Source organism: Pseudomonas lurida (assembly GCF_013522705.1).
GTDB lineage: Bacteria > Pseudomonadota > Gammaproteobacteria > Pseudomonadales > Pseudomonadaceae > Aquipseudomonas > Aquipseudomonas quebecensis.
In genome coordinates, this window is record NZ_JAAMRE010000026.1 from 54,667 (window position 1) to 101,090 (window position 46,424).

The 46,424-nt window shown below is 60.6% G+C and carries 39 protein-coding genes and 1 pseudogene (1 of these 40 running past the window's edge); 16 read left to right on the forward strand and 24 right to left on the reverse strand.

The features are described from left to right. The 3 genes from G7025_RS19825 to G7025_RS19835 form a co-directional block, all read right to left on the reverse strand. Positions 1-1,655, reverse strand: the 5' portion of a protein-coding gene (locus G7025_RS19825; protein ID WP_181080787.1) for a xanthine dehydrogenase family protein molybdopterin-binding subunit. Its footprint begins 583 nt before the window's first position; 1,655 of the gene's 2,238 nt are visible here — the first part of the coding sequence; its start codon is at positions 1,653-1,655; the stop codon falls past the left edge of the window. Beyond that, positions 1,655-2,113 (reverse strand): (2Fe-2S)-binding protein, encoded by a 459-nt coding sequence (locus G7025_RS19830; RefSeq protein WP_181080788.1) that lies wholly within the window; start codon positions 2,111-2,113, stop codon positions 1,655-1,657. Before G7025_RS19830 ends, G7025_RS19825 begins: the two co-directional genes overlap by 1 nt. 197 nt (positions 2,114-2,310) lie before the next feature. Then, the gene (locus G7025_RS19835) at positions 2,311-3,210 is read right to left on the reverse strand and encodes a LysR family transcriptional regulator (protein WP_181080789.1); all 900 of its coding nucleotides are present in this window, start codon (positions 3,208-3,210) and stop codon (positions 2,311-2,313) included. Between the two features lie 63 nt (positions 3,211-3,273). Here G7025_RS19835 and G7025_RS19840 point away from each other — a divergent pair, with 63 nt between their 5' ends. Together G7025_RS19840 and G7025_RS19845 are read left to right on the forward strand one after the other, a co-directional pair. After that, positions 3,274-4,707 (forward strand): MFS transporter, encoded by a 1,434-nt coding sequence (locus tag G7025_RS19840; protein ID WP_375139344.1) that lies wholly within the window; start codon positions 3,274-3,276, stop codon positions 4,705-4,707. Further along, the gene (locus G7025_RS19845) at positions 4,704-5,978 is read left to right on the forward strand and encodes a glucarate dehydratase family protein (RefSeq protein ID WP_181080791.1); all 1,275 of its coding nucleotides are present in this window, start codon (positions 4,704-4,706) and stop codon (positions 5,976-5,978) included. The genes G7025_RS19840 and G7025_RS19845 overlap by 4 nt, the downstream gene beginning before the upstream one ends. A gap of 31 nt (positions 5,979-6,009) precedes the next feature. On the opposite strand, the gene G7025_RS19850 is transcribed toward G7025_RS19845, so the two are convergent. Further along, positions 6,010-6,300, reverse strand: coding sequence for a hypothetical protein (locus tag G7025_RS19850; RefSeq protein WP_181080792.1), 291 nt, complete (start codon positions 6,298-6,300; stop codon positions 6,010-6,012). Positions 6,301-6,499: 199 nt separating this feature from the next. On the opposite strand from G7025_RS19850, the gene G7025_RS19855 reads away from it, so the two are divergent. Next, entirely contained in the window at positions 6,500-7,276 is a 777-nt protein-coding gene (locus G7025_RS19855; RefSeq protein WP_181080793.1) for an ABC transporter substrate-binding protein, read from the forward strand. Positions 7,277-7,421: 145 nt separating this feature from the next. Here G7025_RS19855 and G7025_RS19860 read toward each other — a convergent pair whose 3' ends face one another. The 4 genes from G7025_RS19860 to G7025_RS19875 form a co-directional block, all read right to left on the reverse strand. Beyond that, positions 7,422-8,048, reverse strand: a complete 627-nt coding sequence (locus tag G7025_RS19860; RefSeq protein ID WP_181080794.1) for a helix-turn-helix transcriptional regulator — start codon at positions 8,046-8,048, stop codon at positions 7,422-7,424. Then, positions 8,048-9,181 carry an NAD(P)/FAD-dependent oxidoreductase gene (locus G7025_RS19865; RefSeq protein WP_181080795.1) on the reverse strand — a complete coding sequence of 378 codons (1,134 nt, stop codon included), beginning with the start codon at positions 9,179-9,181 and terminating at the stop codon, positions 8,048-8,050. Before G7025_RS19865 ends, G7025_RS19860 begins: the two co-directional genes overlap by 1 nt. Beyond that, a complete protein-coding gene (locus tag G7025_RS19870) occupies positions 9,178-10,113 on the reverse strand; it encodes an ornithine cyclodeaminase family protein (protein WP_181080796.1) in 936 nt (311 codons plus the stop codon). The genes G7025_RS19865 and G7025_RS19870 overlap by 4 nt, the downstream gene beginning before the upstream one ends. Positions 10,114-10,180: 67 nt before the next feature. Beyond that, positions 10,181-11,119 carry a LysR family transcriptional regulator gene (locus G7025_RS19875; RefSeq protein WP_181080831.1) on the reverse strand — a complete coding sequence of 313 codons (939 nt, stop codon included), beginning with the start codon at positions 11,117-11,119 and terminating at the stop codon, positions 10,181-10,183. A gap of 108 nt (positions 11,120-11,227) precedes the next feature. On the opposite strand from G7025_RS19875, the gene G7025_RS19880 reads away from it, so the two are divergent. Further along, positions 11,228-12,727 (forward strand): CoA-acylating methylmalonate-semialdehyde dehydrogenase, encoded by a 1,500-nt coding sequence (locus G7025_RS19880; RefSeq protein WP_181080797.1) that lies wholly within the window; start codon positions 11,228-11,230, stop codon positions 12,725-12,727. Positions 12,728-12,909: 182 nt separating this feature from the next. On the opposite strand, the gene G7025_RS19885 is transcribed toward G7025_RS19880, so the two are convergent. The 4 genes from G7025_RS19885 to G7025_RS19900 are packed head-to-tail and all read right to left on the reverse strand — an operon-like array spanning position 12,910 to position 16,360. After that, positions 12,910-13,908, reverse strand: coding sequence for an aKG-HExxH-type peptide beta-hydroxylase (locus G7025_RS19885; RefSeq protein ID WP_181080798.1), 999 nt, complete (start codon positions 13,906-13,908; stop codon positions 12,910-12,912). A 17-nt stretch (positions 13,909-13,925) separates the two neighbouring features. Next, the gene (locus G7025_RS19890; RefSeq protein ID WP_181080799.1) at positions 13,926-14,834 is read right to left on the reverse strand and encodes an acetamidase/formamidase family protein; all 909 of its coding nucleotides are present in this window, start codon (positions 14,832-14,834) and stop codon (positions 13,926-13,928) included. After that, complete coding sequence (locus tag G7025_RS19895) at positions 14,821-15,429, reverse strand: ATP-dependent Clp protease proteolytic subunit (RefSeq protein WP_181080800.1); 609 nt, start codon at positions 15,427-15,429, stop codon at positions 14,821-14,823. Before G7025_RS19895 ends, G7025_RS19890 begins: the two co-directional genes overlap by 14 nt. 22 nt (positions 15,430-15,451) lie before the next feature. Continuing rightward, positions 15,452-16,360 carry an FkbM family methyltransferase gene (locus G7025_RS19900; RefSeq protein WP_181080801.1) on the reverse strand — a complete coding sequence of 303 codons (909 nt, stop codon included), beginning with the start codon at positions 16,358-16,360 and terminating at the stop codon, positions 15,452-15,454. 802 nt (positions 16,361-17,162) lie between these two features. On the opposite strand from G7025_RS19900, the gene G7025_RS19905 reads away from it, so the two are divergent. Then, positions 17,163-18,413 (forward strand): glycoside hydrolase family 68 protein, encoded by a 1,251-nt coding sequence (locus G7025_RS19905; protein WP_181080802.1) that lies wholly within the window; start codon positions 17,163-17,165, stop codon positions 18,411-18,413. Positions 18,414-18,550: 137 nt separating this feature from the next. On the opposite strand, the gene G7025_RS19910 is transcribed toward G7025_RS19905, so the two are convergent. From G7025_RS19910 to xylA, 5 genes are all read right to left on the reverse strand, one after another. Then, positions 18,551-18,847 carry a DUF6124 family protein gene (locus tag G7025_RS19910; protein ID WP_181080803.1) on the reverse strand — a complete coding sequence of 99 codons (297 nt, stop codon included), beginning with the start codon at positions 18,845-18,847 and terminating at the stop codon, positions 18,551-18,553. A gap of 369 nt (positions 18,848-19,216) precedes the next feature. Next, positions 19,217-20,353: a sugar ABC transporter permease gene (locus tag G7025_RS19915; protein ID WP_181080804.1), complete on the reverse strand. Its 1,137-nt coding sequence runs from the start codon at positions 20,351-20,353 to the stop codon at positions 19,217-19,219. Continuing rightward, positions 20,354-21,910: a D-xylose ABC transporter ATP-binding protein gene (xylG, locus tag G7025_RS19920; protein WP_181080806.1), complete on the reverse strand. Its 1,557-nt coding sequence runs from the start codon at positions 21,908-21,910 to the stop codon at positions 20,354-20,356. Beyond that, complete coding sequence (gene xylF, locus G7025_RS19925) at positions 21,907-22,908, reverse strand: D-xylose ABC transporter substrate-binding protein (RefSeq protein WP_181080808.1); 1,002 nt, start codon at positions 22,906-22,908, stop codon at positions 21,907-21,909. The genes xylG and xylF overlap by 4 nt, the downstream gene beginning before the upstream one ends. A gap of 101 nt (positions 22,909-23,009) precedes the next feature. Beyond that, positions 23,010-24,326: a xylose isomerase gene (gene xylA / locus G7025_RS19930; RefSeq protein WP_181080809.1), complete on the reverse strand. Its 1,317-nt coding sequence runs from the start codon at positions 24,324-24,326 to the stop codon at positions 23,010-23,012. Positions 24,327-24,465: 139 nt separating this feature from the next. Here xylA and G7025_RS19935 point away from each other — a divergent pair, with 139 nt between their 5' ends. After that, complete coding sequence (locus G7025_RS19935) at positions 24,466-25,662, forward strand: XylR family transcriptional regulator (protein WP_181080810.1); 1,197 nt, start codon at positions 24,466-24,468, stop codon at positions 25,660-25,662. A 77-nt stretch (positions 25,663-25,739) separates the two neighbouring features. On the opposite strand, the gene G7025_RS19940 is transcribed toward G7025_RS19935, so the two are convergent. The 4 genes and pseudogenes from G7025_RS19940 to G7025_RS19950 form a co-directional block, all read right to left on the reverse strand. Beyond that, on the reverse strand, positions 25,740-28,148 hold the full coding sequence (locus G7025_RS19940; protein ID WP_181080811.1) for a glucose/quinate/shikimate family membrane-bound PQQ-dependent dehydrogenase: 2,409 nt from the start codon (positions 28,146-28,148) through the stop codon (positions 25,740-25,742). 175 nt (positions 28,149-28,323) lie between these two features. Next, entirely contained in the window at positions 28,324-29,178 is an 855-nt protein-coding gene (locus tag G7025_RS27165) for a methyl-accepting chemotaxis protein (protein WP_375139345.1), read from the reverse strand. 6 nt (positions 29,179-29,184) lie between these two features. Next, positions 29,185-30,267, reverse strand: a pseudogene (locus tag G7025_RS27170) (HAMP domain-containing protein); the annotation flags it as partial. Positions 30,268-30,412: 145 nt separating this feature from the next. Further along, a complete protein-coding gene (locus tag G7025_RS19950) occupies positions 30,413-31,303 on the reverse strand; it encodes a bestrophin family protein (RefSeq protein WP_181080813.1) in 891 nt (296 codons plus the stop codon). Positions 31,304-31,543: 240 nt separating this feature from the next. Between G7025_RS19950 and G7025_RS19955 the strand changes: the two genes are divergently transcribed. After that, on the forward strand, positions 31,544-32,002 hold the full coding sequence (locus tag G7025_RS19955) for a metallophosphoesterase family protein (protein ID WP_181080815.1): 459 nt from the start codon (positions 31,544-31,546) through the stop codon (positions 32,000-32,002). A 6-nt stretch (positions 32,003-32,008) separates the two neighbouring features. Here G7025_RS19955 and G7025_RS19960 read toward each other — a convergent pair whose 3' ends face one another. Beyond that, positions 32,009-32,308: an ArsR/SmtB family transcription factor gene (locus tag G7025_RS19960; protein ID WP_181080816.1), complete on the reverse strand. Its 300-nt coding sequence runs from the start codon at positions 32,306-32,308 to the stop codon at positions 32,009-32,011. 90 nt (positions 32,309-32,398) lie between these two features. Here G7025_RS19960 and G7025_RS19965 point away from each other — a divergent pair, with 90 nt between their 5' ends. The 3 genes from G7025_RS19965 to G7025_RS19975 all read left to right on the forward strand — a co-directional run bounded on the left by G7025_RS19965 (position 32,399) and on the right by G7025_RS19975 (position 37,386). Next, positions 32,399-33,490, forward strand: coding sequence for an NADH:flavin oxidoreductase/NADH oxidase (locus tag G7025_RS19965; protein ID WP_181080818.1), 1,092 nt, complete (start codon positions 32,399-32,401; stop codon positions 33,488-33,490). 194 nt (positions 33,491-33,684) lie between these two features. Next, positions 33,685-35,820 carry a TonB-dependent siderophore receptor gene (locus G7025_RS19970; protein WP_181080819.1) on the forward strand — a complete coding sequence of 712 codons (2,136 nt, stop codon included), beginning with the start codon at positions 33,685-33,687 and terminating at the stop codon, positions 35,818-35,820. A gap of 147 nt (positions 35,821-35,967) precedes the next feature. Further along, on the forward strand, positions 35,968-37,386 hold the full coding sequence (locus G7025_RS19975; protein WP_181080820.1) for a hypothetical protein: 1,419 nt from the start codon (positions 35,968-35,970) through the stop codon (positions 37,384-37,386). Between the two features lie 47 nt (positions 37,387-37,433). Here the strand turns inward: G7025_RS19975 and G7025_RS19980 are convergent, their stop codons facing one another. Together G7025_RS19980 and G7025_RS19985 are read right to left on the reverse strand one after the other, a co-directional pair. Beyond that, complete coding sequence (locus G7025_RS19980) at positions 37,434-38,156, reverse strand: FadR/GntR family transcriptional regulator (RefSeq protein ID WP_181080821.1); 723 nt, start codon at positions 38,154-38,156, stop codon at positions 37,434-37,436. 48 nt (positions 38,157-38,204) lie between these two features. Next, complete coding sequence (locus G7025_RS19985) at positions 38,205-39,941, reverse strand: IlvD/Edd family dehydratase (RefSeq protein ID WP_181080822.1); 1,737 nt, start codon at positions 39,939-39,941, stop codon at positions 38,205-38,207. Positions 39,942-40,133: 192 nt separating this feature from the next. On the opposite strand from G7025_RS19985, the gene G7025_RS19990 reads away from it, so the two are divergent. The 6 genes from G7025_RS19990 to G7025_RS20015 form a co-directional block, all read left to right on the forward strand. Further along, complete coding sequence (locus tag G7025_RS19990; RefSeq protein ID WP_181080823.1) at positions 40,134-41,456, forward strand: MFS transporter; 1,323 nt, start codon at positions 40,134-40,136, stop codon at positions 41,454-41,456. A 16-nt stretch (positions 41,457-41,472) separates the two neighbouring features. Then, positions 41,473-42,465: an AraD1 family protein gene (gene araD1, locus G7025_RS19995; RefSeq protein WP_181080824.1), complete on the forward strand. Its 993-nt coding sequence runs from the start codon at positions 41,473-41,475 to the stop codon at positions 42,463-42,465. Between the two features lie 10 nt (positions 42,466-42,475). After that, complete coding sequence (locus G7025_RS20000) at positions 42,476-44,056, forward strand: aldehyde dehydrogenase (NADP(+)) (RefSeq protein WP_181080825.1); 1,581 nt, start codon at positions 42,476-42,478, stop codon at positions 44,054-44,056. Positions 44,057-44,083: 27 nt separating this feature from the next. Then, a complete protein-coding gene (locus G7025_RS20005; RefSeq protein WP_181080826.1) occupies positions 44,084-44,947 on the forward strand; it encodes an SMP-30/gluconolactonase/LRE family protein in 864 nt (287 codons plus the stop codon). 36 nt (positions 44,948-44,983) lie between these two features. After that, complete coding sequence (locus G7025_RS20010; protein ID WP_181080827.1) at positions 44,984-45,988, forward strand: substrate-binding domain-containing protein; 1,005 nt, start codon at positions 44,984-44,986, stop codon at positions 45,986-45,988. 63 nt (positions 45,989-46,051) lie between these two features. Continuing rightward, on the forward strand, positions 46,052-46,424 hold a 373-nt coding region (locus tag G7025_RS20015), incomplete at its 3' end, for an ATP-binding cassette domain-containing protein (protein WP_181080828.1).

The following is a 46,424-nucleotide window of genomic DNA, read 5'->3' on the forward strand; positions in this document are numbered from 1 at the left end:
TCAAGGAACGCTTCATAGAAAAAGTCGTTGAGCGAATTGCCCACCGACCGCCAGTAGCCAAGCATGGCCGGGCCTTTGACGTAGATCTGTGCGATGCGCTTGTTGGGGATCGCGTAGCTCTTGCCCGACAGCCCTTCAAGGGCGGTGGGGTCGAGTTTGTCGCCCTGTTTGCCGGCAATGGCTTCGGTGGGGCCTTCGGTGGCGCTCACCGCTTCGATGGCCACGGGCAGGCCGTCGGCGTCCAGCGCGGCGCGGAACTTGACCACCGCCACCGGGCGCAAAACATCGCGCAGGAATTCTTCTTCACGACTCCAGATCAGCTTGATCGGGCGACCCACCGCCTTGGCCAGGGCAATGGCCTGCGGGTAAGGGCTGGCTGAGTCGTACAGGAAGTGCCGACCGAAAAAACCGCCCAACAGCGGTGAATGCAGGTTGATGCGCTCGGGCGCCAGGCCGGTGCGTTTGGCGATGTCGGCGCGGAACATGTCCGGCGCCTGGTTGGGCAGCCAGATGTCCAGCGAACCGTCCGGGTTGAAGCGCGCCAGTGCCGATGGCGGCTCCAGTTGCGCGTGGTTGACGTATTGGTTGTGGTACGTCGCTTCGACCTTGGTTTTGGCGCTCGACAGCGCACCGGCCACATCGCCTTCGTTTTCATCGTCACGGGCCGGGCCTTGCTGGGCCGCGAGGAAATCACGGTAAGCGTCGCTGGAAAAATCCGCCGGCATCGCCCGCACGGTGGAATCGGCGGCCGGTTCCTGCCAGTCCACCTGGATCGCTTCCACCGCGCGTTTGGCATGCCACCAGCGCTCGGCCACCACCGCCACCGCGCCGGGCAATTGATGCACGGAATGCACGCCCTTCATGGTCTCGACCTGAGCCTGGTTGCGCAGGCTGCCGACGGTCATACCCAGGCGCGGCGCATGCTGCACGGCGGCATGGAGCATGCCGTCGACTTTCAGGTCGATGCTGTACAGGGCCTTGCCGGTAGACTTGTCGTAGGCGTCGACGCGCTTGACCGGTTTGCCGATCCAGCGGAACTGGCTCGGGTCGCGCAGGGTGACGCTGGCCGGATCGGGCACCGGCATGTCCAGAGCGCGGCTGGCCAGCTCGCCGTAACCCAGCGAGCGGCCGGACGCGGCGTGCACCACACGGCCCGGTTGGGTGGTCAACTGCGCCACCGGCACGCCGAGCTGTTGCGCGCCGGCCTGCAGCAGCATGGCGCGGGCAAGGGCGCCGAGGCGGCGCATGGTCGGGTAGCTCATGCGCACCGACATGCTGCCGCCGGTGATGCGCATGCCGTTTTCCATCACCACATAGGCGTCGCCGGGTGGTGCCGCTTCAACGATGAAAGTGGCGGGGTCGGCGTCCAGCTCCTCGCCGACGATCTGCGCCATGGCGGTGTGCGTGCCTTGGCCGCCTTCCATGAAGGGGCTGAGCAGGCGCACGCTGCCGTCGGGACGAATTTCCAGGAATGCCGGCACCTGAGTGCCGCGTTCGGCGGCCGCACCGGTAGCGGCCTGTACCCTGGACGCGCCCAGCGGCAGGCCGAAGCCGATGACCAGCGCGCCCACGGCGGTGCTGGCCAGAAAACGCCGGCGGGACAGGTTGATCGGTTCGCCCAGGGGCAGGCCGGGAATCAGTTCAGGCGTGTTCATCAAGCGTGCTCCTTCCCGGTCGCCAGGTCCTGCACGGCGGCATGAATGGCGTTGTAGGTGCCGCAACGGCACAGGTTGACCATCGCCGCGTCGATCTGCTCCACCGTCGGCGCCGGGGTGTGCTTGAGCAGCGCAGTGGCCGCCATCACCTGCCCGGACTGGCAGTAACCGCACTGCGCCACCTGATGCTCGACCCAGGCGCTGACCACGCGTTTGCCGATTTCATCGGCTTCGATCGCTTCGATCGTGGTGACCTCACGGCCCACCACACCGGCCACCGGCGTCACGCACGAACGCACCACGTTGCCGTCAACCAGCACCGAGCAGGCGCCGCATTGAGCCAGTCCGCAGCCGTACTTGGTGCCGGTCAGCCCCAAGTCATCGCGGATCACCCACAGCAACGGCGTGTCGGCGTCGGCATCGACCTGATAGGTCTTCTGGTTGATTCGTAGCTCCATGACTGGCTCACCTGCTGATCTTCGGTTAGGGATACTGTTTTCTTATAGGGAGGGCGATAGGTCGCCCATCGTCGAACTCTATTCGACTGCGCAAGGGCTATCTATGCGATTACCTGTAAGTTCGGAGGATCAGGCAAGTATTCGAGAGAATCGGATGACTGCGCGGCGGTCACCCTGATCGTTCAAGCGGGCCGCGCTCAGGCCCAGCCGTCCCGCACGGCGTTGCGAATACCCTCCAGCAGCATGGCGAAGGCCGGGTTGTCGTTGCCTTCACGCCAGATCAGGTGCAGTTCGCTCTGCGCCCCTTCGCCCAGGTCAATGTCGCGGAACACCACGTTTTTGAACACCACGCTGGTGGCGCAGCGCGGCACCAGGGCCAGGCCCATGCCGGCGTTGACCAGCGCCAGAATGGTCAGGGACGAGCCCAGCCACTGCACGTAGTCCGGCGCCACGCGCGCCGAGCGCAGCAGGCCGGTAAGCAGCTCGTTGAACGGGGGGTACGCGGCATGGGCGTACATCAGGAAGGGTTGCGCGTCCAGGTCCTGCACGCTGACCGCCTCGGCATCGGCCAGGCGGTGCGCACTCGGCACCGCCAGCACAAAGGGCTCGCGCACCAGGCATTCGGTGGCATAGCCCGGTTCCAGCAACGGCGCGCGCACGATGCCCAGGTCGATGCGCCGCGCGCGCAGGGCTTCGTATTGCTGGTAGGTGTTCATCTCCGACAGGTCGATCTTGACCTGAGGCTGCTTGAGCCGCGCTTCGGCAATGACCTTGGGCAGAAACTCATACACCGCGCTGCCGACGAAGCTGATATTGACCGTGCCGATATCGCCCTCGGCGAAGCGGCGCGCGGTGATGGCTGCCTGCTGGGCGCGTTCGAGCAGGTTCTGCGCTTCGATAAAAAACGCCCGGCCGGCGGCGGTGAGTGCGACGCTGCGGGTAGTGCGCGTAAACAGTTCCACGCCCAGGTGATGTTCGAGCAACTGGATCTGTCGGCTGAGGGGCGGCTGGGTCATGTTCAGCCGCTCGGCGGCACGGCGAAAATTCAGCTCGGTGGCCACGGTGGTAAAGCAGCGCAGCTGGGTCAGCTCAAACATTGATCTAATCCTGGTATCAATCGAATGCCAAGTTAGATTAGACGGGATCAATCTCAGGCGTCCATGATCGATGCGCCCTACAAAAATAATGATCGGGAGTCGCCCTTGGATACCTTCCACAACCCGCCGGACCCCACCGTGCTCGCGCGTGCGGCCGCCAAGGTCAAACGTCACGTGCTGCCGCTGTTCGTGGTGATGTTCATCGTTAACTATATCGACCGGGTCAATATCGGTTTTGTGCGCAGCCACATGGAAACCGACCTGGGCATTGGCGCGGCGGCCTACGGCCTGGGCGCCGGGCTGTTTTTTATCGGATACGCGATTTTCGAAGTGCCCTCCAACCTGTTACTGCAACGCTACGGCGCACGGGCCTGGCTGACGCGCATCATGTTCACCTGGGGCGCAGCCGCGATGGCCATGGCCTTTGTACAAGGCGAAACCAGTTTCTACGTGCTGCGCTTTGTACTCGGCGCCGCCGAAGCGGGTTTTTTTCCCGGCATCATTTATTACTTCACCCAATGGCTGCCGGCCGCCGAGCGTGGCAAGGCCATGGCGATTTTTTTGAGCGGCTCGGCCATCGCCTCGGTGATTTCCGGGCCGGTGTCGGGCGCGCTGCTGGGCGTGAGCGGCCTGAGCCTGCACGGCTGGCAATGGATGTTCCTGATCGAGGGGTTTGCCTCCATCGTGCTCTGCGGGTTCGTGTGGTGTTGGCTGCAGTCCCATCCCCGCGAGGCGAGCTGGCTCAGCGCGCAGGAAAAGCATGCATTGGTCAGCGCCATCGACCATGAGCAGCAGGCCCGTGAAGCCGCCCAGGTCAGTCGTCCATCCCTGTTCAAGCTGCTGGCCGACAAACAGATCGCGCTGTTTTGTTTCATCTACTTCTCGATCGCCCTGACCATCTACGGCGCCACGTTCTGGCTGCCGAGCATGATCAAAAAAATGGGCGACCTGGGGGACTTCCAGGTGGGCTTGTTCAATTCGATTCCGTGGTTGATTTCCATCGTCGCCATGTACGGTTTCGCCTCCCTGGCCAGCAAGTGGAAGCACCAGCAGGCCTGGGTTGCGCTGATGCTGGTGATCGCGGCGGTCGGCATGTTCATGTCCACCATCGGCGGGCCGGTGTTTGCCTTTGTCGCCATCTGTTTTGCCGCGATTGGTTTTAAAGCCGCCTCGGCGCTGTTCTGGCCGATCCCCCAGGGTTACCTGGACGCGCGGATCGCGGCGGCGGTGATTGCCTTGATCAATTCGGTGGGCAACCTCGGTGGCTTCGTCGCGCCCACCACGTTCGGATTGCTCGAGCAGACCACCGGCTCCATCGAGGGCGGCTTGTATGGCCTGGCCGCGACTTCGCTGGTGGCGGCGGTGCTGGTGTTTTTTGCACGCACCGCGCCGCGTGCCGGTGCGCCTGTTAACGCGGTGAGCGCCGAGCCTGCCGTTGCCGAACCTTCCACCGATCATCACGCCATGCGCTCAGGCCTGCAGGGAGCCGTCTCTTGAAAATTGTCCGCGTTACCGTCACCCCGATTGCTTTTCGCGACCCGCCGTTGCTCAACGCCAGCGGTATCCATGAACCGTTCGCACTGCGCTCGATCATCGAGGTGGAGAGTGACACCGGCTACATCGGCCTTGGCGAAAGTTACGGCGATGCGCCGGCACTGGCGATCCAGCAACGGGTGCAGCCGCAGCTGATCGGGCTCGACCCGTTCAATCTCAACGGCTTGCGCGCTATCGTCCAGGCTACCGTCGCGGCCCATACGCCGGCGAGTCTGCCCGGAGCGGAATTGGCGCCGGGCTCCCATGCCAGCAAAGCAGTCAGCAATGCGTATTCGGCGTTCGAGGTGGCCTTGCTCGACCTCCAGGCCCACGCCTTGAACGTGCCGTTGGTGGACCTGCTGGGCGGGGCGATCCGCGAGCGCATCCCGTTCAGTGCCTACCTGTTTTTCAAATATGCCGAGCACGTTGGTGCACCCTACGCACCCGACCCCTGGGGCGAGGCGCTCAATGAGCAGCAGATCGTCGCGCAGGCGCGGCGCATGATCGACACCTATGGTTTCAAGAGCATCAAACTCAAGGCCGGGGCGCTGGACCCCGAGCATGAAGTGGCGTGTATCAAGGCGCTGAAAAAAGCCTTCCCGGGCGTGCCGCTGCGCATCGACCCGAACGGCAACTGGTCCCTCGACACGGCAATACGCATGGCCGAGTTACTGGGCGACGACCTGCAGTATTACGAAGATCCGACCCCCGGCCTCGACGGTATGGCCGACCTGCACAAACGCACCGGGTTAGCGCTGGCGACCAACATGGTGGTCACCGACTTCGATGAGTTCCGCCGCAGCGTGGCGCTGAACAGCGTGCAGATTGTGCTCGCCGACCACCACTATTGGGGCGGCCTGCGTGACACTCAGGTGCTTTCTAAGATGTGCCAGACCTTCGGCCTGGGCGTGTCGATGCATTCCAACTCGCACCTGGGCATCAGCCTGATGGCCATGGCCCATGTGGCGGCCGCGGTGCCCAATCTGGACTACGCGTGCGACACCCATTACCCCTGGCAGGCGCCGGACGAAGAGGTGATCAAGGGCGGCAAAGTGCCGATTGTCGATGGTTGTGTGCAGATCACCCGCGCTCCGGGGCTGGGCCTGGAACTGGACCATGACCAATTGGGCAAGCTGCATGATCAGTATCTGAGCTGCGGTATTCGTCAGCGCGACGATGTGAAACAGATGCAGCGTTATCAACCGGATTGGAAGGCCGTCAAACCGCGTTACTGAAGCTGGTCGCTTCGTTTGCCCGACGACGCAGTCATGCGCCGCCGGGTTTTTTTTGCTCTGCGGATTTTGGCGCCGGCGAACGCTCCTGCTCCATGGCGCGCCGGATGCGCATCAGGTCCTGATACGCCTCGGTGCGCTTGGCGTCGGCGACCTGCTTGGCTTCGGTAAAGCGCAGCCACGCGGCGGCATCCGCCAGGCTGGTGCCGATGATGTCGTAGGCCGCCTGTTCCAGGCGGTCGGCTTCGAAGAACAATTCGGTGTTTCTAGCCAATTGCGCATCCCAATCGGATGGTTGCGACGCTTCACGCTTGTTTGCTGCCATGGCGCTTGCCTCCGGGTCGTCCTTCAGTATTGAGGGAGCGGGGCATGCGAACGTTCAAAATAGTGCATGGGAAAACGTCGCAGCGGTGTGTAATTGACGTGATGTACATAAAAGTCCAGTATGGATTTATAAGTACAAAAAACTGCGTTGCATTTTTCTTCACTCTTGCCAAACCAACAACAACCTGCGAGACACCCCCATGAAGAAACGCTTGCTGATCCCCGCCCTGGCCTTGAGCCTGCTTGCCGCCAACCATTTGCTGGCCGCTGAGAAAACCCTGCGCATCGGCATCGAGGCGGCTTATCCGCCGTTCGCCTCCAAGACCGAAGAGGGCAAGATCGTCGGCTTCGACTACGACATCGGCAATGCGTTGTGCGCGCAGATGAAGGTCAAGTGTGTGTGGGTCGAAGGTGAGTTCGATGGCCTGATTCCTTCCCTCAAAGTGAAGAAAATCGACATGGCCCTGTCGTCCATGACCATCAATGAAGACCGCAAGAGGTCGGTGGACTTCACCCACAAATACTATTTCACCTCCTCGCGCCTGGTGATGAAGGAAGGCGCGGTGGTGGATGACCAGTACGCCAGCCTCAAGGGCAAGACCGTCGGCGTACAGCGCGCCACCACCACCGACCGTTACGCCACCGAGGTGTTCGAGCCCAGGGGCATCAACGTCAAGCGCTACGGCAATAACGAAGAAATCTACATGGACCTGGCGGCCGGGCGCCTGGATGCGATCTTTGCCGACACCATCCCGTTGAACGATTTCCTGCAGATGCCACGCGGCAAGGGCTACGCCTTCGTCGGTCCGGAACTCAAAGACCCGAAATACGTGGGCGAAGGCGCGGGCATCGCGGTGCGCAAGGGCAATAGCGCGTTGGTCAGCGAACTCAACAGCGCCATCGACGGCATTCGCGCCAGTGGGGAGTATCAGAACATCTCACAGCGGTACTTCAAGTCGGATATTTACGGCGACTGAAAGGGCACCATCGGGGGCAAGCCCTCTCCCACAGACAAGCCCCCTTCCACAGGGTATGGCTGATGCCCGGTGCTCCAAGTGTGGGAGGGGCTTGCCCCCGATAAATGTCAGTCACTACTGCAATCAGGCCCGTGACCCCATTCGATCAGCCCTTGAGTTCCTTCAAGTGCTTGTAGACCGTCGCCCGCCCCATGCCCAGCACATTGGCCACGTAGTTCGAGGCACTCTTGCCCTTGAACGCGCCTTCGGCATGCAGCGCCAGTACCAGTTCGCGTTTGTGGTCACGGGTCAGCAGGTTCAGGCTCAGTTGGCGTTCGCGCATCCAGGCGTGGAGGAAGGTGTTGATACGCTCCTGCCAGTCATCGCGAAACAGCGCATCCGGCTGTGGAATCAGTTTGCTCGGCGACAGGAACAGGTCCAGCGCGGCCTTGGCGTTTTCGAACAGCGAGATGTTCAGGTTGATGCACAGCACCGCCAGCGGACGATCCTGGGTGTCACGCAGCACGGTACTCAGGCTGCGGATTTTCTGACCGTCCCAGTTGAGCTTTTCGTACGGGCCGATATTTACTTCGCTGACGTCATCGCTGAGCAGGTCCTCCAGCGCCGAATCATCGCCGATGGCGCGTTTGGACAGGTTGTTGGCGATGTAATCGACGGTCTGCGTGCGCAAGTCATGCAGCACCACTTCGGCATGTGGGAAAAACAACGTGGCGATGGCATCGGCAATCGCGCGGAAATTCTGCAGGGCCTTGTCGTGTTCGGCGGTGTTCATCAATGGGGCTCCAGGCGGGCGGGGGAGAGCATACCAGCGTCCAGCCCGAAGCGGGTCAGTGCCTGCGGCAGCGGTGCTCCGCGCACCAGTGCCGCGCTGGCCTGGCCCATCGCCGGTGAGGTCTGAATGCCGTAACCGCCTTGTGCCGCGACCCAGAACAGCCCCGGCACCTGGGTATCGAAGCCGCTGAGCAGATCGCCATCGTGCACAAAACTGCGCAGCCCGGCCCAGGTGCGGGTGGGGCGGCGGATGCTCAAGGTGGTGGCTTCTTCGATCTGGTAGATGCCCATGGCGATATCCAACTCTTCAGGCTGAACATCCTGAGCCTGCACCGGGTCGGCATTGGCCGGCGAACCGAGGAACATGCCCGCGTCGGGCTTCATGTAGAAGGCTTCGTCCAGCGCCACCAGCATCGGCCACCCATGGCTGTCCACGTCTTCGGGGCCGGCGAAGATAAACGCCGAGCGCCGCTTGGGTTGCAGGCCAATGGGCGCCGCGCCGGCCAGCTCGCCGATAAGGTCGGCCCAGGCGCCGGCGGCGTTGATAATGATCGGCGCGGTGAAGGTGGCGTCCCCGGTGCTGACCTGCCAAAGGCCGGCACGTTCGCGGCTCAACCCCAGCACAGCGCTGTCGGTACGCACCTCGCCGCCATTGCGCCGGATACCGCGCAGATAGCCTTGGTGCAGGGCGTCGGTGTCGATGTCGCTGGCGGTCGGGTCGTAGATTGCGCCGTGGACTTTTTCCCGCCGCAGGATCGGTAACATCTCACAGGCTTCATCGACGCTGAGCTGCACGACCTGGGGCACGGTGGCCTTGGCGCTGAGGTATTGCGCGTTCAATTCGGCCGGGTCGCCGGTGAAGTCCACGGTCATTTCGCCCCGTGGCGTGAGCAACGGGTGTTCACAGAAACCGGCGGGCGGGTGGTCGAAAAAGTCGCGGCTGGCCAGGGTCAGCGCGCGCACCTGCGGGGTGCCGTAGGCGGCGGTATAGAGCGCCGCCGAACGCCCGGTGGAGTGATAGGCCGGGTGGCTTTCACGTTCCAGCACGATCACCTTGCCGTGCGGCGCCAGCCAGAACCCCGTGGACGCGCCGGCAATGCCGCCGCCGATGATGATGTAGTCCGCGTGGTTCATAGCTGTCTCCAGAGGGCATTGGCCAGGGCAATGTCTTCCAGGCCCAGGCCGATGGAGCGGAAGAAGACGTGGCGATCATAGGTCGGGCGTGGCGCCAGGTCGCTGAGCAGCTCGGGCAGGTCGCCGAGCACCATGCGGGGGTGCCAGCCGTGCTGTTCGGCGGCGATCAGCATTTCACCGGCCGCGGCGGGGGTGGTCTGGCGATAGTCGCAGAACACCTGCATGTTCGTGAGGCTGTGGGGCGGCACTTCATGGGCGCGCGGTGCGTTGGTGCTGATGGAGGTGATCAGCGCCGGCTTACTCAGGCGCGCCGGGTCGAGTACGGGGCCTGCCGAGGAAGTGCACAGCAGGATCACGTCGGCGTCGTCCACCGCCGCCTCGCAGCTGGCGGCGACGCTCAGGCGCGGGTCAAGGCAATGGAGGGTGTCGTGATTGGCCGTGACCGCGCTCGGCGAAAACACACGAATGCTCTGCCAGTCCCGCAGGTTCTTCACATACTGCACATGGGCCTGGGCTACTTTGCCGCTGCCGATAATCGCCAAGCGTTGGGCCTGCGGAGCGGCCAGTGCGTCCACCGCCAGCGCCGTGGTGGCGGCCGTGCGTGCGGTGGTCAGTTCGGCGGCGTCGCACAGCAGCAACGGCTGGCCGGTGTGCATCGACATCAGCAGCGTCCACGCCGTTACCAGTGGCCCTTGTTCGCGCACGATGTAGGGCGAAGTCTTGACCCCATACACCCCCTCATTGGCCAGCACACCGAGGTAGTTAATGAAGTCACCGGCGCCGTGGGGGAATGCCACGAGCTGTTGCGCCGGCTGCACCGCGTGCCCGGCGGCCAGGTCGCGGAACAGCGCCCGCAGGATCTGCGGTACATCGAGGCGGTCCAGGTGTTGGCGGGCCTGGGTCTGGTCGATCACAAAAGGAGGGGTGAGCATGGATGTCTCCGGCGTAAACTAATTTGTCCATTATGGACTTTTAGTTCCGGCTGGCAATGGGTAGATGTCAGTCTTTAAAGACAAACCCGCCGGATAACGTGTCTTTCAGGTAACCCACCAACGCACTTACCGACTTAGGCACATGGGGTGAGTACGGGCGGATCAAATAGATCTCATCGGCAAACGCGCCCTTGAGCGTCCAGCCTTTAAGCACCTGTACCAGTTTGCCGCTGGCCAGCGCGGCGTGGGCGCTGAAATCGGGGAGCAGGGCGATGCCCAGGTGGTGCAGGGCCGCATCGCGCAAGGCTTCGCTATTGTTGGTGGCGAAGCTGCCGGCGATGGGCACGGTGATGCGTTCGACGTTTTTGTGGTTGCGTTCGAAGGTCCAGGCCGGTTGGTCGCTGCCGCGCGGGTAGAACAGGCAGTTGTGCGCCGACAGCTCGCCGGGCTCGCGCGGTTCGCCGTGGCGTTGCAGGTAATCATGGGTGGCGACCAGCACCGATCCGGTGTCGCACAGCTTCCAGGCCACATGGGTTTCCGGCACCTGAAAACCATGACGTACCGCCAGGTCATAGCCCTCGGCGGCGAGTGAACTGAGGGCATCGGACACGTCCAGTTGGATTCGCACCTGCGGGTATTGCTGCAGGAACCCCGACAGGTGCGGCACCAATTGCTGACGGGCAAACGCCACCGGCGCGGTGAGGCGCACCAGGCCGCGGATCTCTCCTGCGGCGTCGCGCACCGACGAAAAGCTGCGAGCGATCTGCTCATAGGCACTGCGCACGTCGCGGGTCAATGATCGCCCGGCCTCGGTCAGCCGCACGCTGCGGGTGGTGCGCGTCACCAGGCGGGTGCCGGTGGCTTTTTCCAGGTCGGAAATCCGCTGGCTGACGGCGGACTTACTCACCCCCAGACGCGCGGCGGCGGCGGTGTAGGTGCCGTGTTCTTCCAGCACGGAGAGCCAGTGTATGTGGGTCCACAAGCCTTCGATCTCGGATTTTTCCATGGCTGGATTGTTCATCTATAAGGACAATAAGTTCTGGATTCTGCTCTGGTTCGAAACAAAGCGAAAGCCTAAGGTGTGTCCCAACGCTACCCACCGGGATCGACTGCCATGACCAGCACCATCGAGCACTACATTAACGACCAGCGCGTTTCCCGCGATGATCGCTACCAGGATGTCTACAACCCGGCCACCGGCGAGAAAACCGCTCGCGTTGCGCTGGCCAGCCAGCAGACTGTGTCCGAAGCCGTCGCCGCCGCCCAGGCCGCTTTCGCCGGCTGGGCCGACACCCCGCCGATCCGCCGCGCCCGCGTGCTGTTCCAGTACCTGCACCTGCTGCGTGAACGCAAAGACGACCTGGCGCGCATCATCGTCGCCGAACACGGCAAGGTGTTCACCGACGCCCAGGGCGAGGTCGACCGTGGCATCGATATCCTCGAATTCGCCTGCGGCATTCCCAACCTGCTCAAAGGCGAGCATTCCGACCAGGTTTCCCGGGGCATGGACAACTGGACCATGCGCCAACCCCTGGGCGTTGTGGCCGGCGTCACGCCGTTCAACTTCCCGGTGATGGTGCCGATGTGGATGTACCCCATCGCCATCGCGGCGGGCAACACCTTCATCCTCAAACCCAGCCCGACCGACCCGAGTGCGTCGTTGTTCATGGCCGAGCTGCTGCGTGAAGCCGGCCTGCCCAAGGGTGTGTTCAACGTGGTGCAGGGCGACAAGGAAGCGGTGGACGCGCTGATCGAACACCCCGACGTCAAGGCCGTGAGCTTCGTCGGCTCCACGCCGATTGCGCAGTACATCTACGAAACCGGCGCGCGCCACGGCAAGCGCGTGCAGGGCCTGGGCGGTGCGAAAAACCACATGGTGGTAATGCCCGACGCCGACATCGAAAAAACCGTCGACGCCTTAATGGGCGCCGCCTATGGCAGTGCCGGCGAACGCTGCATGGCGATTTCCGTGGCGGTGCTGGTGGGCGATGTGGGTGACAAAGTCATCGCCGCCCTGACCGAACGCGCCAAGCACCTGCGCATCACTGATGGCCGCGACCTTAAAGCCGAGATGGGCCCCATCGTCTCTCGCGCCGCCCTGGAACGCATCAGCGGCTACATCGAACAAGGCGTGCAGGCCGGCGCACAGTTGCTGCTGGACGGGCGTGACTACGTTCCCAGCGAACCGGGCCTGGAAAACGGCTTCTGGCTCGGCGCGACACTGTTCGACCACGTGACCAAAGAGATGAGCATCTACCGCGAAGAAATCTTCGGCCCGGTACTGGCCTGCGTGCGCGTGAATGACTTCGCCGAAGCGGTAAAGCTGGTCAACGACCACGAGTTCGGCAACGGCGTCAGCTGCTTCACCCGCGACGGCCACATCGCCCGCGAATTTGCGCGACGCATCGAAGTGGGCATGGTCGGCATCAACGTACCGATCCCAGTGCCGATGGCCTGGCACGGCTTCGGTGGCTGGAAGAAGAGCCTGTTCGGCGACATGCATGCTTACGGCACTGAGGGCGTGCGCTTTTACACCAAGCAGAAGTCGATCATGCAGCGCTGGTCGGAGAGCATCGAACAGGGCGCGGAGTTTGCGATGCCGGTTTCCAAATAACGGTTGGAAGAGTTTTGCAAAACCAATGTGGGAGGGGCCTCCCACATCGCCAATACAAGAAAACGGTCATTCACTTGGAAAGGGTGGAGAGGAACTATTTATATAAAAGTAAAAGGAAGCCTAAAAACTCTGGTTTCGCGGGTAAAATATAACTACCAACAGTTAGGTATCGATTGGTTTTCTCATATTTCTAACTCACAATCTTCAACCATTTGCAGGCAGCCATTATAAATTTCTTGGCCGTAGATCGTGAGTTTTGCATTTTTCGAAATAATGCTGGCGGTCTGTAAGAATTTAGTTCTGAATGAAGCGGGGTTTCCACGTTCATTATAGTTTGTTTTAATGTTTTTGAAGTTTAGGCTGTGCGGTGAGCTACGATGAATTTGATCAAAGATGTATACCGTTCTCGCGAGGACAAACATAGCGTGAAATATTGCGCTTAAAGGCCGTTTGTCATTCCTGAAAGGGGTGTAATAGAGCTGTTCTGAATGATTGTTGAAAATTGGATCGATTGTCCAGTGTGCGTACAATAAGTTATGAGCTGATTCGTGAGTGACATGTTCAATATACCTCGACACATCATCTGTTTCTTCTTGCTGGCTGATGTAGATGAGGCCTAGTGTATTAAAGTTTGACCCGGCTCTAATGTTTCCAGAGCTGAATATTCTTATTTCCTCAATGATAAATTCAATTTCATCATAAAGTGAGGGTGCGGCGGTTTTTATGATGTCGATGGCTGACTCAATCATGAGCTTTGTAGGATAGGACTGCTCGGGACTGTCAAACGCAATAGGCAAGAAGTCATCATTTCCATAAGTATGTCTAATGTCGGAAAATATCGCGTTAAGGCAGATTGACTCTTGAGAGCTAGTTGATTTCAAGAATGGGTTTATGGACAGTTTTTTGTAATTGGTGTGAGCATTAATTTTAAGTAATTCAGATGCTGCAGAGTTGTAGATGGGATTTCTGTTTGTACAATGATTTAAAATAATATGGTGAGCGGCAAAGAAAAATGGAGGTGCTTTTTTTGAGTCTCGAAATTGATTTATTAATGCCGCAAAAGGCGTATCGTTTAGACTGTTTTTCTGTAGTAAATAGTCAAAGCTTTTCCACAAACGTTCTGAGATGTTTAAAAATAGTTCTTTGGCGATATTTATATTTGGAGTTGTGATGGCGTTCATGGATTGCTCCCCAATGCCTATGAAAAGTATTTTAACTCTATACCTATCGCTACAATATTTGGATATCCGATTTTTATAAGCTGTAATGTGCTTCCATGGGCCAGTAGTAGTCTAGTTAGGTTGTCATTAATTCCTTTGTGAGTTAATGCTTCGTAACCTTGTGAAAAAGCCTTGGCTATCCCGTCGTTTATGGTCGATCCGACGCCCATAAAATACACGAGGTTATCTACAGTGACGTGTAGGCCCTTGTGTATGGGGGCACTGCAGACCTCTGCTGAAAATGTTATTTCAGCTGTAACTTCTATGCCCGTTCCGCCGACTTCGCCATCGGATTGGCAATAATGAACGTCTCCTATATAAAACTCAGCATTGTCATTTCTAATGGGTAGAAAAATTAATGCGTCCTGTTTAAAAAGCTTGCAATCAAAGTTGCCGCCATATTGGTCCGCATCCAACGAGCTTAAGGAGGCTTCACCAAGATTTTCAGCACTTCTTAAACAACCGATCATTAGAGACTTTCTCAAAGCGATTGAGCGATCAATTTGGCGGCCTTTAATGGGATAGCAAAATTCATCTTCAATTTTCCAAAAAATGACTGGCTCACCGAGAACATCTTTTTTTAGTGTTTCATCTAAATGGGTAGGTAGAAGTCCACAAGATGAAAGTCCAATATCACGAGTATGTATAATGCCTTCTATATTTAGCGCAATGGTTTCACCAAATTTTGCTCCTTTCAAGCTGAACGGACCAGAAAGGGGGTTCAGAAAATCACTGCATTTATTTAGGTTTTCGTCATAGCCTAAGTTGTCTATGGTTTTTATCGTATAAGATTTTTTCTGTTCTAAAATTTTCGCATTCTTTGAGTTTTCGCCGAAGGATGAGAAATGAGATTTTTGTTTAAGCCGGCAAGTTTTAGAATATTTCATGTTCAGAGGTCACTATTTTGTGGACCAGTCCATATTTTACTGACTCTTCGGCGCTTAACCAAAAGTCGCGCTCTGTATTTTGTCTGATTATTTCTATGGGTTGCCCAGTGGCGTCTGAGAATATTTTGTTTAGTCGCTCTTTCATAAAGCTAATTTCTTTTGAGTAGGCGCCGAAATCTTCTGCTCTACCGTGAAAGCCACCAGATGGTTGATGGAGAAGAAAGCGAGTGTTGGGTAGGGAGTATCTATTTTCCTTATCAGCCGCTACATATATCAGTGCGCCAGCGCTAGCGACCCACCCGGATCCTATTGTAAAAACTTTTGGTTTTATGAATTTTATAGTGTCATAGATCATATCCCCTGACTCAACGTGTCCGCCTGGAGAACTGATAAAAATAAATATTGGATCGTCGCTAATATGAGATAACGCATGAAGTTCTCTAGCTGTATTGTAGGCTAGGTTGTGGTTTATTTCTCCCGTTATAAATATTTTTCTTGATGCAACTAGGCTATCTGTAATTTTAATTGATTCTTTTATTTTTAAAATTGATTCATTTTCAGGTTTTTCTTGCTCTGAGTTAAATGGGTCTTTCATTTTCTGAGTTTCCGTTCAGGTTTTAGTTGTAATTTATTTTTTTCGCTATTTTGGCTAAATATGTATTTTCGTCACTGCTTGATTTGATGCATGTATTTGTGAGATTGGATATAAGTGACGCATATTCCGAGAGATAATTTGAGCCAAATTGATGGTCGTGAATTTTTAAACAATGAGCTGAGAAGTCGTAGGATTTATACAGGTTATGAAAGATACAGGCGAGTTTTATTAGTTTTCCAGGTTCTTTCCAAAAGTCTATATCATATAAATTGTGAAAATAGAAAGCGTCTGCCCAAAGCCACTGGTTTATTCCATTTATGGGAGAGTTATCTATTTCAATTCCCCGTGGGGACCTCGTGCCGTATCCTGTAAAGCAATGGAAGGAAAAATCATTGCCGGCTAAAAAAGTATCGACGTCACGAAATAAGGGTTGTCCTTTATATTTTTCAATAAACGACACCTCAATATGAATCCCCAGAAGGTTGGATAAGTTTCTCCTTCCATTTTCCAGGACATTTAACTCGGCTCCTTGGACGTCTATGCTGAGGAAATCAAAGATTTCATCCTGGAAAATGTCGTCCATTTCATCTACATGTAGGCTGACGCGGTCTATGACGTTGTAAAAGTATTCCATGCCTGAGTATTTGGATAGTGTTTCTGTATCTGGCTCTAGGAGCGATGAACACGAAGGTAATTGGCAGATGTTCAGATAAGAAAGCCCTTTTGTACCTAGCGCTAAATTATAAATTTTTGCATTTGATAGTTTGACTAGTAGCTCATTCGTGCTGGTGTCTGGCTCTACTGCAGTAATCGTACATAGATTATTTTTGATCAGGTTTTGATATATCGGTGCTTCCCCTGGCGTCATCCGAGCTCCGATATCAATGATGTTTATTTTTTCTCCGCATAACCAGTTTGTAAAATCGATCATGTCGCACTCCTGGTAAGGAAGAGCGGCGCCTTCCTTAAGCATGCCGCTCTTGTTATAGGCGATGCAGATTAGTTGACCACCGCCAATACTACTTTTCCATTTTCGCCGTTCAGGCTAAATACTTTCGCCAGATCGACTTCGGTAACAGTTTTTTCATTACTCATACGTTGTCTCCTTTGCTTAAGTACAGGGAGTGCGCTGCGCCATTAATCTATAATCCCAAAACAGAAATCGGTCAAAGATTTTTAAAAAAATCCGAAATTTCCTAGGAATATTTTTTATTGAAGGAAGCATCCTACTTTTCGAGGATTTTTCTTACATTCCTTTAGGCGCAAGAGTTCAGAATTTTCGTTAGTAAGGCTAACGTTTGTAAGGCCAGTAATCGGAAAAATACATTCTGGTATTAGAGCGTGGAAGTGTGTGGGTAGTTTTTAAATTCTTCAACGACGACAAAGCGCTGACATCGGGCAGGCGTAAGTAAGCTCGCGCCTAACCTGGGCTTGGCTGTTTAAGTCCAGGGCTTCACTGCACCGAAATATCCAATTAACGATTCACCGTGGTCTTCGTTACTGGTTGGCACGCTGCTATCGGAGCAAACCCCTCCCACCTCTGGATATTTTCACTCAAGGGTTGACGCCCAGGCGAACGCCGAATACTGTATATAAACACAGTGTTTAGGCGCTGATTGTCCAGGAAGGACGCTTCAGCCCCGCTGGGCACTGTGTGTAGGTCAATGGATCAACTCAATACGCTGGCTCGCCACGACGGGCCGTATCCAAGCGTCAATGAAAAGGACTTCATCATGAAACACGCCACTATTATCCCCACTCGCTGGACACGCGCAGATGCGCTCAAAGTGAATGAAAATGACCCCACCACGACTCAACCGCTGGTGCCTGCCGACTTCCCGGTGATGAGCGACACGGTGTTTATCTGGGACACCATGCCCTTGCGCACGCTGGACGGCACGGTGGTTTCGGTCAACGGCTGGTCCGTGATCTTCACCCTGACGGCCGACCGTCGCCCCCATGATCCGCAATTCATCAATGCCGATGGTCGCTACGACATCAAGCGCGATTGGGAAGATCGCCATGGTCATGCGCGCATCTGCTACTGGTACTCGCGCACCGGCAAAGACTGGATCTTCGGCGGCCGCGTGATGGCCGAAGGCGTATCGCCGACCACGCGTGAATGGGCAGGTACACCGATCCTGCTCAATAACAACGGCGACATCGACCTGTATTACACCTGCGTCACTCCGGGCGCGACGATTGCCAAGGTCCGAGGCCAGGTGGTCACGTCCCAAAGCGGTGTCGAGTTGCGCGGTTTCACTCAGGTCAAGGCCCTGTTCGAAGCCGATGGCACCTATTACCAGACCGAAGAGCAGAACGCGACCTGGAACTTCCGCGACCCCAGCCCGTTTATCGATCCCAAGGACGGCAAGCTGTACATGGTGTTCGAAGGCAACGTAGCAGGTGAGCGCGGCACTCACGAAGTGGGCGCGAACGAATTGGGCCTGGTGCCGCCAGGGCATGAACATGTGGGCGGTGCGCGTTACCAGGTGGGTTGCATCGGCCTTGCGGTGGCCAAGGACCTCAATGGCGATGAATGGGAACTCCTGCCGCCCTTGGTCACCGCCGTCGGGGTGAACGATCAGACCGAGCGGCCGCACTACGTGTTTCAGGACAACAAGTACTACCTGTTTACCATCAGTCACAAGTTCACCTATGCCGATGGCATAACGGGCCCGGATGGGGTCTACGGGTTTGTCGGCGATCATCTGTTCGGCCCCTACACACCGATGAACGCTTCGGGCCTGGTACTGGGCAACCCGCCGTCGCAGCCGTTCCAGACCTATTCGCACTGCGTGATGCCCAATGGCCTGGTCACATCGTTTATCGACAGCGTGCCCACCGCCGGCGGCGACTACCGCATCGGCGGCACCGAAGCGCCGACGGTCAGGATTGTGCTCAAGGGGGATCGTTCGTTCGTGCAGGAGGCGTATGACTACGGTTACATCCCGCCGATGCGCGATGTGGTGTTGAGCCAATGACAGCAGCGCAACGGTCAGCCTGATTCATCAGGTGTAAACCAACCCGACTGGAGGGGGCTTGCCCCCGATGGCGGTGGATCAGTCAGCTTCTGTGTAGCTGACCCACTGCTATCGGGGGCAAGCCCCTCTCACATTTTCTAACCGTGTTTCAGGCAGTTGATTGAGCGATCTACCGTGGTTTTGGCAATTTCAAGCAAATGCCACACTGCCAGGATTTTCGCTCGCTCTGGGCTCGTCAGTTGCTCGCCACAATCCAACGCCGTCGCCGATGCGCTGTCGAGCAGGCTGGCGGTGTAGAGCAGGGCGTCTTCGAAGCTCAGGTCTTCGTTGATGGAATGAAAGCCTTGGGGCGGCAGGTAATGGTCGATGGCGCGGTTGAAGGCGGCGCGGTCTTTGGCGGGATCGAAGGGTGGATCGGGGACGACTTTGTTCATGGTGTAGTTCCTGTCTGATCAAGGAGCCGACACGCTTTGCGACTAAACGAAGGTGGCGGCTGTACGCAGGTTAGTCGACCGGTCAGAACAGGAACCCGGCGCACCCGAAGGCGCCCTGCGCACAGCCACCATAAAGCTTCATGGGAGACATGCGCCTGTTCTGAATCCGGGCGACTAAACCCGATCACTGATGAGCAGTGACGGACCGCAGACTAGCCATCGATTCCAACAGGCACAAGGCGGCGAGGATTGTCTAGGAAACGTCCTGCAATTAAAAGGGATGTGGCTTGCTGGCCCTTTACAAACCATGACCAAACGCCACCAAGCCTCCAATGGAATGCGGTCAATGTGGGGCCGGTGAGAACGGGTTCAGCGCCGACCCGCCCGCGTACTCACATCCACCCAAACCGCCAACACCAAAATGCTGCCCTTCACAATCATCTGCCAGTAACTGTCCACGTCCAGCATCGACATGCCGTTATCCAGGCTGGTAATCACCAGCGCCCCCAGCAATGCGCCATACACCGTGCCGGACCCGCCGCGCATCGATGTGCCGCCGATAAAGCAGGCGGCGATGGCGTCCAGTTCGCCCATATTGCCCGCCGACGGTGAACCCGCCGCCAAACGTGCGGTGTTGACCAGGCCGGCGAGGGCGCACATGACGCCCATGATGCCGAAGATCCACAGTTTGACCGCCTGCACGTCGATGCCCGACAGCCGCGTGGCTTCCATATTGCTGCCCACCGCATACACGCGGCGGCCGAATACGGTCTGGCTGGTGACATAGCTGAATACGCCGAGCAGCGCCAGTAACAGCAACACCGGCACGGGGATGCCATCGTAGCTGTTGAGGGTGCTGACGAAACCGGCCAGCACTGCGCCGATCACCACCACGCGCAGCACGTCGCGCATCAATGAGTGCGCGGCCAGCCCGTGCAGCGCGCGGTTGCGTCGTTGTTTCCAGGTCAAGAACAGTGTGAGGGCAAACAGCAAAAGCCCAAGCCCAATCCCCACCGAATGCGGCAGATACCCCTGGCCCACGTACACCAGCGATGGCGACACTGGCGCGATGGTGGTGCCGCCGGTGATCCCCAGCAGAACCCCGCGAAACGCCAGCATGCCGCCCAAGCCGACAATGAACGACGGGATGCGCAGGTACGCCGTCATGTAACCGTTGGCCAGGCCGATCATCAGGCCGCACAGCGCCACCAGGCTCAAATTAGCCAGCAGCGGAATGTGGTAGACCACGTCCAGGATCGCCGCCAGCCCTCCCAGCAACCCCAGCAATGAGCCCACCGACAAGTCGATTTCGCCGCTGATGATCACCAGCACCATGCCGCAGGCCAGGATGCCGGTGATGGACATCTGCCGCAGCAGGTTGGACAAGTTGCGCGGGGTGAGGAAACCGCCCTCGGTCTGCCAGCTGAAGAACAGCCAGATCACCGCCACGGCAATCACCAGAGCGAGCATTTTGTAGCGGGTAAACAGCTGTTTGACCTGATTCATCTACGCGGTCTTCCGATTATTATTGTTTTGGCTGAGCGCGGCGGCGAGTACCTGTTCCTGGGTGAGCCCCTCGTTGACGAAGTCGCCGCGCAACTGGCCGTCGCCGATCACCAGCACGCGGTCGGACACCCCCAGCACTTCGGCCAGTTCCGAGGAGACCATGATGATTGCCACGCCTTCGGCGGCCAGGGCGCCCATCAGCTTGTAGATTTCATACTTGGCCCCCACGTCCACCCCGCGCGTGGGCTCGTCGAGGATCAGCACTTTGGGCTTGGCCATCAGCATTTTCGCCAGCACGGCTTTTTGCTGATTGCCGCCGGACAGGCTGGTGATCGGCAAAAACGGGCTGGCGGTCTTGAGGTGCATGCGCGTGATCTGCCGGTCGATGCTGCCCAGTTCGGCTTCGGCGTCGATGCGGGTCAGGTGCGCGTAGGTGTCGAGTACCGCCAGGGTGATGTTCTGGCCCACGCCAAGATCCGGGATGATGCCTTGACGCTTGCGGTCCTCGGGCACCATGCACAGTCCGGCGCGGATCGACTTGAGCGGCGTGCGCGTATCGATCACCTCACCGTCCAGCCACACCTCGGCGCTGCAGCGGCCGGGGTAGGCGCCGAACAGGGCCGACACCAGTTCGGTGCGCCCGGCGCCCACCAGCCCGGCGATGCCGAGGATTTCGCCGCGCTTGAGCGCAAAGGAAATATCGTCGACGCGTTTGCGCTTGGGGTTGTCCACGTCGTAACAGGTGACATGGCGCGCTTCGAACATCACCTCGCCGATGTCATGGGGCTCGGTGGGGTAGAGGTTGCTCATCTCGCGACCGACCATTTGGGTGATGATGCGCGGGATGTCCATATCGGCCATGGCCGTGGTCGCGATGTGCTTGCCATCGCGAATCACCGTGATGGTATCGCACACCGCCGCCACTTCATCGAGCTTGTGGGAGATGTACACGCAGGCCACGCCTTTGGCCTTGAGGTCGCGGATGATGTTCAGCAGCACCTCGATTTCCGAGCGGGTCAGGGCCGAGGAGGGCTCGTCGAGAATCAGCAGGCGCGCTTTTTTATTCAGGGCCTTGGCGATTTCCACCAGTTGCTGGTAGCCGCCGCCGTACTGCGACACCGGCAGCGCCACGTTGATGTCCGGCACCTTGAGTTCACGCATCAGCGCTTCGGCGCGGTGCAGCATCGCCGGGTAGTTCATGCGGCCGCCGGGCAGGGTCAGTTCGTGGCCCATAAAAATGTTCTCGGCCACCGAGAGGTCAGGCACCAGGGTCAGCTCCTGGTGGATGATCACGATGCCGGCGGCCTCGGTTTCGCTGATGGACTGCGCCCTGAGCGGCTGCCCGTCCCAGAGGATTTCTCCCTCCCAGGTGCCGTGGGGATAGACCGCCGACAGCACCTTCATCAAGGTGGATTTACCGGCACCGTTCTCGCCGCACAGGCCGACGCATTCCCCCGGCCGCACCGTGATGTCGATGCCGTTCAGCGCGTGGACACCGCCAAAGGTTTTGACGATGCCGTTCATTTGCAGCAGGTAGTCGGCAGCCATGACGGTCATTGCCCGCCGATCTGCTCTTTGGTGTAGAAACCGTCCTTTTCCAACAGGTCGATATTGGCCTTGGTCAATGGCGTCGGGGTGAGCAGGATGGTGTCGACCTGCTTGCTGCCATTGTCGTACTGCGAGCTGTAGGTGGGTTTCTCGTTACGCGCCAGTTGCACCGAAAGTTTGGCGGCTTCGGTGGCGATCAGCTTGAGCGGCTTGTACACGGTCATGGTCTGGGTGCCGTCGATCACGCGCTTGACGGCGGCGAGGTCGGCGTCCTGGCCGGAGATCGGCACCTTGCCCGCCAGCTTCTGCGCGGCCAGGGCCTGGATCGCACCGCCGGCGGTGGCGTCGTTGGAGGCGACGATGGCGTCGATCTTGTTGTTGTTCCGGGTCAGGGCGTTTTCGACGATGCTCAGGGCTTCGGTAGGGTTCCATTCCTTGACCCACTGCTGGCCGACCACCTTGATATCGCCCTTGTCGATGGCCGGTTGCAGCACCTTCATCTGGCCTTCGCGCAGCACCTTGGCGTTGTTATCGGTAGGCGCGCCGCCGAGCAGGAAATAATTGCCCTTGGGCGCCGCCTGCAGCACGCCGCTGGCCTGCATTTCGCCGACTTTTTCGTTATCGAAGGAGATGTAGGCATCGATGTCGGCATTGAGGATCAGGCGGTCATAGGACACCACCTTGATTCCGGCCTTCTTCGCTTCGGCGACCGCGTTGGTCAGCACCGTGGCGTTGAACGGCACGATCACAATCACATCGACGCCGCGCGAGATCAGGTTTTCGATCTGGGAAATCTGCTTCTGCTCGTTGGCATCGGCCGATTGCACAAAAACCTTGGCATCAAGTTTTTCCGCCGCCGCCACGAAGTAATCGCGGTCGCGGGACCAGCGCTCCAGGCGCAGGTCGTCGATGGAAAAACCGATTTTCGGATGGGCGGAATCGGCCATGACCGGCAGGGCGAACAGGGCCAGGGCGGTGGCGAGCAGGGTGCGTTTGAATGATTTCATGGTGGTGCGTCCTTTTATTGTTGTTGGAAAGACACAGCGTGATGCGGGTAAAACTGTAGAGCGTCCTTCGACGCTCCGTGCAGGGATTTGTCGTGCAAATGTCACCGATAAATAAACCGGTTGACCACCCCCTCCAGCATCTCCTGCCGACCGCTCACGGCCTGGGGGTTCAGTTCATGGGCAAACGCATGTTCGGCCAGGGATTCCAGGCTGAACTCGCCGCTCAGTACCGACTGGCCCAAGGGTTGCTGCCAACCGGCGTAGCGTTGGTCCTTGAACTGTTGCAACCGGTCGTTCTGCACCATGGCCGCCGCGCGTTCCAGCGCCAGGGCGAGCACGTCCATGGCGCCGACGTGGCCGTGAAACAGGTCGATTTCGTCGAGGCTTTGGCGGCGCACCTTGGAGTCAAAGTTATAGCCGCCATTCTTGAAGCCGCCAGCCTTGAGGATTTCATAGGTGGCCAGGGTCATTTCCTCGACGCTGTTGGGGAATTGGTCGGTGTCCCAGCCGTTCTGCGGGTCGCCGCGGTTGGCGTCGATACTGCCGAAGATGCCGAGGGACACGGCGGTGGCGATTTCGTGGTGAAAGCTATGCCCGGCCAGGGTCGCGTGGTTGGCTTCGATGTTGACCTTGATCTCATGTTCCAAACCATATTCGTGCAGGAAGCCGAACACCGTGGCGCTGTCGTAATCGTACTGGTGCTTGGTCGGTTCCTGGGGCTTGGGTTCGATCAGTAGGTCGCCCTTGAAGCCGATCTTGTGCTTGTGCTCCACCACCATGCGCATAAAGCGCCCGAGCTGTTCGCGCTCGCGCTTGAGGTCGGTGTTGAGCAGGGTTTCATACCCTTCGCGACCGCCCCACAGCACATAGTTGGCGCCTTTGAGCCGCAGTGTAGCGTTCATCGCGCTGAACACCTGGGCCGCGGCATAGGCAAATACCTCCGGGTCCGGGTTGGTGGCGGCGCCGGCCGCAAAGCGCGGGTTGCTGAAGCAATTGGCGGTGCCCCACAACAGCTTGATGCCGGTCTGTTCCTGATGGCGCTCCAGGTGGTCGACCATCTGCGCAAAGTGGTTGCGGTACTCCTTGAGCGAACTGCCTTCGGGCGCCACATCGGTGTCGTGAAAACTGTAATAGTCGATGCCCAGCTTGGAGAAAAACTCAAAGGCTGCCTCGGCCTTGCCGATGGCCACATCCATCGGCTCACCGCTGCGCTGCCAAGGGCGCTTGAAGGTGCCCATCCCGAACATATCGGCGCCCGGCCACACGAAGGTGTGCCAATAACACGCGGCCATGCGCAGGTGCTCGCGCATCGGTTTGCCGAGGATCAGCTTGTTGGCGTCGTAATGGCGAAAGGCGAGGGGAGCATCGCTGTCGGGGCCTTCGAAGCGAACCTTCTCGACACCGGGGAAGTACGTCATGGCGTTTTCCTTATTGTTCTTGGCGGTGTCTGGATACTAGCAACGGCACCGCGCCCGCCGATTATGAAAATCACCAAGGCAGGGTGCGATTTTGAGTGGTGAGGGCTACTCTGTGCCGACTGGCCCCAGGACAATAACAATGAAAACCCTACCGCCCGTGCACCGCATCGCCTTGCTGTTCAACGGCAGCAAAATCTACGACCGTGGCATCATCGCCGGCATCGGCAATTACCTGAGCAGCACGCGTGCGTCCTGGGACTTGTTCCTGGAGGAGGACTTTCTGTGTCGGCTCAAAGGCATCGAGCGTTGGCAGGGCGACGGCATCATCGCCGACTTCGATGACCCGCTGATCGGCGAAGCGTTGGCCCACAGCAAGGTGCCGGTGGTGGCGGTGGGCGGTTCTTATGAGGATGCACGCGCCTATCCCAAGGGCATTCCCTACGTGGCCACCGACAACCATGGGTTGATGAAGCTGGCTTACGAGCACCTGATCGAGGCCGGGCTGACCCGGTTTGCCTGTTTCAGCCTGCCCGAGGCCCAGGCCAACCGCTGGGCCCAGGAGCGCGAAAAAGCCTTTCGCCGCCTGATGCAGCGCGATGGTCTGCACGTGGAGGTGTATCGCGGCCTGGGCACCAGCGCGCCATTGTGGGACAGCGCGGTGGAGCAGCAGATCGCCTGGCTGCACAGCCTGCCCAAGCCCATCGGCATCATCGCCGTCACCGACGCCCGCGCCCGGCAATTGCTGCAAGCCTGCCTCACCGCCGGTATCGCGGTGCCGGAGCAAGTGGCGCTGATCGGCATCGACAACGACCCGCTGACCCGCACCCTCACGCGGGTGCCGCTCAGTTCCGTGATCCAGGGCACCGAAACCATGGGCCGCACCGCCGCCGCGCTGTTGCACCAGATGCTGCACGGCAAACCCGCCAGTGGCACGCAGATCCTGGTGCCCCCGGAGGCGATCAACGTGCAGGCCTCCAGCCTGCATCAGCCCTTGGGCAACCCGTACGTGATGCAGGCGCTGCTGTTTATCCGCCAGTACGCCTGCCAGGGCATCAAGACCGCGCAGGTGGCGGCCTATGTCGGCGTGTCGCGTTCATCCCTGGAGTCACACTTTCGCAAGGTGCGTGGTTGCAGCGTGCATGACGAGATCCTGCGCTTTAAACTCGCCGCCGCCGCCAAGGGCCTGGCAAACCACGAACGGCCGATTGCCGACGTGGCGACACAGTGCGGCTTCAAGTCGGCGCAGTACCTGCACACCGTGTTTCGCCGTGAATTCGGCTGCACGCCGCGTGAGTACCAGCAAGGCGAGGAGTGGGCGTTGCCCGTGCCTGATTAGGGCCTTACATGCGCTGCTGTGTGGGAGGGGCTTGTTCCCTCCCACATGTTCAAGCAGTGCCGGAGCGCACGCTGGGGTTACGGCAAGGCGTAGGCGATTACATAGTCGCCCCGGTCGGTGGACTGGCGTGCACCGCCGGCAGTGATCACGATGTATTGCTTGCCGGTTTTCGGTGACACGTAGGTCATCGGGCCGCCCTGGCTGCCGACCGGCAGGCGGGCTTTCCAGATTTCTTCGCCGTTGCCGCTGTTGAAGGCGCGCAGGTAGAAGTCCTGGGTGCCGGCGATAAAGATCAGGCCGCCCTGGGTCGATAGCGTTCCGCCAAGGGTCGGCAGGCCGATCTTGATCGGCAGGTGCATGCGAACACCCAACGGCCCGGTGTCCTCGACGGTGCCGACCGGCACTTGCCACGCGACTTTCCGGGTCTTCATGTCGATGGCAGTGAGGGTGCCGAACGGCGGCGCCTGGCATGGGATGCCGGCCACCGACAGGAAGCGGTTTTTGTTCACCGCATACGGCGTGCCCTTGAGCGGGACCGCGCCCATGCCGGTGTTCAACGCCTCGCCACCGGACGCGGCCAGCGCCTTGTTCTGCGATGGGATCATCTGGATCCACAGGCCCAGGCGCATGTCGTTGACGAAGATAAACCCGTGCACCGGGTCAGTGGAGATGCTGCCCCAGTTCATGCCGCCCAGAGAGCCTGGGAAGCTCAAGGATTTGTCCGTGCCCGGCGCGGTGTACAGGCCGTCGTAGCGCATGCCCTTGAAGTCGATGCGGCACAGCAATTGGTCGTACGGGGTGGCGCCCCACATGTCCGACTCGCTCAGGGTTTGCGCGCCAATCTGCGGCATGCCAACCGATTCAGGCTGGGTCGGCGAGTAGGGTTCGTTGGGGATATTCGCGGCCTTGACCGGTACTTCCTTGACCTCGGTCAGCGGCCGGCCGGTCGCGCGATCAAGCACATAGATCTGCCCGGCCTTGGTGCCGATCACCACTGCCGGTACAGCGGTGTCGCTGCCCGGTGGGGTGAAGTCGATCAGGCTCGGTTGCATCGGCAGGTCGAAGTCCCACAGGTCATTGTGAACGGTCTGGTACACCCACTTCTCGGCACCGGTTGAGGCGTCCAGCGCCAATACGGACGCGCCATAGGTGTGATCGAGCTGGGTGCGTTCCACCCCGTAGATGTCGGTGGACGAGCTGCCCATCGGCAGGAAGACCGTGTTCATCTGCGGGTCGTAGGACATCGGCGCCCAGCTGTTGGGCGTGCTGCGCACATAGGTGCTGCCGTCTGCCGGCGCGTGTTTGTCCTTAGGGTTGCCCGGGTCGAAGGCCCAGCGCATTTGCCCACTGATCACATCGAAGCCACGGATGACGCCGCCGGGCATATCGGCCTGCACGTTATCGGCGACGCGGCCGCCGACCACCACGGTAGTCCCGGCGATCAGCGGGGCGGAGGACAGTTGGTAGTAACTGTCCGGCACATTGCCCAGGCCTGCTTTGAGATCCACCTGGCCATGGGTGCCGAAGTCTTCGCAGAATTGGCCGCTGTCGGCGTCCACCGCAATCAGGCGCGCATCGATGGTGTTGGTCAGCAACCGACGCTGACACTGTGCGCCGGGGGCAACGCTGGCGGCGATGATCGGCGAGCTGCCGGGTTGGGTCGGCTGGACGATCGGCGCGCCGGCGTCGAAATACGCCAGGCCCCGGCAACGTTGCCATACCGCCGACTGGGCGTTGACTTGGTTCTTCCACAGCTCTTTGCCGGTGTCGGCGTCCAGGGCGATCAGGTTGTTGTGCGGCGTGCAGATAAACACTTTGTTGCCGATCTGCAGGGGTGTGAGTTGGTCTTCGGCACCGTTGCCGTCGCTGATGGCCACGTCACCGGTGCGATAGGTCCAGGCCACTTTGAGCTTGCCGATGTTGTCGCGGTTTATCTGATCCAGGGCGGCAAAGCGGCTGCCGCCTTCGGTGTTGCCGTAGTGCGCCCAGTCTTTCTGCGCCTCGGCCGCCACCACCGGCGTAACGCCCGGGCCTGCACCGGTAGGCGCCACGCTCGGATGCGCGACAAACATGTTGCCTGCGGCAATCGCCACGCCCGCTGCCAGCACGGCGGCCACGCCATACGCGCCGCGGGCGGGCTTGCCCGCCAGCAGCGGGTACACCAGCGCCACCACCAGGCCGATCACCGCGAACATGAACAGCCGCGAGAACAGCGGCCAGAACACCAGGCCAACGTCCGCCACGGCCCACACCGCCGTGCCCAGCAGAAAACCCGCGAACAGCCACGCGCCGGCCGGTTTTCGACGGGCAATCAACAGCCCGGCAACCGCCATGGCCACGCCGCCCACCAGGAAGTACCAGGAACCGCCGAGACTGACCAGTTTGGCGCCGCCGACGGCCAGCGCGAGGCCGAGCAGGGCGATGATCACACCCAGGCCCAGCAGGATAAATCTAGAGACGCCAGTGGCGCGCGATGCTCGTTTCATATCGAAAGGACTCGAGTGAGAGAGGGCAAAGGCGCAATGTTAGCAAGACAAGTAACTAGTTAGTACATTTTTGCTGGACGGCCGACTTCAACGGCCGTGGTGAGTGCGGGCGCATGAAAAAGCCGCTTGTTCCGTCAGAAACAAGCGGCTTTATTGATCGCCTTCGGTTGTTTGGCTAGAACTTGAAGCGCCCCACCAACCCCTTGAGCTGAGCGGAAATATCAGTCAGACGACCCGAGCCGGTCTGCGCCGAGTGGGCAAAGCCTTCGACCAGTTGCGCATCGGCATGGATCTGCGCGATGTGCCGGTTGATCTCCTCGGCGACCTGGTGCTGCTCTTCGGCGGCGGTGGCGATCTGGGTGTTCTGGTCGCGGATCGAGTCTACCGAGCCGCGGATCTTGTCGAAGCTGTCACGGGCCTGCTGGATGCGTTCCACGCTGGTGTGGGACACCAGCAGGCTGCCCTGCATCTGCTGCGTGACTTCCTGGGTGCGGCGGGCGAGGTTGCCCAGCAGGCTGTCGATCTCGCCGGTGGAGTCGGCGGTGCGGCGGGCGAGGGCGCGCACTTCATCGGCAACCACCGCAAAGCCACGGCCCTGGTCACCGGCCCGCGCGGCTTCGATGGCGGCGTTGAGCGCCAGCAGGTTGGTCTGTTCGGCAATCGAGCGGATGGTATCCAGGATGGTGTTGATGTTTTTACTGTCCTGCTCCAACTGCTGCATGGTTTGGGTCGACTTCTGCAAGTCTTCGCTGAGCCGCAGTACGCTGCCGGTGGCTTCGCCGATATGTTGCTGGCCGTCGTGCACGTCACGGTAGCCTTCGTCGGCGCTAGAAGCGGCGGCGCTGCAGGAGCGCGCGACTTCGTTGGCGGTGGCCACCATTTCGTTGAAGGCGGTGCTCACCAGTTCCACCGCTTCACGCTGGCGTCCGGCGGCCTGGTTCATGTTGTTGGCCACTTCGCTGGTGTCGGCGGCGGCGCTCTGCAGGTCGGAGGATGCGCTGCCGATGCGCTGCACCAGTTGCGCGATCATGCCCAGGAACTGGTTGAACCAGCCGGCCAGGGTGGCGGTTTCGTCTTTGCCCTGGACCTTGAGTTGCCGAGTGAGGTCACCTTCGCCCTCGGCGATTTCCTGCAGGCCATCGGCCACGCCGCGAATCGGCCGCACGATAACGCTGGCAAAGCTGGCACCGACAATCGCGAACACCACGGCCAGCGCCGCGGCGATGGCGGCGATCAACCAGGTCAGGCGGGTGGCGCCGGCCATCACTTCGTCGCGCTTGATCAGGCCGATAAAGCGCCAGCCCAGGTCTTTGGAGCTGACCACGTTGGCCATGTAGGCCACGCCGTCGATGTCGATCTGGGTTACGCCGTCGCCGCGCTTGGCCAGTTCGGCGTAGTTGGGGCCCAGGTCGGCGAGGGGTTTGAAATTGTGCTTGGCATCGCTGGGGTCGACCAACACGTTGCCGTTGCCTTCCACCAGCATCAGGTAACCGCTGTCACCGAGCTTAATGTTCTTGACCAGTTCGGTCAGTTGCTTGAGCGACACATCCAGGCCGATCACGCCCAGCACATTGCCGGTGGCGTCGGCCACGGTGTGCACGGTGCCGATCAGCACCACGTCGTCCGGTGCCCAGTAATAAGCACCGGTGCGCACGGTGGTGCCGGGCGCGGCAATCGCCGCTTTGTACCAGGGGCGCACGCGCGGGTCGTAGTTGGTCAGCTTGGCGTCGTCGGGCCAGCTGGCGTAGCCGCCGTCGGCCAGGCCGAGAGACAGGTAGGCGGTGGTGGGGTGGCTTTTGGCGAACTGATCGAAAATCGCCAGCAGCTCTTTATTGGTCGGCGTGAGCGGGATCTGCGCGGCGTCGGCGCTGGCGTAGCTCTTGAGCTCCTTGGCCGCGACCACGCGCGGGTCCTTGGCCACGTACTCGACGTTCTGGCTGATGCCGTCGAAGAACTGCTTCATGCCGTTGTCGATCTGGCGGATTTCACGCCCGCTGCTGTCGAGGAAATTAGCCTGGGCCCCCTCGCGCAGGTTCAACACTACCAGTACCGCTACCAGGATGACCGGCACGCACGCGATAGCCGCGAACGCCCAGGTCAGCTTCTGCTTGATATTCATGACTTTCACCCGCGGGTATTTATAGTTTTGGCAAGGCAAACGGTAGTGCTGAGCGTCGCAGGGGTTGTTATGAAGGGTAGGGTCCTTGCGTACGTACCCTCGTTATCGACCGAGAGGGCACGCACTTTAGGACGTGGGGGCGGTTTCAGCCGATCACGGTCTCGGCCAGGGTGTCGCGGCGCATCGATTGCAGGTTTTTCTCGATGGTTTCGCAGATGGCTTCCATCTGGATCTGATGTTCGCTGGAGCGGAACGGGCTTTGCAGGTCGGTGCCGATGCGTTCGATGGCCAGCAGCATAAAGCCCACCACCGTGGAGGCCAGCGGGGTGAACCAGCCCAGGGATTCCACCAGGCCCACCGGTACGATCAGGCAGAACAGCGTGATAAACAGGCGCGGGAAATACACGTACGGGTAGGGCAGCGGCGTGTTGGCGATGCGCTCCATGCCACCCTGGGCGTTGGACAGGTCTACCAGGGTCGACTCCAGCCGCGCCAGGCGAATGCTGTCCAGGTGGCCGGCCTTGTATTCGCGCGCCAGCAACGCCGCCGAGCCGGTGAGGAGGTCGTTGGCGAAATTATTGGTCGCGCCATTGCGCGCAAACTCCTCGGCGGGGATGAACGCGCGCACTTCGTCAGGGCATGGTTGGCCCCTGAGGTGGGCGGCCAGGCAGTTCACATACGCCACATGCCGGCGCAACAGCGTGGATTTGACCGGGTTGACCTCACTGCCAGGGTCGTCCAGCAGGGTCAGCACCTGGCGCGCAAAACTGCGCGAATTGTTGACCATCGCTCCCCACAGCGTACGGGCCTCCCACCAGCGGTTGTACGCGCTGCTGTTGCGAAAACTGATCAGCACCACCAGGGCCGAGCCGAGCAGGGTCAGGGGCATCAGCGGCAGGTTGATCTTGGTGGTGAGAAACAGCATGAAGTCCACCGTGACGGCCACGTCCCACAGCAACAGCCAGAACAACGACCAGCCGACGTAGCCCATGGTCTTGATGACCAGGCGGTACTTTTTGATGATGGCGGCTTTCAAATGACAACCTCGCGACGAGCGTTAAGCGACAGTGCCTTAGCTCGGACGCCGACGAACCCGTTAGGTTCGCCGCAGCCTGAAACGTTTAAGCCGTCGGGCGGAACAATTTTGGCAGCGATGGCAGCAGGTTTGAGAATCGTGGCCTGGCTGAATGTATGGCGGCCTCAGAGTTATGTGTCAGCCTTTAAGACTTGTGCAGATACCTATGCATCCAGAATCAAACCCTAGAGAGTGAACCCTATGAAGATCGGCGTGATTTCCGATACCCACGGCCTTCTTCGGCCCGAAGCCGTGGCGGCCCTGCAAGGTTGCGAGCAGATCGTCCATGCGGGCGACATTGGCAGTGCCGACATTATCGAGCAACTGACCGGCATCGCGCCGCTGCACGTGGTGCGCGGCAACAATGATCAGGATGCGACATGGGCACGCCAGGTGCCGGACCACCTGCACGTTACGCTCAACGGCCGCCAGGCGTTGCTGGTGCATGACATCGCCGATGTCCCGGCGTTGCTCACTCCTCACACGCGCCTGGTCATTACCGGGCATTCGCATAAGCCGTTGATCGAGTGGCGCGGTGACATTCTGTATGTAAACCCCGGCAGCGCGGGGAGCCGACGTTTCAAGTTGCCGGTGACGCTGGCGCTGCTGGAGATGGGCGAGGGCACTGTCGACGCTCGCTTGGTGTCACTGCTGGAGTGAATAGACTTATTGCTGGGCAAGGATGGACGCGAGTAATCCCGGAAAGCGGCTTTCAAGTTCATCGCTGCGCAACGAATTCATGTGGGTGGTGCCTACGCTGCGGCTGTGCACCAGGCCGGCGTCGCGCAGTACGCGGAAGTGGTGGGACATGCTCGACTTGGGCCGTCCGCCATCCAATTCGCCGCAGGTGGCTTCCGGCACGGCGGCCAGGCACCGGACGATCTCCAGGCGCACCGGATCACTCAGGGCGTAGAGCACGCGTTCGAGTGTGAGGTCTTGCAGGGTAGGGTGTTTGAAGGCTCGCATGAAATGAATGATAACAGGGGGGTATCGCTCAATACTATTGTTCGATTACCATCGAACTATCGAATCAGTCACCTGCTTCTGGAGTTCACGATGTCCGCTTTGTTCGAACCCTTCACCCTCAAAGACGTCACCCTGCGCAATCGCATCGCCATCCCGCCGATGTGCCAATACATGGCCGAAGACGGCGTGGTCAACGATTGGCACCACGTCCACCTGGCCGGCATGGCGCGTGGCGGTGCCGGTCTGCTGGTGGTGGAAGCCACCGCCGTTGCCCCGGAAGGCCGTATCACCCCAGGCTGCGCCGGTATCTGGAGCGATGCCCACGCCGAAGCTTTTGTGCCGATGGTGCAGGCTATCAAGGCGGCGGGTTCGGTGCCGGGTATCCAGATCGCCCATGCCGGGCGTAAGGCCAGCGCCAATCGCCCGTGGGAAGGCGATGACCATATCCCTGCCTCCGATGCCCGCAGTTGGGAAACCATCGCGCCGTCTGCGATTGCGTTCGGTGCCAACCTGCCCAACGTACCGCGCGCCATGACCCTGGAAGACATCGCCCGCGTACAACAGGATTTCGTCGATGCCGCCCGCCGGGCCCGCGACGCCGGTTTCGAATGGATCGAACTGCACTTCGCCCACGGCTACCTGGGCCAGAGTTTCTTCTCTGAACACTCCAACCAGCGCACCGATGCCTACGGCGGCAGCTTCGACAATCGCAGCCGTTTCCTTTTGGAAACCCTGGCCGCCGTGCGTGAGGTCTGGCCGGAAAACCTGCCGCTGACCGCGCGTTTCGGCGTGATCGAGTACGACGGCCGTGACGAACAGACGCTCACCGAATCCATCGAACTGGCGCGCCGCTTCAAAGCTGGCGGCCTGGACTTGCTGAGCGTCAGCGTCGGTTTCACCATTCCTGACACTAACATTCCGTGGGGCCCGGCCTTTATGGGCCCGATTGCCGAACGCGTACGCCGTGAGGCCGGTATTCCGGTGACCTCGGCCTGGGGCTTTGGCACCCCGCAATTGGCTGAGGGCGCGTTGCAGGCCGGTCAGCTGGACCTGGTGTCGGTGGGGCGCGCGCACCTGGCCGATCCGCACTGGGCGTATTTCGCCGCCAAGGAGCTGGGTGTGGAGAAGTCCGCCTGGACCTTGCCGGCCCCATACGCGCACTGGCTTGAGCGCTATCGCTGAGCCCATGCCGAGGTAATGAAAGCCACTCCATCGAGTGGCTTTTTTACGGCTGGCGTTTGAGGTGGATACACACGGGATACATAAAAGATAACGAATGAGAACAGATATCAAACACGAATGACTTGATATACCATTCGCGGCGAATTCTTGGCAGGTTTGCCGTCCCATCTGGCTCATTCACTAGGTCAACAACCATGCGTCGTACGCTGATTTCCCTGTGTGTCCTTCAGGCGTTTTCCCCTCTTGGCTGGGCAGAGGAGGTTTCCACAGCGCCCGCGAGCCTTGAATTGCAAGCGACCACTGTCACTGGCGATGGCGATTACGAGACGGCGCAAGGTCCCGTCAAGGGCTACCATGCCACGCGTTCGGCGAGTGCGACGCGCACCGACACCTCTATCCACGAAACCCCGCAATCCATCAGCGTGGTGTCCAAGGACGTGGTCGAAGACCTCGGCGCGACCCGTCTGCAGGATGCCCTTGACTACGCTGGCGGCGTAGGCCGTGCCAACAACTTCGGCGGGCAGGGCCTCACCACGTTTACCGTGCGCGGCTTTACTACCGGCGAGTTCTACCGCAACGGCTTTCCGATCAACCGTGGTTACCCGAACATGCCGGACGCCAACACCATCGAACGTCTGGAAGTGCTGCGCGGCCCGGCCACCATGCTCTACGGTCGTGGCGATCCGGGCGGCACTTTCAATGTGGTGTCCAAGCAGCCGCTGGCCGAACCGACGGTGACCCTCGGCAGCCAGTTGAACGACCAGGGCATGCAGCGCGGCACCCTTGACGCCTCCGGCCCGCTGGACGACGAGGGGCGCCTGGCCTATCGCCTGAACGTCGTGGGTGAGGGCGGCGACACCTTCCGCGACCATGTGTCGACCGAGCGCTACGGCGTGACGCCGGTCATCACCTGGCAGGCCAGCGATGACACCAAGGTGATCTTCGAAGGCGATTTCATGCGCAATAACCATCCGCTGGACCGTGGCCTGACGCGTTTCGCCAACCAGGCCGGCACGCCGTCGCGCGATACCTTCTGGGGCGACAAGGACGTAGGCAAGCTGCACAACGATAACAACATGGCCCAGCTACGTTTCGAGCATATGCTCAACGACAGCTGGACGTTGGGCGGCGGGTTCCAATGGCTGGATGGGACGTTGCAGGGGAATGGCATCGAGGCCAACGGCCCAAGCAGCCTGGGGGCCGACGGCCGCACGCTGCAACGCAACTTCAACTACCGCAAGCTGGAATGGACCGACAAGGACTACCAACTCAATCTGACCGGGCACTTCTCCACCGGCGGCCTCGATCACACCTTGCTGACCGGCGTCGAGTACGAGGACTACGACTATCAGTCGATCATCCAGCGCTCCAGCGCCGCCGCCGGCACCTACCCCATCGATATCTTCAATCCGGTCTACGGCCAGGCGCGTCCACCGCTGACACGCACGCCGACCCACGATAAAGAAAATCTCAAGACCTACGCGGCTTTCGTGCAGGACCAGGTGGCGCTGACCGAACGCTTGAAAGTCCTGGCCGGTGCGCGTTTCGAGCGGTTCGAGCATGACTACGAAAGTTATGTGGCGGGTGTGAAACCCTGGCAGGCCGCGGACAACGCCGTGACTCCACGGCTGGGCGTGATCTACGACCTGACCGACACCGTCGCCGTCTATGCCGACGCTGCGCGTTCGTTCAAGCCCAACACTGGCGCCAGCCGTGAAGGGGGAGGTTTTGCGCCGGAGAAGGGCAAATCCTATGAAATGGGCATCAAGTGGGAAGCCTTGGACCGCCAACTCAGCGTCGACGCGGCGATCTACCAGATCGACAAAAAGAACGTGCTGACCACCGACCCGGTGGATTCCACCTTCAGCGTCGCCGCCGGCCAGGTCCGCAGCCGCGGTTTCGACCTCAACGTTGCCGGCAACATTACCCCCGAATGGCGCGTGATCGGCGGCTATGCCTACGTGGATGCCGAAGTCACCCGCGACAACACCCTGCGCAGTGGCACGCGCTTGCTGAACATCCCGCGCAACAGCTTCAGCCTGCTCAACGTCTACGAATTCCAGGACGGCGCACTCAAGGGCCTGGGCCTCGGCGCCGGCGGCAAATACGTCGATGAACGCGCCGGCCAGACCGCCAACACCGCGTTTTCCATGGGCGCCTACACCGTCATCGACCTGCTCGGCTATTACAAGGTCAACGACAAAATGCGCCTGAACCTGGACGTTAAGAACCTGTTCAACCGTGAGTACGAAGAGGGCGCGTTCGGCAATATCTACGCCTACCCAGGCGCGCCGCGTACGGTGCAGGTGGGCATCGCCTACACCCTGTAACGCGCCTTATCGGCTTGCAATGGCCTCGCTGCGATTGCAAGCCACGTCACAGCCGCGACGGAAAACCGCGCGTCCCCGCAAATAAGCGTTTACGCGCCCATCGATAGATGAGAAAAGCTTGCCCATTTCCCCGCAGATGGACATCCCATGCCTCGTTCAACCCTTATCGCTCGCCTGGTCGTCGCGCTGCTGATCGGCGCGGCGCTGTGGTACATCTGGATCATCACCAGCGCCAAGCTGGGTATCGGCGGTGCCAGCCCGGATCAGCAGCAGATAGGCGTGCTGCCGGGGCTCAGCCCGCGTCACGTCAGCGAGTCCTGCACAGGTGTTGTCGTGACCAGGCAAGGTACCTGGCTGCTGGGTCGGGTCGAGGACGAATATCACACGTTTACGCCGTCCCCCGGGCAGGTCAACCTGAACGAGCAGCTTTACGGCAAGACGCCGAAGGCGCAGGAAGAGGAGGGTGGCTATTCCGGTTTCTTCCCGCGCGATAAACCCGAGACCACCTTCGTGTCGCGGCTGGATGCCGACGGCGCGTTCAAGCCCGTGGCGCAGGTCAGTGGCACCGCATGCCTGGTGTCCAGCGCCGATGGCGAGCGCGTGTTCCTGCTCACCGACCTCAAGCGACCCAAGGAAGCCGAGGGCCAGGAGGTGGTGTTTCGCAGCGATGACCAGGGTAAGACCTGGACCTGGTTGGCCGAAGGATTCTTCCCCGAGCTGGGCGGGGTGCTGACCCAACTCGCGCCGTACTTTTACAGCCAGAACGAGGTCTGGGCCTGGCGCAACCCCGACGAAATCGAGGAGGAAGGCCGTAGCGTGCAGACAGGGGTGTCGTACTCACTGGATGGCGGGCAGCACAGCACGCCGATCGCCACACCACACTCTCTGGTGGTGGGGTCCGAATTCGTGAGCAGCCAGCACCCGCAGATCAAGGAGTGGCACGATTCCAACGATCAGGTGACCCATGTGCTGCAACTGGATGCCAGGCGCGCTTATATCTGGGTGTCCCAGCGCTTCTGGGCCAGCAACCCCGACGGCAAGGGCGACAACCTGGCGTTCAGCGTCACTACCCGCGTCGAGCTGTCGCGCGCGGCCGGAGCGTGGCAGGTGGGAGCGGTGCAGCGTGAAGAAGGCCTGTATATCAACGACCTGGCGAACAACGGCGACGGCCGTGTACTGGGCCTGATCGACCAGGGCCCCCATGGCCACGCCGTCGTCGCTGAAATGAACACCACCACCCTGGCCTGGCAACCCCTGGGCGAGGTGCCCAGCGTGTTCTCGCCACTGGCCTCCAGCACCCAGGCCCAGCAGTTATGGGTGGGACGTAACAGTTTGATGATCAACACCTACAGCGAACACCGCCCACCGCGCTGGCTGTACTGGTGGGGCGACGCCAACATCTCGGCGGGAGCGGTATTTTATTCCAAGGACTGGGGCCAGTCCTGGAAACGTCTGGCCGTGGACGGCTACCGAGGCGTGATCGGCTTCGACGGCGCCGGCGACCGGGTGTTCTGGGCCAAGGAAAGTCACCTGTACGATGTGGGTATTCAGGCCTACGGCTTATAGATAGGTAGGAGGGGCTTGCGCCCTTCCACCTTTTCTTTCACTCGGTTTTAGAGCGGGGTGAGCACGTTCATCACCGTATCCAGCGCCACCCGCGTGTCATCCAGCTGCACCAGCGACGCATGCCGCGCGCCCAGCGCGTCGCGGTTCTGGATCGCGGTGAGGATGGCTTTATGCCGAGGCAGGCTCAGGCCCTGGATGTCCGGGCGGCGGTTGGTGATGTTGATCGATTCGCGCAACGGCAGCGATAGCATGTTGCACATATACGCCAGCAGGTCGTTGCGCGTGGCGTCGGCGATGGCACGGTGGAAGTCCAGGTCGGCCTGCAGCAGCTGTTCGTGAGTCTTAGCGGTTTCCATGCCGCAGTAAGCCTTTTCGATGATAGCGATGTCTTCATCGGTGGCGGTGGTCGCGGCCATGGCGGCGATTTCCGGTTCGAGGATGCGCCGCACACCGGCCAGAGTGTTGAAAAACTCGCTATGGGGCGTGGACTGCATCAACCAGGACAGCACGTCCGGGTCGAGCAGGTGCCATTTGAGCCGTGGCCGCACCACCGCACCCACCCGTGGCTTGGAATACACCAGGCCCTTGGCGCTGAGCACGCGGGTCGCCTCGCGCAATACCGAACGGCTGACCTTGTACTCCTCGCAGAGCGTGGCCTCCATCGGCAGGCGTTCTTCTGGCTTGAAGCGACCGGAAACGATGTGCATGCCCAAGTCCTGGACGATCTGGGCATGCATGCTCTTGCGCGGTTTGGACGGCTGTTGATCCATAACGACAGGGATGCTCTGGCTTAAATTCGCGGCATCATAGCATCCCAATTAGTGGGAATGCCGTGGGACTTCCGCCCCACGGCACCCCACCAGGAAGTCGAAGTCACAGCCCTGGTCGGCCTGCAGCACATGGTCGATGTACAGCTGGCGATAACCGCCGACGATCAAGTTCTGCGGTGGCTTGAGGTCGGCCATGCGCGCCGCCAGCTCGGCGTCGGAAATGTCCAGGTGCAAGCGGCCGTTGGCGCAGTCCAGCTCGATCCAGTCACCTTCCTGCACCGTGGCCAGCGGCCCGCCGGCGGCGGCTTCCGGTGCCACATGCAGCACCACCGTGCCGTAGGCCGTGCCGCTCATGCGCGCATCGGAAATCCGCACCATATCGGTCACGCCTTGGGCCAGCAGCTTGGCCGGCAGACCCATGTTGCCGACTTCGGCCATGCCTGGGTAACCCTTGGGCCCGCAGTTTTTCATGACCAGGATCGAGTTGGCGTCCACATCCAGCTCCGGATCATTGATGCGCGCCTTGTACATGTCGAAGTTCTCGAACACCACCGCACGGCCGCGATGCTGCATCAGTTCGGCGCTGGCCGCCGATGGCTTGAGCACCGCACCGAGTGGCGCCAGGTTGCCGCGCAGCACGCAGATGCCGCCGTCGGCGCGGATCGGGTTGTCCAGGGTGCGGATCACTTCGTCCTGGCCGTAGATCGGCGAATCCTGAGTGTTTTCCCCCAGGGTCTTGCCGTTGACGGTCAGCGCGTTCGGGTGCGGGATCAGGTTGGCTTCACCCAGGCGACGCAGCACTGCAGGCAGGCCGCCGGCATAGTAGAACTCTTCCATCAGAAAGCGCCCCGACGGTTGCAGGTCGACGATGGTCGGCATGCCGCGACCGATGCGGGTCCAGTCGTCCAGGTCCAATTCCACGCCGATACGCCCGGCGATGGCTTTAAGGTGAATCACGGCGTTGGTCGACCCACCGATGGCGGCGTTGACGCGTATCGCGTTTTCAAATGCCTCTTTGGTGAGGATCTTCGACAGCTTCAAGTCCTCGCGCACCATCTCCACCGCGCGCATGCCCGACATATGCGCCAGCACGTAACGACGCGCGTCCACCGCCGGGATCGCCGCGTTGTGCGGCAGGGACGTGCCGAGGGCCTCAGCCATGCAGGCCATGGTCGACGCGGTGCCCATGGTGTTGCAGGTGCCCGCCGAACGGGACATGCCGCCCTCGGCCGCGAGGAAATCGTCCAGGGTGATGGTGCCGGCCTTGACCTGCTCGCTCAGTTGCCACACCACCGTGCCCGAACCGATGTCCTGGCCCTTGTGCTTACCGTTAAGCATTGGCCCGCCGGTGACCACGATTGCCGGTACGTCGCAACTGGCGGCGCCCATCAGCAGGGCCGGGGTGGTTTTGTCGCAGCCGGTCAGCAGCACCACGCCGTCGATCGGGTTGCCGCGAATGGCTTCCTCCACATCCATGCTCGCCAGGTTACGGGTGAGCATGGCGGTAGGACGCAGGTTCGATTCGCCGTTGGAGAACACCGGGAATTCCACCGGGAAACCGCCGGCCTCGATCACACCGCGCTTGACGTGCTCGGCGATCTGGCGGAAATGCGCGTTGCACGGGGTCAGCTCCGACCAGGTGTTGCAGATGCCGATGATCGGCTTGCCATGGAACTGGTGGTCGGCAATGCCCTGGTTCTTCATCCAGCTGCGGTACATGAAGCCGTTCTTGTCAGCGGTACCGAACCACTGGGCGGAGCGTAGGCCGGGCTTTTTATCAGACATGATGGTTTCTCTTATTGTATGACTATATGTTCTCTCTGCGGCTAAACATAAGCGCAAAATCTTCCATTTGGAAGTGTTGTTTCGCAAATAGTACTACTATATAGTCGATCTCACCTGAGGTATGACCCTGGCGAATTTTCGCGAGAGGCGTCCCCCGAGCTTCTATAAAAACAACAATCGGAGATCGACCCCATGAGCCAGGAACTGCGGCTTGTTCGGCGCATCACGCTGAAACTGATTCCCTTCCTGATCCTGCTGTACCTGATCGCCTACGTGGACCGTTCCGCCGTGGGTTTCGCCAAGCTGCACATGGGCGCCGACGTCGGCATCGGTGACGCCGCCTATGGCCTGGGCGCGGGCCTGTTCTTTATCGGCTACTTCCTGTTCGAGATTCCCAGCAACCTGATGCTCGACCGCTTCGGCGCGCGGCGCTGGTTCGCGCGCATCATGATCACCTGGGGCACCATCACCATCGGCATGGCCTTTGTGCAGGGGCCGCACAGCTTCTATGTGATGCGGTTCCTGCTCGGCGCGGCGGAAGCCGGGTTCTTCCCCGGCGTGCTGTACTACATCACCCAATGGTTCCCGGTGCGCCATCGCGGCAAGATCCTCGGTCTGTTCATCCTTTCCCAACCCATTGCCATGATGATCACCGGCCCGGTGTCCGGCGGCCTGCTGGGCATGGACGGCATCCTCGGCCTGCACGGTTGGCAGTGGCTGTTCATCGTGATCGGCACCCCGGCGCTGCTGCTCACCTGGCCGGTGCTGCGCTTCCTGCCGGACGGCCCCAAACAGGTCAACTGGATGAGCGAGGACGAAAAAACCTGGCTGACCGGCGAGCTGGCCAAAGACCTGCAAACCTACGGCCAGACCCGTCACGGCAACCCGTTGCATGCACTCAAGGACAAACGTGTGTTGCTGCTGGCGCTGTTCTACCTGCCGGTGACTCTGAGCATCTACGGCCTGGGCCTATGGCTGCCGACCCTGATCAAACAGTTCGGCGGCACTGACCTGGTCACCGGCTTTATCTCTGCCGTGCCGTATATCTTCGGGATCATCGGCCTGCTGATCATTCCGCGCAGTTCCGACCGTTTGAACGACCGCTACGGCCACCTTGCCGTGCTCTATGTGCTGGGCGCCACCGGCCTGTTCTTCAGCGCCTGGCTCGGCGCGCCGGTGCTGCAGATGGCCGCGTTGTGCCTGGCGGCGTTCGCAATGTTTTCCTGCACCGCGGTGTTCTGGACCTTGCCGGGGCGTTTCTTCGCCGGCGCCAGTGCGGCGGCGGGCATTGCATTGATCAACTCGGTGGGCAACCTGGGCGGTTATATCGGTCCGTTCGTGATCGGCGCGCTCAAGGAATACACCGGCAACCTGGCCTCGGGCCTGTACTTCCTGTGCGGCGTGATGCTGTGCGGCCTGGTGTTGACCGGCGTGGTCTACCGCGTGCTGGAGCGCAAACATGTGCTGCCGGCCGACCAGTTCGCCGCCAGCGCCCGTGGCGCCACCCGTACTTAATTCAAGGAGAAAGCTGATGCGTCTAGTGCAGTTCGAACTCAATAACGGCGAGCGCCGGGTCGGCGTTGTCGATGGCACCCGGTTGCGTGAAGTGCAGGGCGCCCATAGCGTGCGCGAACTGGCCCTGGCCGCCATCCAGGCCGGCACCTCGTTGCAGCGGCAGGTCGACAGCCTGGGCCTGGGCGACAGCCATGACTACGCCGCGTTGCTTGCTGAACAGAAGATCCTGCCGCCCCTGGACCACCCGGACCCGGCCCACATGCTGATCAGTGGCACCGGCCTGACTCACCTGGGCAGCGCCGCCGCCCGCGACAAGATGCACCAGCAGGCCGGCGACGAAGCCACGTTGACCGACACCATGCGCATCTTCAAATGGGGCGTGGAGGGCGGCAAGCCCGCAGCGGGCCAGGCGGGCGTGCAACCGGAATGGTTCTACAAAGGCGACGGCAGCATCGTGGTGCGCCCTGGCCAGGCGTTCCCGGTGCCACCGTTTGCCGAAGATGCCGGCGAAGAGCCGGAGATCGGCGGCCTGTATGTCATCGGTCACGACCGCAAACCCTATCGCCTGGGTTTCGCGGTGGGCAATGAGTTCTCCGACCATGTCATGGAACGCAAGAATTACCTGTACCTGGCCCACTCCAAACTGCGCAGTTGCAGCTACGGCCCGGAACTGCGCGTGGGTGAGTTGCCCCAGCACCTGGCCGGCACCAGCCGCCTGCTGCGCGACGGCCAGGTGATCTGGGAAAACGAATTTCTCAGTGGCGAGGCCAACATGTGCCACAGCCTGGAAAACCTTGAGTATCACCATTTCAAGTACAGTCAGTTCCTCACGCCGGGCGATGTGCACATTCATTTCTTCGGCACCGCCACGCTGTCATTCGCCGACGGTATACGTACCCAACCGGGGGATGTGTTCGAGATCAGCCAGGCCGAATTCGGCGCGCCGCTGATCAACAGCGTCGGCCAGGCCGATGCAGTGTTCGAACCCGGTCACGTCATCACTCTTTAAGGAGCTCCTCATGAGTCAGTTTCTCGGCCACAACTACATCGGCGGCCAGCGCAGCGCCAAGGGCAGCATCAAGCTGCACAGCGTCGACGCCGCCAGCGGTGAAACCTTGCCCCAGGACTTCTTCCAGGCCACCCCGGAAGAAGTCGACGCCGCCGCCCAGGCCGCCGCCACTGCCTACCCGGCGTACCGCGCCCTGAGCGCCGCGCGCCGTGCGCAGTTCCTCGACGCGATTGCCGACGAGCTGGATGCCCTGAGTGATAACTTTGTCGAGCTGGTGTGCCGCGAAACCGCGCTGCCGGCCGTCCGCATCAAAGGCGAACGCGGCCGCACCAGCGGCCAGATGCGCCTGTTCGCCACGGTGCTGCGTCGCGGTGATTTCTACGGTGCGCGCATCGACAAAGCCTTGCCGGACCGCCAGCCGCTGCCGCGTCCGGACCTGCGTCAATACCGCATCGGCCTCGGCCCGGTGGCGGTGTTCGGTGCGAGCAACTTCCCGCTGGCGTTCTCCACCGCCGGCGGCGACACCGCAGCCGCGCTGGCGGCCGGGTGCCCGGTGGTGTTCAAGGCCCACAGCGGGCACATGGCGACGGCCGAATGCGTGGCCGATGCGATCATCCGTGCGGCCGAGGCCACCGAGATGCCCGCCGGCGTGTTCAATATGATCTTCGGCGGCGGCGTCGGTGAGGCGCTGGTCAAGCACCCGGCGATCCAGGCGGTGGGCTTTACCGGCTCGCTCAAAGGCGGCCGTGCCCTGTGCGACATGGCGGCGGCGCGTCCGCAGCCGATCCCGGTGTTTGCCGAGATGTCGAGCATCAACCCGGTGATCGTGCTGCCCCAGGCCCTACAGGCACGGGCAGACACCGTGGCGCGCGACCTGACCGCCTCGGTGGTGCAAGGCTGCGGCCAGTTCTGCACCAATCCGGGCCTGGTGATCGGTATCGCCTCGCCCGAATTCAGCGCATTCACCCGGCAAGTGGCGCAATTGATCGGCGAGCAACCGGCGCAAACCATGCTCAACGCCGGCACCTTGAGCAGCTATGGCAAGGGCCTGGAAAAACTCCTGGCGCACCCCGGCATCCAGCACCTGGCGGGCAATGCCCAATCCGGCAATCAGGCGCAACCCCAGCTGTTCAAGGCCGACGCCAGCTTGCTGATCAATGGCGATGAGGCACTGCAGGAAGAAGTCTTCGGGCCCACCACGGTATTTGTCGAAGTGGCCGACCAGGCCCAGCTCAGCGCGGCCTTGCACGGCCTGCATGGGCAGCTCACGGCAACCCTTATCGGCGAGCCGGGCGACTTGCAGCAGTTCGCCGAACTCACGCCGCTGCTGGAGCAGAAGGTCGGGCGCATCCTGCTCAACGGCTACCCGACCGGCGTGGAAGTCTGCGATTCGATGGTGCATGGCGGTCCGTACCCGGCGACGTCCGATGCCCGTGGCACCTCGGTCGGCACCCTGGCCATCGACCGCTTCCTGCGTCCGGTGTGCTTCCAGAACTACCCGGACAGCCTGCTGCCCGACGCGCTGAAAAATGCCAACCCGTTGCGTATCCAGCGGCTGGTGGATGGCACGCCGTCGCGCGATCCGCTGTAACCACATAACCGGCGTCCAGGAGGTTTCATGTCGTTGAGCGCAGTGACCGCACACCGTGCGCAGTTGGGGGAGGGCCCGTTCTGGGACGGCCCGACCCAGGCGTTGTATTGGGTGGATATCGCCGGCAAGCAGGCGCTGCGCCTCAAGGACGGGGAGTTGCGTACATGGCGGATGCCCGAGCATGTCTCGGCGTTTATCCCCTGTGAACGCGGCGATGCGCTGGTGACGTTGAGCAGTGGCGTCTACCGTCTGGACCTGGCCACCGACGCGCTGACCCTGCTGTGCCAGGCCGATCCGCACCCTGGCAACCGTGGCAATGAAGCGCGTTGCGATGCCCAGGGCCGGCTGTGGTTGGGCACCATGCAGAACAACATCGGCGAGCACGGCGAGGACCTGCCGATCACGCGGCGTTCCGGCGGCCTGTTTCGCGTGGACGCCGACGCCACGGTCACGCCGTTGCTGCAAGGGTTGGGGATTCCCAATACGTTGCTGTGGAGCGACGACGGCAGCCAGGTGCACTTCGGCGACAGCCTCGACGGCACGCTTTATCAGCACGGTATCCAGGCCGACGGCGGTCTGGCATCGCCCACGGTGTGGTTTGGTCCGCATCCGCGTGGCGGGCCGGACGGCTCGGCCATGGACGCCGATGGCTATATCTGGAACGCCCGTTGGGACGGCAGTTGCCTGCTGCGCCTGACGCCCACGGGCGAGGTGGATCGAGTCATCGAGCTGCCGGTCAGCCGCCCCACCAGTTGCGTGTTCGGCGGGCCCAGGCTCACCACCTTGTTTATCACCAGCGCGGCCAGCCCGATGGATCACCCCTTGGACGGTGCCGTGCTGGCTATCGATGTCGATGTACCTGGCAAGCCTTGCCATCGCTTCGCCGGTTAACCCAAGCCCTAAAAACAATAACAAGGAGTCACCCGTATGAATCGTCGTCGTGGTATCCGTTCCCTGTGCTGCGCCGCTGTAGCGGTATCGGCCATGAGCTTGAGCGGGCTGGTGCTGGCCGCTGATGCAGTCAAAATCGGCTTTCTGGTCAAGCAGGCTGAAGAGCCGTGGTTCCAGACCGAGTGGGCTTTCGCTGAAAAGGCCGCCAAGGACAAGGGTTTTGAATTGATCAAGATCGCCGTGCCCGACGGCGAGAAAACCCTGTCGGCCATCGACAGCCTGGCCGCCAACGGCGCCAAGGGTTTTGTGATCTGCCCGCCGGATGTGTCTCTGGGCCCGGCGATTGTGGCCAAGGCCAAGCTCAACGACATGAAGGTCATGGCGGTGGACGACCGTTTCGTCGACGCCAAGGGCAAGTTTATGGAAGACGTGCCGTACCTGGGTATGGCCGCCTTTGAAGTTGGCCAGAAGCAGGGCGCCGCCACGGCCGCCGAAGCGAAGAAGCGCGGTTGGGACTGGAAGGATACCTACGCGGTGGTCAACACCTTCAATGAACTCGATACCGGTAAAAAACGCACCGACGGTTCGATTGATTCGCTGAAAAAAGCCGGTTTCCCTGCAGACCACATCCTTACCGCTGCGCTGAAAACCCTGGATGTACCGGGCAGCATGGACGCCACCAACTCGGCCCTGGTCAAACTCCCAAGCGGCGTGAAAAACCTGATCATCGGCGGTATGAACGACAACACCGTGCTCGGCGGCGTACGCGCCACCGAAGCGGCCGGTTTCAAGGCGGCCAATGTGATTGGCATCGGCATCAATGGCACCGACGCCATCGGCGAGCTGAAAAAACCCGACAGCGGTTTCTTCGGCTCGATGCTGCCTAGCCCGCATATCGAAGGCTACAAAACCGCAGAGATGATGTACGAGTGGGTAACCAAAGGCACCGAACCGCCTAAATACACGGCCATGGACGAAGTGACGCTGATCACCCGTGAGAACTTCAAGCAGGAACTGGAAAAGATCGGCCTGTGGAAATAAGGCAGCTCGCTTTCCTCGGCGGTGCCGGTAACGGTGCCGCCTGATCGGTGTGATGAGGTGGTTATGCACGCGCAAGTCAATCAACAACATACGGCCGGGGCCAGTCTGCGCTTCGACGGCATCGGCAAAACCTTCCCCGGCGTCAAGGCGCTGGACGGTATCTGCTTCACCGCCCACCCGGGGCAGGTACACGCCTTGATGGGCGAAAACGGCGCGGGCAAGTCGACGCTGCTGAAGATCCTCGGCGGAGCCTATATCCCGAGCAGCGGCACGGTGCAGATCGGCGCGCAGACCATGGCCTTCAAATGTGCCGCCGACAGCATCGCCAGCGGCGTGGCGGTGATTCACCAGGAGCTGCATCTGGTGCCGGAAATGAGCGTGGCCGAGAATCTGTTCCTCGGCCATTTGCCCACGCGCTGGGGCGTGGTCAACCGTG

Excerpts from the sequence above, each read along its gene's own strand:
- G7025_RS19830 (WP_181080788.1), bottom strand. The coding sequence starts at position 2,113 with ATGGAGCTACGAATCAACCAGAAGACCTATCAGGTCGATGCCGACGCC.
- G7025_RS19835 (WP_181080789.1), bottom strand. The coding sequence starts at position 3,210 with ATGTTTGAGCTGACCCAGCTGCGCTGCTTTACCACCGTGGCCACCGAG.
- G7025_RS19840 (WP_375139344.1), top strand. The coding sequence starts at position 3,274 with ATGATCGATGCGCCCTACAAAAATAATGATCGGGAGTCGCCCTTGGAT.
- G7025_RS19850 (WP_181080792.1), bottom strand. The coding sequence starts at position 6,300 with ATGGCAGCAAACAAGCGTGAAGCGTCGCAACCATCCGATTGGGATGCG.
- G7025_RS19855 (WP_181080793.1), top strand. The coding sequence starts at position 6,500 with ATGAAGAAACGCTTGCTGATCCCCGCCCTGGCCTTGAGCCTGCTTGCC.
- G7025_RS19860 (WP_181080794.1), bottom strand. The coding sequence starts at position 8,048 with ATGAACACCGCCGAACACGACAAGGCCCTGCAGAATTTCCGCGCGATT.
- G7025_RS19865 (WP_181080795.1), bottom strand. The coding sequence starts at position 9,181 with ATGAACCACGCGGACTACATCATCATCGGCGGCGGCATTGCCGGCGCG.
- G7025_RS19870 (WP_181080796.1), bottom strand. The coding sequence starts at position 10,113 with ATGCTCACCCCTCCTTTTGTGATCGACCAGACCCAGGCCCGCCAACAC.
- G7025_RS19875 (WP_181080831.1), bottom strand. The coding sequence starts at position 11,119 with ATGGAAAAATCCGAGATCGAAGGCTTGTGGACCCACATACACTGGCTC.
- G7025_RS19880 (WP_181080797.1), top strand. The coding sequence starts at position 11,228 with ATGACCAGCACCATCGAGCACTACATTAACGACCAGCGCGTTTCCCGC.
- G7025_RS19885 (WP_181080798.1), bottom strand. The coding sequence starts at position 13,908 with ATGAACGCCATCACAACTCCAAATATAAATATCGCCAAAGAACTATTT.
- G7025_RS19890 (WP_181080799.1), bottom strand. The coding sequence starts at position 14,834 with ATGAAATATTCTAAAACTTGCCGGCTTAAACAAAAATCTCATTTCTCA.
- G7025_RS19895 (WP_181080800.1), bottom strand. The coding sequence starts at position 15,429 with ATGAAAGACCCATTTAACTCAGAGCAAGAAAAACCTGAAAATGAATCA.
- G7025_RS19900 (WP_181080801.1), bottom strand. The coding sequence starts at position 16,360 with ATGATCGATTTTACAAACTGGTTATGCGGAGAAAAAATAAACATCATT.
- G7025_RS19905 (WP_181080802.1), top strand. The coding sequence starts at position 17,163 with ATGAAACACGCCACTATTATCCCCACTCGCTGGACACGCGCAGATGCG.
- G7025_RS19910 (WP_181080803.1), bottom strand. The coding sequence starts at position 18,847 with ATGAACAAAGTCGTCCCCGATCCACCCTTCGATCCCGCCAAAGACCGC.
- G7025_RS19915 (WP_181080804.1), bottom strand. The coding sequence starts at position 20,353 with ATGAATCAGGTCAAACAGCTGTTTACCCGCTACAAAATGCTCGCTCTG.
- xylG (WP_181080806.1), bottom strand. The coding sequence starts at position 21,910 with ATGACCGTCATGGCTGCCGACTACCTGCTGCAAATGAACGGCATCGTC.
- xylF (WP_181080808.1), bottom strand. The coding sequence starts at position 22,908 with ATGAAATCATTCAAACGCACCCTGCTCGCCACCGCCCTGGCCCTGTTC.
- xylA (WP_181080809.1), bottom strand. The coding sequence starts at position 24,326 with ATGACGTACTTCCCCGGTGTCGAGAAGGTTCGCTTCGAAGGCCCCGAC.
- G7025_RS19935 (WP_181080810.1), top strand. The coding sequence starts at position 24,466 with ATGAAAACCCTACCGCCCGTGCACCGCATCGCCTTGCTGTTCAACGGC.
- G7025_RS19940 (WP_181080811.1), bottom strand. The coding sequence starts at position 28,148 with ATGAAACGAGCATCGCGCGCCACTGGCGTCTCTAGATTTATCCTGCTG.
- G7025_RS27165 (WP_375139345.1), bottom strand. The coding sequence starts at position 29,178 with ATGATCGCGCAACTGGTGCAGCGCATCGGCAGCGCATCCTCCGACCTG.
- G7025_RS19955 (WP_181080815.1), top strand. The coding sequence starts at position 31,544 with ATGAAGATCGGCGTGATTTCCGATACCCACGGCCTTCTTCGGCCCGAA.
- G7025_RS19960 (WP_181080816.1), bottom strand. The coding sequence starts at position 32,308 with ATGCGAGCCTTCAAACACCCTACCCTGCAAGACCTCACACTCGAACGC.
- G7025_RS19965 (WP_181080818.1), top strand. The coding sequence starts at position 32,399 with ATGTCCGCTTTGTTCGAACCCTTCACCCTCAAAGACGTCACCCTGCGC.
- G7025_RS19970 (WP_181080819.1), top strand. The coding sequence starts at position 33,685 with ATGCGTCGTACGCTGATTTCCCTGTGTGTCCTTCAGGCGTTTTCCCCT.
- G7025_RS19975 (WP_181080820.1), top strand. The coding sequence starts at position 35,968 with ATGCCTCGTTCAACCCTTATCGCTCGCCTGGTCGTCGCGCTGCTGATC.
- G7025_RS19980 (WP_181080821.1), bottom strand. The coding sequence starts at position 38,156 with ATGGATCAACAGCCGTCCAAACCGCGCAAGAGCATGCATGCCCAGATC.
- G7025_RS19985 (WP_181080822.1), bottom strand. The coding sequence starts at position 39,941 with ATGTCTGATAAAAAGCCCGGCCTACGCTCCGCCCAGTGGTTCGGTACC.
- G7025_RS19990 (WP_181080823.1), top strand. The coding sequence starts at position 40,134 with ATGAGCCAGGAACTGCGGCTTGTTCGGCGCATCACGCTGAAACTGATT.
- araD1 (WP_181080824.1), top strand. The coding sequence starts at position 41,473 with ATGCGTCTAGTGCAGTTCGAACTCAATAACGGCGAGCGCCGGGTCGGC.
- G7025_RS20000 (WP_181080825.1), top strand. The coding sequence starts at position 42,476 with ATGAGTCAGTTTCTCGGCCACAACTACATCGGCGGCCAGCGCAGCGCC.
- G7025_RS20005 (WP_181080826.1), top strand. The coding sequence starts at position 44,084 with ATGTCGTTGAGCGCAGTGACCGCACACCGTGCGCAGTTGGGGGAGGGC.
- G7025_RS20010 (WP_181080827.1), top strand. The coding sequence starts at position 44,984 with ATGAATCGTCGTCGTGGTATCCGTTCCCTGTGCTGCGCCGCTGTAGCG.